Below are 57,671 nucleotides of genomic sequence, written 5' to 3' on the forward strand. Positions count from 1 at the left end.
GACGTCGAGGACAACGACACCGCCGCCCGCGAGGTGACCGACCGGCTCTACGGCGGCGGCAGCGACCACCGCCTGCTCCAGGAGATGCTGCTGGGGCACGCCCGTCACCGGGCCGGTTCAGCAGTAGGGGATCTTGTTCAGGTTCGCCGCGTAGCGGGCGGAGATCCAGCCGCGGCCGTCCGCGGTCTTGTACCAGAGGTCGTTGCCGTCGACCTCCTGACCGGCCTTCTTGCACTGGATCAGCACGACCGAGCCGTTCTTGAGCTCACCGGTCCGGGCGTACCCGGTGCCGGGGCCGGAGCGGATGTTCAGCCGGCCGTCCCGGGACACGATGCGGGCCTGCGGCTTGCCGGACGTGGTCTGGCCCTGGTCCTTGCCGTGGCCGCCCTTGCCCTTGTCGTGGCCCTTGCCCTTGTCCTTGTCGTGCCCCTTGCCGCCCTTGTGGTCGTGCTTGGTGCACTTGCACTCGCCCTTGGGGCCCTGGGGACCGGCCGGTCCGCGGTCGCCCTTGGGACCCTGCGGGCCCTGGTGGCCCTTCGGACCCTGCGGGCCGACGGGGCCCCGGTCGCCCTTGGGACCGGCGTGGCCGTTCGAGCCCTTGGGGCCCTGGGGGCCGTGCGGGCCCACCGGACCCCGGTCGCCCTTCGGTCCCACCGGACCGCGGTCGCCCTTGTCGCCCTTCTCACCGCGCGGTCCCTGCGGGCCGCCGGCCGGTCCCTGCGGGCCGCGGGGACCCTCGGGACCCTGCGGTCCGCGGTCGCCCCGGGGACCCGTCGGACCCCGGTCGCCGTGGTCGCCCTTCTCGCCCCGGTCGCCCTTGTCGCCCTTCGGTCCCTGCGGGCCGCCGGCCGGACCGGTCGGGCCCTCCGGACCACGGGGGCCCTCCGGCCCGCGCGGACCCTCCGGACCCTGGGGACCCTGCGGGCCGTGCGGACCCTGGGGACCCTGCGGCCCCTGGTGGCCCTTCGGACCCTTCGGGCCGTGCGGTCCCTGGGGGCCCTGCGGGCCGGTGTCGCCGCGGTCGCCCTTGTCGCCCTTCGGGCCCTGGGGTCCGGGCGGGCCGGGGCGGCCGGGCTTGCCGTGGTGACCCGGCTTGCCGTCGTGCCCGTGCTTGCCGTCGTGGCCCTTGTCGCCCTTGGGGCCCTTCGGCCCGTGCGGGCCCTGGTCCCCCTTGTCGCCCTTCTCGCCCGGCTCGCCCTGCGGGCCGGTGACGGGGGTGGCGACCGCGTACAGCGTGCCGTCGCCGCCCGCGGCGAACTCGCCGCCGCCGAGGGTCGTGCCCTCCGGGGCGTCGGCGTCCACCCGTACGGTCACCCCGAGGCTGGTCCGCTGCTCCGCGGGGAAGGCGTAACCGGCCCGGTCCCCCGTCTCGCAGACCAGGCTGCGCGCGTCGGCCGAACGGTCGCAGGGGACCGAGGCGCGGCGGCCGTTCCAGTAGATCCCCGCCTCCGGGAACGAGGTCCGCTCCGGTGCGATGATCCGGATGGTGCCGCCCTCGGCCGGTTCGGCCGAGGTGGCTGCCAGGATCTCGACCCGCCCGGTGTGGCCCGGGGCGATCGAGGGCACGTACGGCTGGGAGAGCCGCAGGCCCGGGGAGTCCGCGAGGGCCGGCGCGGCCGGTACGAGACAGGAGGCGGTGACGGCAGCCACGACCAGGGCCGCGGGCATGCAACGGGAAACAGGCACGGTGGTTTCCTCCGCGAGGAATGCGACGAGGGAACCGGAACGGACCGCCGATCGCGGTCCGCCGGTGGGGCGAGAGGCCACCACCAGTAGAAGCGGATGATCACAGCAGAGTCAGCTGCGACGCGTCCGGGCTCACCCGGATGCGCGACACGGGTTGCGCCGCCCCGGTCTGCCCGTACCCTGCGCGGCCCGTCGCGGCGGCCCGGCCCGGCGGCCGGGGTTAGCGTGCGGCCCGTGAGCCAGCCACCCCCCTCCGCCGCCGTAGCCCGCCGGATCGGCGCGGCCTGCGCGGGTGCCCTGCCCGCCGTGGTCGTCCGGCTGACCGGCACCGAGCTCTCCCCGGGTCCGGCGACCGCGGTGTTCGGGCTCGGGGTGCTGTGTTCGGCGCTGCTGCTGATGTGGGCCGCCGAGACCGCCCGGGCCGACATCTCGGGCGCGCTGGCGCTGGCCCTGCTGGCCTTCATCGCGGTACTGCCGGAGTACGCCGTGGACCTGTACTTCGCGTACGCGGCCGGCTCCCGGCCGGAGTACGCGGCGTACGCGGCGGCCAACATGACCGGCGCGAACCGGCTGTTGGTGGGTGTGGGCTGGCCGCTGGTGGCGCTGGCCGCCACGCTCGCGGCCCGCCGCCTGGTCCGCGGACCGGCCGCCGGCCCGGCCACCGGCACCATCACGCTGGCGCCGCACCGGCGCATCGACGTGGCCTTCCTCGGGGTGGCCGCGGTGGCCGCCTTCGTGATGCCGCTCGCGCGGGAGATCGGCTGGTACGTCCCGCTGCTGATGATCCCCTGGTACGGGTACTACCTCTACCGGATCGGCCGGTGCAGCTCGGCCGAGCTGGAGGAGCTGGCCGGGGTGCCGGCGCGGTTGGCCGAGCTGCCCGCGGCCCGGCGGCGGACCGTCACCGCCGTGCTCTTCGCGGCCGCGGCGGCGGTGATCTTCGCCTGTGCCGAGCCCTTCGCCAACGGCCTGGTGGAGGCCGGTGCCTCGCTCGGCATCGACCGCTTCCTGCTGGTGCAGTGGCTGGCGCCGCTGGCCTCGGAGGCGCCGGAGCTGATCGTCGCGGTGGTCTTCGCCTGGCGGCTGCGGGCCGACGACGGGCTCGGGGCGCTGCTCTCCAGCAAGGTCAACCAGTGGACCCTGCTGGTCGGCTGCCTGCCGCTGGCGCACGCGCTGGGCGGCGGCGGCTGGTCCCTGCCGCTGGTCACCCGGCAGGTGGACGAGGTGGCACTGACCGCCGCGCAGACGCTGCTGGCCGTGGTGGTCCTGCTCGACCTGCGCTTCCGGCCGTGGCAGGCGCTGGGGCTCTTCGCCCTCTTCGCGGTGCAGTTCGCCCTCCCCGGCGAGTCCGCCCGCACCCTCCTCACCTGGCTCTACCTGGCCTGCGCCGCCGCCCTGCTCACCCGTCGGCTGCCGCACCTCCCGGCCACCGCCCGCGCCCTGACCGGCAACATCCCCGACGACCCCCACCGCCGCACCCGGGTACCGGCCGCCCGCCCCTGACCCGCCCGGACCCGGGCCTCGCGCCGGGGCCGGCCGGGGACTCAGGTGGAAGCCACCGGGAGGACGTCCGGGGAGAGGGAGCCGGAGCGGGAGGTGGCGGAGGTCATGTGGCGGCGGTGGTGGCGGCGGCAGAGGACTTCGTAGCCGACCTCAGCGGCCTGGTTCACATCGCCGACCACGACCTGTTCGCCCTCGACGACCATCACGCCGCCCACCGTGCGGGCGTTGTGGGTGGCGCGGGCGCCGCACCAGCACATGGCCTCGACCTGAAGGGTCTCGACCCGGTCGGCGAGCTCGATCAGGCGCTGGGAGCCGGGGAACAGCTTGGTGCGGAAGTCGGTGGTGATGCCGAAGGCGAAGACGTCCAGGTCCAGGTCGTCGACGATCCGGGCCAGCTGGTCGATCTGGCCGGGGGCCAGGAACTGCGCCTCGTCCACGATCACGTAGTCGACCTTGCCGCCCCGAGACAACTGCTCCACCACGTACGCGTACAGGTCCAGGCCGGGCCCCGCCTCCACCGCGTCGGTCACCAGCCCCAGGCGCGAGGAGAGCTTGCCCTCACCCGCCCGGTCGTCGCGCGTGAAGATCAGCCCCTGCAGCCCGCGCGCCGACCGGTTGTGTTCGATCTGCAGCGCCAGCGTCGACTTCCCGCAGTCCATCGTGCCGGAGAAGAAGGCGAGTTCGGGCATGGGGAGGCGCAGGCCTTTCGGGTCGGGGCAGGGAGCGGACGGGGTCAGGAGCGGACTTCGAGGAGCGGCACCAGCTGCTCCGCGGGGGTCATGGAGCCGTGCATACCGGTGAGGGCGGACTCGTTGACCTCGGTGCGCGAGGCGATGATCGCCACGTCGTCGCGGGCGGCGGCGATGACGTCGCCGATCCGGCCGAGGACCCGCTCGTCGCAGTCGCCGGGACGGCCGAACCATCCCAGGGCCAGCGCCTCCTCGCGGCTCGCGACCCAGAAGCGGTCGCCCAGCACCTCCCGCCACACCGTCAGGACGTCGGCCTCGGCGCCCGGTACCGCGTAGACGTGCCGGGCCCGGCCCTCGCCGCCGAGCAGCGCGACCCCGGCGCTCAGCTCCCAGTCCTCGTCGAAGTCGTAGCGCGACTCCTCGTCGAAGGGAATGTCCACCATGCCGTGGTCGGCGGTGACGTAGAGCGCCGAGCGCGGCGGCAGTTGCTCCGCCAGCCGCTGCACCAGCCGGTCCACGTACATCAGCTGGCCGCGCCAGGCGTCCGAGTCGACGCCCTGCCGGTGGCCGGCGCCGTCCAGTTCGCTGTAGTACGTGTAGACCAGCGAGCGGTCGCCGGCGGCGAGCCGCCGGGCCGCCAGGTCCATCCGCTCCTCGCCGGTCATCCGGCCGAGGAAGCTGCCGCCGCTCAGCGCGATCTTGGTCAGCGGGGTGTGCTGGAAGTCCGGGGAGGACACCTGCGCGGTGGCCACCCCCGCCGCGTCCGCCGCCGCGAAGACCGTCGGGTACGGCTGCCAGGCGTGCGGGTCGGTCCAGGGCCGCCAGCGCAGCTGGTTCATCAGCTGGCCGGTGGCCGGGTTGCGGACGGCGTACCCGGGCAGGCCGTGCCGGGCCGGCGGCAGGCCGGTGCCCACCGAGGCCAGCGAGGTCGCGGTGGTGGCGGGGAAACCGGCGGTCAGCGGACGGCCGGTGCCGCCGCGCGAGGTGCCGAGCAGGGAGGTCAGGTACGGGGCCTCGTCCGGGTGGGCCTTGATCTGCTCCCAGCCGAGCCCGTCTATGAGGAAGACGCAGTTGCGGTCGGCGGGGGTGAGCTCGCCGATGGTCGCGGTCATCCCGGGCACGCCGAGGCCGGCGGCCAGGGTGGGCAGCAGGTCGGCCAGCGAACCCGAGCCGTACTGCGGCACCGGCGCGTCACCGAGGTCGAGGAGCGCCGGCTCGTCCTGCCAGGCGGAGTGGACCATCAGCGGGAGCCGGCCGAGCTGGCGGCCGTGGCCTCCGAGAGGGCCTGGGCGAAGGCCAGCGTCTGCCGGACGGCCTCGGGGCCGTCGCCGGCCTCGCTGACCCGCAGGCTGAGGTCGTCGGCGGTGTTGTTGCCGGTGTAGCCGTGGTCGGCGTCGCAGTTCGCGTCGCCGCAGGCGGCCGGCTCCAGGTCGATCCGGGTGACCGCGCCCCAGCCGATGGTCAGGACGACCTCGCGGGGCAGGGTGCCCGGGGTGTAGGACTCCGGGTTCGCCACGACGCGGCTGACCACGACCGACGAGATCGCGCCGATCTTGACGGACTCGGTGGAGGTGGTGGCGTACGGCGAGGGCGAGCCCGCGTCGGCGGCCTGCTCGTCGGTGTGGCTGACGATGAAGCGGTTGCCGGTCAGGACCAGGACGGTGACGTGGCGGCGGACTTCATTGGAGTCGAAGGTCGTCTCCTGGTGGACCAGGTACGACGAGATCGGCTCGCCGCCCACCGCGGCCTCCACCGCCTCGGCCACGAGGGCCGGGTAGTAGCCGCTGCGCTCGATCGCTGCGCGCAGCCCCTGGGTCGTCGTACCGGATTTCGCCATGGGGTCCATCTTAAGGCCCGGACGAGGCGCTTCGGCCGCTCCGGGGCGGGGGCGGCGCGGGGCCGCCGGGCCCCGGACCGCCGGCCGCCGGCGGGTCAGTAGTTGGGCAGGGTGCGGGGGCCGAGGTCGGTGCGGGCGGGCGGGCGGGAGATCCGCACCTGCGCGCTGAGTACCGAGACCCCCTCGGTCGCGACCACCACCGGCTCGAGGGTGACCCCCGCCACCTCGGGGTGCTCGTCGACGAGCCGGGACAGCCGCAGCAGCAGCTCCTCCAGGGCCCGGGTGTCGACCGGTGCGCTGCCCCGCCAGCCGAAGAGCAGCGGCGCCGCCCGGATGGACCGGATCAGCGCGGCGGCGTCCCGGTCGGTGGCCGGTACCAACCGGTGCGCGGTGTCGCCCAGCAGCTCGGAGGCGACCCCGGCGAGGCCGAAGGAGAGCACGGCGCCGGCCGCCGGGTCGATCACCGAGCGGATGACCGTGTCGACCCCGCGCGGCGCCATCGCCTGGACGACCGGCAGCAGCTCGGCCGGCTTGCCGAGCAGGGCGGTCAGCTCGCCGTACGCCCGCCGCAGCGCGGTCTCGTTGGCCAGGTCGAGGCGGACGCCGCCCAGGTCGGCCCGGTGCCGCAGGTGCGGGGCGGTGGTCTTGAGGGCCACCGGGTAGCCGAGCCGGGCCGCGGCGGCCACCGCCTCGTCGGGGCCGGCGGCGGGCAGGGTGGGGCGCACCCGGATGCCGTACCGGGCGAGCAGGGCGTGCGCCTCGGCCTCGGGGAGGGTGGTGCCGGCGGCCCGGGCGCCACCGGTCGGCTCCGGCTGCTCGGTCGCCAGCAGGGCTTCGAGCTGGGCGGCCGCGCCGGCCGTGTCGATGTCCTCGTACTCCGGCACCTGCCCGGCGTCGGCGGTGGCCCGGCGCCACTGGGCGTACCGGACGGCCTCGGCCATGGCGCGCACCGCCCGCTCGGCGGCGGGGTAGGCGGGGATCGGGCCGGCGGGGGCGGGCCGCAGCACCGCCTCGACGGCGGCGGCGACCTCGGCGGTCACGGGGGTCCTGGCCGCCACGACGGCGTCGATCGCCGCGGCCACCTCGGCCGCCACGGCCGACCCGGGGGCGCCGGTCGGCTCCGCCGCGGGCGTCCCGCCCGTCCCGGCCGGCGGCTTCGTACCCGCGGCCGGAGGCGTCGTCCCGGCGGCTGGGTCCGTCGTACCGGCTGCCGTCTGCGCCGTACCCGCGCCCGGGCCGGAGGCCGCGGCGGCAGCCAGGGCCTCGGCCAGGTCGCCCAGCTCGACCTGGACCACCGCGACCGGCTTGTCCGGGGCCCCGGCCGCCGCGGCGCGCAGGGCCTCGGCCAGCTGCTCGGTGAGGGTGGTCTCGCCCACCGAGGGGATGGCCGTGACGATCACCGCGTCGTGGGCCGGGTCCCGCAGGGCGCGGCCGAGGGCGGACCGGAAGTCCTCGGCGGTGGCCGCGGTGGTCAGGTCGAGCGGTGCGGCCGGGCGCAGCCCTTCCGTCAGGCAGGCGTCGTAGGTGAGCAGCCCGAGGGATTCGGAGTTGCCGAGGATCGCCACCCGGGGCCCGGCCGGCAGCGGCTGGTCGGCCAGCAGCAGGCCCACGTCCACCAGCTCGGTGACGGTGTCGACCCGGATCACCCCGGCCTGCCGCAGCAGGTCGGTGACGGTGGCGTCGGGCAGCCGGGTCTCGGGGACGGTGTGCCCGGCCGGGGTGACCCCGGAGTGCCGGCCGCCCTTGGCCACCACGACCGGCTTGACGGCGGCGGTGCGCCGGGCCAGCCGGGTGAACTTCCGCGGGTTGCCGAGGGTTTCGAGGTAGAGCAGGGCCACGTCGGTGGCCGGGTCCTCGTACCAGTACTGGAGGAAGTCGTTGCCGGAGAGGTCCGCGCGGTTGCCCGCGGAGATGAAGGAGGACAGGCCCGCACCGCGCCGCACCAGACCGGCCAGCAGGGCGATGCCGATCGCCCCGGACTGGGCGAAGAGGCCGATCCGTCCCGGCTCGGGCGAGGCCGGGGCCAGCGAGGCGTTCAGCCGGACGCCGGGGGCGGTGTTGATGAGGCCGAAGGCGTTGGGGCCGATCAGCCGCATGCCGTACGAGCGGGCCTGGCGGACCAGTTCGCGCTGCCGCTCCAGACCCTCGGGGCCGCTCTCGGCGTATCCGGCGGAGAGCACGACCAGGCCCTGGACGCCGTGCTCGCCGCAGTCGGCCACCACCTCCGGCACCCGGTCGGCGGGCACCGCCACCACCGCGAGGTCCACCGGGCCCTCGAGCCCGGCCAGCGAGCGGTGGGCGGGTACGCCGTCCAGCTCCGGCGCCGGAGCGGCCGGGTCCGGCTCGGGCAGGGCCCGGTTGACCGCGTACAGCGCGCCGGTGAAGCCGGAGCAGCGGAGGTTGCGCAGGGCGGCCCGGCCGGCCCCGCCCGGCTCGCGGCTGACCCCGATCACGGCGACCGAGCGGGGCGAGAGCAGCCGCTGCACCGAGCGCGCCTCGGCGCGTTGTTCGCGGGCGCGCTGGACGGCCAGCGACTCCGCGGTGGGCTCCAGGTCGAGGGTGAGGCGGACCGCGCCGTCCTCGAAGCTGCGCTTCTGGGTGTACCCGGCGTCGGTGAACACCTTGATCATCTTGCTGTTGGCGGGCAGCACCTCGGCGGCGAAGCGCCGGATGCCGCGCTCCCGGGCGACCGCGCCGATGTGTTCGAGGAGTGCGGAGGCCACCCCGCGGCCCTGGTGCGCGTCCTGGACGAGGAAGGCGACCTCGGCCTCCTCGGCGGGGGCGGAGGCGGGCCGGCCGTCGGGGCCGATCCGGTCGAAGCGGACGGTGGCGATGAACTCGTCCCCGACGGTGGCGGCCAGCCCGACCCGGTCGACGTAGTCGTGGTGGGTGAAGCGGTGCACGTCCTTGGCGGAGAGCCGGGGGTAGGGCGCGAAGAAGCGGTAGTACTTCGACTCGTCCGAGACCTGCTCGTAGAAGCTGACCAGCCGGCCGGCGTCCTCGGTGGTGATGGGCCTGATCCGGGCCGTGCCGCCGTCGCGCAACACCACGTCCGCTTCCCAGTGGGCCGGGTACGAGGGATCCGACGGTGTCCGCATGGGCCCAAGCGTACGGCGCACCGGCTCGGGGCACGCGCGCGCGGCGAGCGAGGCGTTACGGGGCGAACCAGGGCAAGCTTGGACGGGTCGAACGGCGGACGTTTTAGGGCCGAAGGTCGGTCGGATGCTTCCGGCGGTCGTGAGAGACTGGTCTAGACAACCCGTAGAACCTGAAGGGCATCACCATGGCAGAGCGCCGCGTCAACGTCGGCTGGGCCGAGGGCCTGCACGCTCGTCCCGCCTCGATCTTCGTCCGGGCGACGACCGCTTCCGGTATCCCGGTGACCATCGCGAAGGCCGGCGGCGACCCCGTCAACGCCGCCTCCATGCTCGCGGTGCTGGGCCTGGGCGCCCAGGGCGGCGAGGAGATCGTCCTGGCGTCGGAGGCCGAGGGCGCGGAGGCCGCGCTGGACCGCCTCGCCAAGCTGGTCGCCGAGGGTCTCGAGGAGCTTCCCGAGACCGTCTGATCCGCACGCACACCCCGCGTACGGCCACTTCGCGCGAGCCGCGGCACCCCACGAGGGCGCCGCGGCTCCGTCGTTTCCGGGCCGGCGCTCCGGGGGCGGGGCGACCCCTCGGCGGATTTCCCCGCAGCGGGCATTTCCGGACGGACGAATATCCGACACCCCGCGCCACGGCCCCGTGAATGACCGGCCATTTCCGGACAGCAGAATTCCGAACCGCCGGCCGGAATTATCGGCCGGGGTCGCCGGAGCCTTTTCATGAGGGTCCGGCACCTCTTTGTATACCGGCCCTGTTAATTGTCGTCGCGCCGGGTGTGTACGGCAGGTTGCCGAACCCTCACCGACCGCTCCAGGCGCGTTCGCGCGGCACTCCCCCGCCGGCGGTCCGGCGCAGCCGGTGCGCCGCCACGGCCCGCGTCATGTGGGCGGCGGCCAGCGCCCGGGCCCGGTCCGCGTCGCCCCGGGCCACCGCGTCCACGATCGCGCCGTGCTCCGCCCAGGACTCGACCGGCCGGGCCGGGGTCTCCACCGCGTACATCCAGGCGATCTTGTGCCGCAGCTGGGTCAGCAGCGCGGTCAGGGCCGGGCTGCCGGCAGCCTGGGCCAGCGTGTCGTGGAACCAGCCGCCCAGGGCCCGCAGGTCCTCCCCCTCGCCCCGGCGGGCCCGCTCCTGGCCGAGCCGGACCAACCCGCGCAGCACCTTCAGGTGCGCGTCGGTGCGCCGCTGCGCGGCCCGGGCGGCGCCCAGCGGCTCCAGGAGGGTGCGCATCTCCAGCAGGTCCCCGGCCTCCTGCTCGGTCGGCTCGGCCACGCAGGCGCCGGCATGCCGGCGGGTGACGACGAAGCCCTCGGACTCCAGGGTGCGCAGCGCCTCGCGGACCGGCACCCGGGAGACCCCGTACCGGCGGGCGAGCAGTTCCTCGGTGAGTCTGGCGCCGCGCTCGAACACGCCCGCGACGATGTCGTCGCGGATTGCCGTGCATACCGCGTGCGCGGGAATGCGCATGACCGGACCTCCGCTTGTTGTCCGCGAAACTCGCTCGGGCGACGTACGGGTCGCGTACGTTCTGCGACTCTATTGCAGAAAGCGGCAATTCCCGAGCGGCTGCGGAAATACGGAACTCTTTTTGCCCGCCGCCCACGGGGCGGGGCGGCGCACCGCCGGGCACCCGCCGGCCGGCTCCGGGCCGGCGGACACGCCGAAGGCCCCGGCTCGGGGAGCCGGGGCCTTCGGGAAGCGTGCGGGCCGGGTCAGACGTTGACGCCGTGCGAGCGCAGGTACGTGATCGGGTTGATGTCCGAGCCGTAGTCCGGCCCGGTACGGGCCTCGAAGTGCAGGTGCGGGCCGCTGGAGTTGCCCGTGGAGCCCGACAGCGCGATCTGGTCGCCCGGGGTGACCTGCTGGCCGACCGAGACCTGGATGGCCGAGAGGTGGCCGTACTGAGTGTACGTGCCGTCCAGCATCTTGATGACGATGTTGTTGCCGTAGGCGCCGCCCCAGCCGGCCTCGACGACGACGCCCGTGCCCACCGCGTGGACCGAGGTGCCGGAGGCGGCGTGGAAGTCGATGCCGGTGTGGTGGCCGGAGGACCACATCGAGCCGCCGCTGAGGTAGCCGGTGCTGACGTAGGAGTTGGCGACCGGGGCGACGAAGGTCAGCAGGCGCTTGCGCTCGGCCTCGCGGGCGGCGCGCTCCTTGGCCTCGCGCTCGGCCTTGGCGCGGGCCTCGGCCTTCGCCTTGGCCTCGGCGGCCCGCTGGCGGGCGTCGGCCTCGGCCTTGGCCTTGGCGGCGGCGATCTCGGCGGCGGCCTTCTGCGACGCGGCCTGGGCCTCGATCTGGCCGGCCAGGTCGTCGGCGACGACGACGGCGTTCAGCCCGGTGTCCTCGAGGCCGCGGGGCTCTGCTTCGGTCGCGGCGAAGGCCGGACCGGCGAGGGTGCCGACGACGCCGGTGGTCGCGAGGGCGGCTATGCCGGCCATGTTCGCGCTCTTGCGGCTCAGACGGCTGGGACCGCGGTGCTTGCCGGCGGCACGACTGCCAAACGCCATGAAGGGGCTGATCCTTTCCTTCCTTCTCGCCTACCGGGTTAGCTGACGGGTTCGGAGCAGGAAGGTCTCCTACGGGCTGCCTCTGGCGAGGCGGTCCGATTCACCCCAGGGACTGATGTGGGTCCCCGGCTCCCCAGGCTCGCGCCTGACGGGGACTCGGCGATCGCTGTCCGGTGCCGCGGGTGCGGCTGTTACAGCTGACGGACAGCGAGGTTGACGCTAGGCGGATGGTCGGACAATCACCAAACAGACACGGGTTTTTGTGGCGTACGCCACGGGGCATTCGGGCAACCACCCTCCCGAACCGGACATATGACGCAACAAGGGCCCCGGTGGTCATACCACCGGGGCCCCGCGGCCCACGGCCCCTCCGGGGCCCTGGTCACCGGGTCAGTTGGCGACCACGGTCACCGCGCCGATGCCCAGCGCCCGCACCGGCTCCGCGATCTGCCCGGCGTCGCCCACCAGGACCGTCACCAGCCGGTCCCCGGGGAAGGCGTTGACCACGGCCGAAGTCGCCTCCACCGTGCCGGTGTCGGCCAGCCGGGCGTACAACTGCGCCTGGAAGTCGTCCGGCAGCTCCTGCTCGACCTGGTCGGCGAGGGTGCTCGCGACGGCCGCCGCGGTCTCGAACTTGAGCGGGGCCACGCCCACCAAGTTCTGCACGGCCACGTCGCGTTCGGCGTCGGTCAGGCCGCCCTCGGCCAGCGTCCGGAGCACCTTCCACAGGTCCTCGAGCGCCGGGCCGGTGTTGGGGGTGTCCACCGAGCCGCTGATGGCCAGCATCGAGGCGCCGGTGCCGTCGGCCGTGGAGCGCAGCACCTGGCCGAAGGCGCGCACGCCGTAGGTGTAGCCCTTCTCCTCGCGCAGGACGCGGTCCAGCCGGGAGGTGAGGGTGCCGCCGAGGCAGTAGGTGCCGAGCACCTGGGCGGGCCAGACGCGGTCGTGCCGGTCCCCGCCGATCCGGCCGATCAGCAGCTGCGTCTGGACCGCACCGGGGCGGTCCACGATCACCACGCGGCCGGTGTCGTCGGCGGTGACCGGGCTGACCGGGAAGGCCTCGCCGGTGCCACCGGTCCAGGAGCCCAGCGTCTCCGCCAGGACCGCGGCCAGGTCGGTGCCGGTCAGGTCGCCGACCACCACCGCGGTGGCGGTGGCGGGGCGCACGTGGGCGTCGTAGAAGGCGCGCACGGCCGCCGCGTCGATCCGCGCGACGGTCTCTTCGGTGCCCTGGCGCGGCCGGGACATCCGCAGCGCGGCGGGGAACAGCTCCTTGGAGAGCTCCTTGGCCGCCCGGCGCTGCGGGTTGGCCAGCTCGTGCGGGATCTCGTCGAGCCGGTTGCGCACCAGCCGGCCGACCTCGGCGTCCGCGAAGGCCGGCGCCCGCAGCGCCTCGGCGAGCAGCCCCAGCGCCTTGGGCAGCCGGGAGGCCGGTACCTCCAGCGAGACCCGGACGCCCGGGTGGTCGGCGTGCGCGTCGAGGGTGGCGCCGCAGCGCTCCAGCTCGGCGGCGAACTCCTCGGCGGAGTGCTTGTCGGTGCCCTCGGACAGCGCCCGGGCCATGATGGTGGCCACGCCGTCCAGGCCCGCGGGCTCGGCCTCCAGCGGGGCGTCGAGGAGCACCTCGACGGCCACCACCTGCTGGCCGGGACGGTGGCAGTGCAGCACCGTCAGGCCGTTGTCGAGCGCGCCGCGCTCCGGGGCCGGGAAGGCCCAGGGCTTGGGCTGCCCGGCCTGCGGCTGCGGGTGGAAGGTCATCGGGGAAGCGACGTCGGCGGTCACTGGTCAGCCCCTTCGGCATCGTCGTCGGCGCCGGTGTCGGCGCCCTCTTCGGCGGCGGGCAGCGGCTCGTACACGAGGACCGCGCGGTTGTCGGGGCGCAGCCGGGCGGCGGCCACGGCCTGCACCTCCTCGGCCGTGACGTCCAGCACCCGCTGGACGGCGGTCAGGGCCAGCTGCGGGTCGCCGAACAGCACGGCGAAGCGGCAGAGTTCGTCGGCCCGGCCGGCAACCGTGCCCAGCCGGTCCAGCCACTCGCGCTCGAGCTGGGCCTGGGCCCGCTCCATCTCCTCGGCGGTGGGGCCCTCCGCGGCGAACCGCGCCAGCTCCTCGTCGACCGCGGCCTCGATGCGCGGCACCTCCACCCCGCCGGAGGTCTTGACGTCCAGCCAGCCCAGGGAGGGCGCACCGGCCAGCCGCAGCAGGCCGAAGCCGGCGGCGACCGCGGTCTGGTCGCGGCGGACCAGGCGGTTGTGGAGCCGCGAGGACTCGCCGCCGCCGAGCACGGTCAGCGCGAGGTCGGCCGCGTCGCACTCGCGGGTGCCGTCGTGGGGCAGCCGGTAGGCCGCCATCAGGGCCCGGGCCGGCACCTCCTCGACGATCTCCTCGCGGAGCTGGCCGCCCATGACGTCGGGCAGCGAGCCGTCCCGCGGCGGCTGCTTGCCGTCGTGCGAGGGGATGGAGCCGAAGTACTTCTCGACCCAGGCGAGGGTCTGCTCGGGGTCGATGTCGCCGACCACGGACAGCACCGCGTTGTTGGGGGCGTAGTACGTCCGGAAGAAGGTGCGCGCGTCCTCGAGGGAGGCGGCGTCCAGATCGGCCATCGAACCGATCGGGGTGTGGTGGTACGGGTGGCCGTCCGGGTAGGCGAGGGCGGTCAGCCGCTCGAACGCGGTGCCGTAGGGGACGTTGTCGTACCGCTGGCGGCGCTCGTTCTTGACGACGTCGCGCTGGTTCTCCATGGATTCGTCGTCCAGGGCGGACAGCAGCGAGCCCATCCGGTCCGCCTCGAGCCACAGGGCCAGCTCGAGCTGGTGCGCCGGCATGGTCTCGAAGTAGTTGGTCCGCTCGAAGCTGGTGGTGCCGTTCAGCGAGCCGCCGGCGCCCTGGACCAGCTCGAAGTGGCCGTTGCCGGGCACGCTCTTCGAGCCCTGGAACATCAGGTGCTCGAAGAGGTGAGCCAGGCCGGTACGGCCCTTGACTTCGTGGCGGGAGCCGACGTCGTACCAGAGGCAGACCGCGGCGACCGGGGTCAGGTGGTCCTCGGAGAGCACCACGCGAAGGCCGTTGGCCAGCCGGTGCTCGGTCGCTGTCAGGCCGCCGGAAGCGGCCTCGGCGGTGGCCGTGTGACCCATGGGCATGTGATCCCTTCGATCGCTGAGGAGAGAGTCCTGCCACTGTATGCAAGCGCAGCGGTCACCGGAGAAGTTCCCGAGTCCCCCGGGTCGCCGTCGGCGTTGTCAGAGGAGCGGTCCACAATGGACCGCGTCATACCCAGATCTCGGAGCACGAGGAGCCGCAGCAGCGATGGCCCGCCGCAGCACGAAGACCCCGCCGCCGGAGGATTTCGAGGAGAAGATCCTCGACATCGACGTCGTCGACGAAATGCAGGGCTCCTTCCTCGAGTACGCGTACTCGGTGATCTACTCCCGCGCCCTGCCCGACGCCCGGGACGGCATGAAGCCGGTCCACCGCCGGATCGTGTACCAGATGAACGAGATGGGCCTGCGCCCCGACCGCGGATACGTCAAGTGCGCCCGCGTGGTCGGCGAGGTGATGGGCAAGCTCCACCCCCACGGCGACGCGTCGATCTACGACGCCCTGGTGCGCATGGCCCAGCCCTTCTCCATGCGCCTCCCGCTGGTCGACGGCCACGGCAACTTCGGTTCGCTGGGCAACGACGACCCGCCGGCCGCCATGCGGTACACCGAGTGCCGGATGGCCGACGCCACCTCCCTGATGACGGAGTCGATCGACGAGGACACCGTCGACTTCACGCCGAACTACGACGGCCAGGAGCGGGAGCCGGTCGCCCTCCCGGCGGCCTACCCGAACCTCCTGGTCAACGGCGCCTCCGGGATCGCGGTCGGCATGGCCACCAACATGCCCCCGCACAACCTCGGCGAGGTCATCGCGGCCGCCCGGCACCTGATCCGGTACCCGGCCGCCGACCTGGAGGCGCTGATGCGCTTCGTGCCCGGCCCGGACCTGCCCACCGGCGGCCGGATCGTCGGCCTGCAGGGCATCAAGGACGCCTACGAGACGGGCCGCGGCACCTTCAAGATCCGCGCCACCGTCACCGTGGACAACGTCACCGCCCGCCGTAAGGGCCTGGTCGTCACGGAACTCCCCTTCACGGTCGGCCCCGAGAAGGTCATCGCGAAGATCAAGGACCTGGTCGGCTCCAAGAAGCTCCAGGGCATCGCGGACGTCAAGGACCTCACCGACCGCGCGCACGGCCTGCGCCTGGTCATCGAGATCAAGAACGGCTTCCACCCGGAGGCCGTGCTGGAGCAGCTGTACAAGCTGACGCCGATGGAGGAGTCCTTCGGCATCAACAACGTCGCGCTGGTCGACGGCCAGCCTCTGACCCTGGGCCTCAAGGAACTGCTGGAGGTCTACCTCGACCACCGCTTCGAGGTGGTCCGCCGGCGCAGCGAGTTCCGGCGCACCAAGCGCCGCGACCGGCTGCACCTGGTCGAGGGCCTGCTGGTGGCCCTGGTCGACATCGACGAGGTCATCCGCCTGATCCGCTCCAGCGAGAACAGCGCGCAGGCCAAGCAGCGGCTGATCGAGCACTTCTCGCTCAGCGAGGTGCAGACCCAGTACATCCTCGACACCCCGCTGCGCCGGCTCACCAAGTTCGACCGGCTGGAGCTGGAGTCCGAGCGCGACCGGCTGACCGGCGAGATCGACGAGCTGACCGGGATCCTCGACTCGGACGGCGAGCTGCGCAAGCTGGTCTCCGCCGAACTGGCCGCGGTGGCGAAGAAGTTCGGCACCGACCGGCGCACGGTCCTGCTGGAGTCGGCGGGCGCCGCGGTCTCCGCGGTGCCGCTGGAGGTCGCGGACGACCCGTGCCGGGTGCTGCTGTCCTCCACCGGCCTGCTGGCCCGGACGGTCACCGGCGACCCGCTGGCGGCCGGTGACGGCGGCCGGGCCAAGCACGACGCGATCGTCTCGTCGGTGCTGGCCACCGCCCGGGCCGAGGTCGGCGCGGTCACCTCGACGGGCCGGCTGCTGCGGGTCCAGGTGATCGACCTGCCCCAGCTGCCGGACACCCACGCCGCACCCAACCTCGCGGGCGGCGCACCGATCTCGGAGTTCCTGTCCACCCTGGAGCCGGACGAGCGGGTGGTCTGCCTGACCACGCTCGACGAGACCTCGCAGGGCCTGGCGCTGGGCACCGAGCAGGGCGTGGTCAAGCGCGTCGTGCCGGACTACCCGGCCAACAAGGACGAGCTCGAGGTGATCACGCTCAAGGACGGCGACCGGATCGTCGGCGCGGTGGAGCTGCGCACCGGCGAGGAGGACCTGGTCTTCATCACGGACGACGCCCAGCTGCTGCGCTACCCGGCGGGCCAGGTGCGCCCGCAGGGCCGTCCGGCGGGCGGCATGGCCGGCATCAAGCTCACCGAGGGCGCGAAGGTCCTGCACTTCTCGGCGGTGGACCCGGGCGCCGAGGCGTACGTCTTCAGCGTCGCCGGCTCGCACGGCACGCTCGACGACTCGGTGGCCACGGCCAAGCTCACCCCGTTCGACCAGTACCCCCGCAAGGGCCGGGCCACCGGCGGTGTGCGCTGCCAGCGCTTCCTGAAGGGCGAGGACGTCCTGGTGCTGGCCTGGGCGGGCGCGGCCCCGGCGCGGGCCGCCACGGCCAACGGCACGCCGGTCGAGCTGCCGGCCCCCGACCCGCGCCGCGACGGCTCGGGTACGGCCCTGCCCACGGCGGTGGCCGTGGTGGCGGGCGCCCCGCTGTAGCCGCGGCCCCCGGGCCCGGCTCCGGCCGGGCCCGGGCTCAGCCCTCGGCCGGTACGTCCCCGGGCTCGGGGACGTACCGCAGCACGGCCCACATCGCCTCGGGCGGGGTCCCCTGCGGCGCCGGCTCCCGGCAGGCCGCCAGCCCCCGGGCCAGCGCCCCGCCGTCGGTGCCCGAGCCGATCAGCACGAGCCGGCTGACCCGCTGCTCGCCGCGGCCCCAGGGCCCCGGCGTGAAGCGCAGGAAGCGGCCGACGGCGTGGACCTCGTACTTCTCCTCGTGGCCCGGGACGCCGAAGTACACGAATCCCTTGATGCGGTAGAGGCCGGCCGGGCGGGCGTCGAGGAAGTCGATGAAGCGGCGCGGGCTCAGTGCCTGCTCGCTGACGAACTCCGTGCTGTCGTAGCCGTGGTGCAGGTGCCCGCCGGGGCAGCCGGACCCGCAGTCCCCGCCGTGCGCGTGCGCACCCTCGTCCGCGTCCTCCGCGAGCAGGTCCTCGAAGGACAGCTGGCCCCGGGTCTCGCTCCAGGGCCGGCGGTCGAAAAGGAGCTCCGGGTCGATCCGCCCGTGGTCCGCGGCCACCACCGGGACACCGGGGCACAGCCCGCCGAGCAGCCCCTCGATCCGGGTGCGTTCGGCCGCGTCGACCCGGTCGGTCTTGTTGAGCACCACCAGGTCGGCCACGGCCAGGTGCCGGTCGGTCTCGGGGTGCCGCAGCCGGGTCGCGTCGAACTCGGCCGCGTCCACCACCTCGACCGTCCCGCCGTAGCGGATGGCCGGGTTCTCGCTGGCCATCACCATCTTGATGAGCTCCTGGGGCTCGGCCAGCCCGCTCGCCTCGATGACGATCACGTCGATCCGGTGCGCGGGCGCGGCCAGCTTCTCCAGGAAGGCGTCCAGCTCGCTCGCGTCGGCCGCGCAGCACAGGCAGCCGCCGCCGAGCGAGACCATCGAGTCCCCGACCTGGCCGGCCACGGACATCGCGTCGATCTCGATCGAGCCGAAGTCGTTGACCACCACCCCGATCCGGGTGCCCCGGCTGCTCCTCAGCAGGTGGTTGAGGAGGGTGGTCTTGCCGGATCCGAGGAACCCGGCGAGCACGACGACGGGAATGGGCTGCCTGCTGTTCACCCGGCCGATGGTAGCCACCCGGCCCGGCACCCGGGGCGGGCCGGGTACGGCGGTCAGCCGCCGGCCGACGGCAGCGGTGGGGCGGACGCCACAGCCTGAGCCGGTACCGCAACGGCCGGGGCCCGCATACGGTCACAGGCATGCCCACCCCCCGCCCCCGGCGCCCGAGGCGCCCACGGCGCATGTTCTCCCAGGTGCTGCTCACCCAGCTCGGCATCGCGACCGGCGTCACCGTCCTCGCCACCGGCCTCTTCCTGGCTCCCCTCAGCGCCCAGCTCGACGACCAGGCCATGCGCCGCGCCCTGGCCATCGCCCAGAGCGCCGCCGCCGACCCCGCGCTGGCCACCGCGGTCCGCACCACCCCCGCCGCCGCCGACGGCCCCGTACAGCGCGCCGCCGAGCGGGTCCGCAAGGCCACCGGCGCCGAGTACGTCGTGGTCCTGGACCGCCGCGGCATCCGCCGCTCGCACCCCAGCCCGGGCCGGATCGGCCGGCACGTCTCCACCGACCCCGCCGAGGCCCTGGCCGGCCACGACGTCATGGAGATCGACGACGGCACCCTGGGGCGGTCGGCCCGCGGCAAGGTCCCGCTCCGCGACGACCACGGCACGATCGTCGGCGCGGTCTCGGTCGGCATCGCCTACGACAGCGTCCGGGACCGGCTCCTTTCGGCCATACCCGGCCTGCTGGCGTACGCGGGCGCCGCCCTGGCCGCAGGCGCCCTGGCCGCCTACCTGATCTCCCGCCGGATCCAGCGGCAGACCCGCGACCTGGCCTTCTCCGACATCTCGGGTCTGCTGGCCGAGCGCGAGGCGATGCTGCACTCGATCCGCGAGGGCGTGGTCGCCCTGGACGCCGCCGGCCGGATCCGGCTGGTCAACGACGAGGCGCAGCGGCTGCTGGGGCTCACCGCCGGGGCGGCCGGCCGGCCGCTGGACGAGGTGCTGGGCGCCGGTCGCACCACCGACGTGCTGGCCGGCCGGATCACCGGCACGGACCTGCTGACCGTCCGGGGCCCCCGGGTCCTGGTCGCCAACCGGATGCCCACGGAGGACGGCGGTGCGGTGGCCACCCTGCGGGACCGCACGGAGCTGGAGCGGCTGGGCCGCGAACTGGACTCCACCCGGGGTCTGATCGAGGCCCTGCGGGCCCAGGACCACGAGCACGCCAACCGGCTGCACACCCTCCTCGGCCTACTGGAGCTCGGCCTGCACGAGGAGGCGGCGGAGTTCATCGCCGAGGTGACCGGCGGCCACCGGGCCACCGCGGAGCAGATCACCGAACGGGTCCGGGACCCGCTGCTGGCCGCGCTGCTGGTCGGCAAGGCCACCGTCGCCGCCGAACGCGGCGTGACCCTGCACCTGGCCGGCGCCACCGAGCTGCCCGACCGGCTGGTGGACCCCGGCGGCCTGGTCACCGTGGTCGGCAACCTCGTCGACAACGCCCTGGACGCGGTCGCGGGCACGGCCCCGGCCCGGGTCGAGGTGGAGCTGCGGGCCGAGGGGCAGGGCGTGGTCGTGCAGGTCCGGGACAGCGGTCCGGGCATCCCGGCCGCCCGGCGCGAGGAGGTCTTCACCGACGGCTGGTCCACCAAGCAGCCACCGGCCCACGGCGGCCGCCGGGGCCTGGGCCTGGCACTCGTCCGGCGCCTCGCGGAGCGGCAGGGCGGCAGCGCCCGGGCCGGGGAGGCCCCGGACGGCGGTGCGGAGTTCCGCGTGGAGCTGCCGGAGGCGCTGCGGTGATCGAGGTGCTGGTGGTGGAGGACGACCCGCGGGTGGCCCGGATCAACGCCGCGTACGTGGCGAAGGTGCCCGGCTTCCGCACGGTCGGGGCGGCCGCCTCGGTCGCCGCGGCGCTGGCGTTCGTCGAGGAGGTGGCGGTGGACCTGGTGCTGCTCGACCAGTACCTGCCGGACGGCACCGGCCTCGACCTGGTCCGGCGGCTGCGCGAGCGGGGCCGGCACACCGACGTGATCATGGTGACCGCGGCCCGGGACCTGGCGACCGTACAGGCCGCGATGCGGCTGGGGGCGCTCCAGTACCTGGTCAAGCCGTTCGACTTCGCGGGGCTGCGGGCCAAGCTGGAGGGGTACGCGGCGCTGCGCCGCTCTCTGGCCGGGGGCGGCGAGGCCGAGCAGGCGGAGGTGGACCGGATCTTCGGCACGCTCGCCACCGCCGCCGCCCCGGTCGGCCTGCCCAAGGGGCACTCCCCCACCACCGCCGAACTGGTCCGCCAGGTGCTGCTGACGGCCGGCGGGGACGTGTCGGCCCAGGAGATCGCCGAGCGCGCCGGGCTCAGCCGGCAGACCGCCCAGCGCTACCTGAAGCTGCTGGAGCGCACCGGCCGGGTCCGGCTGAGCCTGCGGTACGGGGAGACGGGCCGGCCCGAGCACCGGTACGTGTGGGTGCCCACGGGCGCCTGACCGCCCCGGCCGCGCCGGTCAGACCGCACCGGCGCCGGTCAGCGAGCGGACCTCGGTCTCGGCGTGCCGGGCCTCGTCGGCGGACTCGCGCGAGGTGACCGTCCCCAGCCAGCCCGCGAGGAAGCCGAGCGGGATGGAGACGAGGCCCGGGTTCTGCAGGGGGAAGTACTGGAGGTCGACACCGGGGAAGAGCGAGTCGGGGCTGCCCGAGACCACCGGGGAGAAGACCACCAGCAGGACGGCCGGCACCAGCCCGCCGTAGACGGACCAGACCGCGCCCCGGGTGGTGAACTCCCGCCAGAAGAGCGAGTAGAGCAGCACCGGCAGGTTGGCCGAGGCGGCCACCGCGAAGGCCAGGCCCACCAGGAAGGCGACGTTCAGGTCCTGGGCCAGCAGCCCCAGGCCGATCGCCACCGCCCCGATGCCGACCGCGGCGACCCGGGCCACCGTCACCTCGCTGCGCGGCGCGGCGGCCCGGCCGTGGGCCCGGCGCCGGGTGCGCCGGAGCGAGGCGTAGAGGTCGTGGGCCACGGAGGCCGAGGAGGCCAGGGTGATGCCGGCGACCACGGCCAGGATGGTGGCGAAGGCGACCGAGGCGACGAACGAGAAGAGGATGGTCCCGCCCATCCCGTCGCCGCCGAGGAACTTGGCCAGCAGCGGGACGGCGGTGTTCCCGGAGGCACTTGACCTGCGGACCTCGTCGGGCCCGACCAGGGCCGCCGCGCCGAAGCCGAGGACGATGGTCATCAGGTAGAAGCCGCCGATGAGGCCGATGGCCCACACCACGGACCGGCGGGCGGCCCGCGCGGTCGGCACGGTGTAGAAGCGGGACAGGATGTGCGGCAGCCCGGCGGTGCCGAGCACCAGCGCGAGGCCCAGACTGAGGAAGTCCAGCCGGGCGGTCCAGCCCCCGCCGTACTTCAGCCCCGGTGCGAGGAAGGCCCGCCCGTGGCCGCTGCGTTCGGCGGCGCCGAGCAGCAGCCGGTTGAAGTCGCCGTGGAAGCGGAGCAGCACCAGCACGGTGAGGGCGATGGCCCCGCCCATCAGCAGGACGGCCTTGACGATCTGGATCCAGGTGGTGGCCCGCATCCCGCCGAAGGAGACGTACACGACCATCAGCGCGCCGACCCCGACCACGGTCCAGGCGCGGACCGCACCGCCGGTGCCGCCCAGCAGGAGGGCGACCAGGGAGCCGGCGCCGACCATCTGGGCGACGAGGTAGAGCACCGAGACGGTGACCGAGGAGGTGCCGGCCGCGATCCGCACCGGCCGCTCGCTCATCCGGGCGGCGACCACGTCGGCAAGTGTGAAACGGCCGCAGTTGCGCACCAGTTCGGCGACCAGGAAGAGCACCACGAGCCAGGCGACCAGGAAGCCGACCGAGTAGAGCAGGCCGTCGTAGCCGAACAGCGAGATCAGGCCGGAGATGCCGAGGAAGGAGGCGGCGGACATGTAGTCGCCGGCGATGGCGAAACCGTTCTCCAGGGGGGAGAAGAGCCGGCCGCCGGCGTAGAACTCCTCGGCGGAGCCGTGCCGGTTGCGGCTCACCCAGGTGGTGATGGCGAGGGTGGCGGCGACGAAGAGGCTGAAGAGGACGAGGGCGAGGCTCTGGTCGCTCACCGGGCGTCCCCCGCTTCCGCGGGGCGGCCCTCGCCGCCGGCCGGCCCGGGGGTCCCGCCGGTCGCGGCGGCCCGCTCCTGGCCGCGGGCCTGTTCGAAGACCGTCCAGCGCAGGTCGAGTGCGGCCCGGTCCCGGCGCAGCCGGGCGTGCCGGGCATAGGCCCAGGTCAGCAGGAAGGTGGAGAGGAACTGGCCGAGCCCGGCCAGCAGGGCGACGTTGACCGCGCCGACGACCTGCCGGGCCATCAGCCCCGGCGCGGCGACGGCGGCCACGACGTAGGCCACGTACCAGCCGAAGAAGGCGAGGACGCCGGGGACGACGAAGCGGCGGTAGCGGCTCCGGACCTCCTGGAAGGCCGCACTGCGGTGGACCTCCAGGTAGATGTCGGCCACCGCGGGGCGGCCCTGCGCGGCGGCGGGTCCGGTGGCCGGGGCGGCCTGCCGGACGGGTGCGCCCGGCTCCTCGCCCTCCCCCCAGCCGGAGGCCAGCGCGTCGTACCAGGGATCGTCCAGCCGGATCGTTCCGGCATCGCTCCCGTCGTGCTTCTCCACCGAACTCTCCTTGTCCGCCGCCGCATTGGCCGCGTGCCCACAAGGATGTGCGGAAGGGATGGTTTCCGGACTGGTGTACCGGTGCGCTTCACCCCATCAGGTGATGGGGTGAAGCGCGCTCCGGATACCGGACGGGCCGCCGGGCCGGTCCGGAGCCGGGCGCCTAGGCGTCGATGCGCGAGCGGTCGAGGGTCGCCGCCGAACTGGTGATGAACTCCTTGCGCGGGGCGACCTCATTGCCCATGAGCAGGTCGAAGACCTGCTCGGCGGAGTCGAGGTCGCCGATGTTGATCCGCCGCAGGGTGCGGAAGCGCGGGTCCATGGTGGTCTCCGCGAGCTGGTCGGCGTCCATCTCGCCGAGGCCCTTGTAGCGCTGGATGGCGTCCTTGTAGCGGATGCCCTTGCGCTGATATTCGAGCAGGGTCTGGCGGAGTTCGTTGTCCGAGTAGGTGTAGACGTACTTGTCCTGGCCCTTCTTGGGCTGGACCAGCTCGATGCGGTGCAGCGGCGGCACCGCCGCGAAGACCCGGCCGGCCTCGACCATGGGACGCATGTAGCGCTGGAAGAGGGTCAGCAGCAGGGTCCGGATGTGCGAGCCGTCGACGTCGGCGTCGGTCATCATGATGACCTTGCCGTACCGCGCCGCGTCGATGTCGAAGGTGCGGCCCGAGCCGGCCCCTATGACCTGGATGATCGCGCCGCACTCGGCGTTCTTCAGCATGTCCGAGACGGACGACTTCTGGACGTTGAGGATCTTGCCGCGGATCGGCAGCAGGGCCTGGAACTCGGAGTTGCGGGCGAGCTTGGCGGTGCCGAGCGCGGAGTCGCCCTCGACGATGAAGAGCTCGCTGCGGTCGACGTCGTCGCTGCGGCAGTCGGCCAGCTTGGCTGGGAGCGAGGAGGACTCGAGGGCGGTCTTGCGGCGCTGCGCGTCCTTGTGCTGGCGGGCGGCGATGCGGGTGCGGGCGGCGGCGACGATCTTCTCGAGGACCGCCCGGGCCTGCTGCTTGTCGTCGCGCTTGGTGGAGGTCAGGAAGGCCTTGAGCTCGCGGGCGACCACCGCGGCCACGATGCGGGTGGCGGCGGAGGTGCCCAGCACCTCCTTGGTCTGGCCCTCGAACTGCGGCTCGGCGAGCCGGACCGTGACGACCGCCGTCAGGCCCTCCAGCGCGTCGTCCTTGACCACGTCGTCCTCGGCCACGCGCAGCAGCTTGGCGGCGCGCAGGACCTCGTTGACCGTCTTGGTCACGGAGCGCTCGAAGCCCGAGACGTGGGTGCCGCCCTTGGGCGTGGCGATGATGTTGACGAAGGACTTCAGGTTGGTGTCGTAGCCGGTGCCCCAGCGCAGGGCGATGTCCACGCCGAGCTCGCGGGTGACCTCGGTGGGGGTCATGTGACCGCGGTCGTCGAGGACCGGGACGGTCTCCTTGAAGGTGCCCTGGCCGGTCAGCCGCAGGACGTCGCAGACGGCCTTGTCCTCGGCGAGGTAGTCGCAGAACTCGCTGATGCCGCCGTCGTACCGGAAGACCTCCTCGGTCTTGCCGGCGCCGTCGATGGCCCGCTCGTCCCGGACGACGAGGGTCAGGCCCGGCACGAGGAAGGCGGTCTGGCGGGCGCGCTGGTACAGGGTCTCCAGCGAGAGCCGGGCGTCCTTGAGGAAGATCTGGCGGTCGGCCCAGTACCGGATGCGGGTGCCGGTGCGGCCCTTGGCGACGCGCTTGCCCTTGCGCAGGCCGCTGCCCGGGTCGAAGGGCGCGTCGGGGCCCTGCTCGGTGAAGATGCCGGGGACGCCGCGGCGGAAGCTGATGCTGTGGGTGGTGCCGCGGTCGACCTCGACGTCGAGCCGGGCGGAGAGGGCGTTGACCACGGAGGCGCCGACGCCGTGCAGACCGCCGGAGGCCGCGTAGGAGCCGCCGCCGAACTTGCCGCCGGCGTGCAGCTTGGTCATGACGACCTCGACGCCGGACAGGCCGGTCTTGGGCTCCACGTCGACGGGGATGCCGCGGCCGTTGTCCTTGACCTCGACCGAGCCGTCCTCGTGGAGGATCACCTCGATGTGGTCGCAGTAGCCGCCCAGGGCCTCGTCGACGGAGTTGTCGATGATCTCCCAGAGGCAGTGCATCAGGCCACGGCTGTCGGTCGAGCCGATGTACATGCCCGGACGCTTGCGGACGGCCTCGAGCCCCTCGAGGACGAGCAGGTGCCGCGCGGTGTAGTTGGAGCCGTCCCGGTCTGCTCCGGACAGCAGCGCGCTCGAAGGCACGGACGTGTCGGCGGTCACGCAGTTCGCTCCTCGCTGAATTTCTGGTCTGGCCCGGTCGGGCTCAGGAGTGGCTCGGTAGCCGGTCTGAGGGTACCGAGGCCTGGTAGAGCCCGTGCAACGCCACCCTCGACGCTTCTTCAGCCTAGTGCAGAGTCGCATGGGTGTTCGATAGCTCGATGGAGTGAAGGAAACATCACGTTCCCTTCCAGGCATGAACCATTTAGGGTTCGGGCACGTCCTCATGCACAACCGGCAAGCCAGCCGGGGAGGACTTACCTTGCGACAAGCAGCTACCTGACCACGCGAAACCGTAAAGCAATGCAATACGGCACCTTCGCCGCCAACCGGCAGCAGCCGACCGGCCTCGGGAAGAAGTTCCGAGGGAAAGCCGCGAGCGGGAACGTTTTCGGCCTGGTTGGATGTTGACCCTGGTACGACAGCTCGTCGAGCTAGAGAAGAGGCGACGTGACTACTGTTCTGACCCCCGCGACCCCGCTGACGGCCGCTGACCGATGCGACCGTTGTGGCGCCCAGGCATATCTGCGCGTCGTCCTGATGAGCGGCGGTGAACTGCTCTTCTGCGCCCACCACGGGCGTAAGTTCGAGCCGGAACTCAAGAAGATCGCCGCGGAAATACAGGATGAGACTGAGCGGCTGACGACCGCCCCGGCCAGCGCCGACACCGAGGAACGCTGACACCTCGCATCCCGACGAGCCAGGACCGGTAGCGACCGGTCGACGGGCGGCACCCCTGCGACCCAGGGGTGCCGCCCGTCCTCATGCCCGGGGCCCGGCGGCCCGGCCGGCCACGGCCGCCATCCGCGCCTCGACCGCGCCGATCAGCGGGGCGATCCGGGTGTAGACCCCCGGGCTGTCCGCGCGGCCGCAGCCGCGCCCCCAGGACACCAGTCCGATGAGCCTGCCCTGGGACACCAGCGGACCTCCGCTGTCGCCCTGGCAGGCGTCCCGGCCCCCTTCCCGGTGCCCTGCGCAGACCATGGCCCGGGACAGGAAGCGCCCGGTCGCGTCACCGGGGTACGCCGCCTCGCAGGCCTCGTCCCCGAGCACCGTCACCGGAGCGCCACGGAGCTCGTACGCGTAGTCACCAAAGCCGCTCGTGTCCCCCCAGCCGTACACCGTCGCCTCCGCACCGGGGGCGTAGCCGGGGTGCCCCGGTCCGGCCATCGGCAGCACGTACCGCGCGGGCACCGGCTCGGCGAGCGTGAGCACCGCCAGGTCCCCCGCGTTCGTGTAGGGGTCGTACTCCGGGTTGGTCCAGGCCGCCCGCACCCGGACCTCCTGACCGTCCTCGGCGCGCAGCGCGGTCCGGCCGGCGATCACCCGGAAGTCCCGCACCGACTCGGCCGGGCCGCCCAGCACCTGCCGGGCCAGGCAGTGGGCCGCGGTCAGCACGGTGGTCGGCGCCACCACCACGCCCCCGCAGAACTGTCCCGCCCGCGTACCCCCGAACCGGTCACGGCTGGCGAGCGCCACCACCCAGGGACTGTCGGCGGCGCGCGTCGGCCGGCCGCCGATGACCACGCCGTCCGCGACCGCCGACGAGGCCCCCGCTATGGGTGCCACGGCCGCCCCGGCCAGCAGGGTCAGCACTCCCGCCAGGGAACGGGCGAAGGGATGACGCATGGGGGCCTCCTGACTCAGGGTGTGCACGACTGAACCCAGAGTGGGATGACCCGTGCGGGTGCGCACGGCGAAGGCCCGGCCCCCGTACGGGGAACCGGGCCTTCCACGATCGCCTGCGCCGGCCGGCCGCCGACTAGTCGAGGTAGTCGCGCAGCACCTGGGAGCGGGACGGGTGGCGCAGCTTCGACATGGTCTTGGACTCGATCTGGCGGATCCGCTCACGGGTGACCCCGTAGACCTTGCCGATCTCGTCGAGGGTCTTGGGCTGGCCGTCCGTGAGGCCGAAGCGCATCGAGACGACACCGGCCTCGCGCTCGCTGAGGGTGTCGAGCACCGAGTGCAGCTGCTCCTGGAGGAGCGTGAAGGAGACCGCGTCGGCCGGCACGACCGCCTCGGAGTCCTCGATCAGGTCACCGAACTCGCTGTCGCCGTCCTCGCCGAGCGGGGTGTGCAGGGAGATCGGCTCGCGGCCGTACTTCTGGACCTCGATGACCTTCTCGGGGGTCATGTCGAGTTCCTTGGCCAGCTCCTCCGGGGTGGGCTCGCGGCCCAGGTCCTGGAGCATCTGGCGCTGCACGCGGGCGAGCTTGTTGATGACCTCGACCATGTGGACCGGGATGCGGATGGTGCGGGCCTGGTCGGCCATGGCGCGGGTGATCGCCTGCCGGATCCACCAGGTCGCGTAGGTGGAGAACTTGTAGCCCTTGGTGTAGTCGAACTTCTCCACCGCGCGGATCAGACCCAGGTTGCCCTCCTGGATCAGGTCCAGGAAGAGCATGCCGCGGCCGGTGTAGCGCTTGGCCAGCGAGACCACGAGGCGGAGGTTGGCCTCCAGCAGGTGGTTCTTGGCGCGCCGGCCGTCCTCGGCGATGATCTCCAGCTCGCGCTTGAGCTTGGGGGCCAGCTTGTCGGCGTTGGCGAGCTTGTCCTCGGCGAAGAGACCGGCCTCGATGCGCTTGGCGAGCTCGACCTCCTGCTCCGCGTTGAGGAGGGGGACCTTGCCGATCTGCTTGAGGTAGTCCTTGACCGGGTCGGCGGTGGCGCCGGCGACGGCGACCTGCTGGGCGGGGGCGTCGTCCTCGTCGTCGTCGGAGAGCACGAAGCCCTTGGCCTCGCCGGTCTCCTCCTCCTCGCCCTCGCCGCTCTTGCCGGGGCCCTCCTCGGCCGGCTCGTCCTCGCCGCCCTCGTCGGAGTCCTTCTTCGCGGCGGTCTTCTTCGCGGTCGTCTTCTTCGCGGCGGTCTTCTTGGCCGGAGCGGCCTTCTTCGCGGCGGCCTTCTTGGCCGGGGCGGCCTTCTTGGCGGGCGCGGCGGCCTCGGTCTCCTCGGTGGGCGCGGCGTCCGGGTCCGCCGCCGGCGCGGGCGCCTCGGCCGGGGCCACGGCCTGGGCGGCCGCGGGCTTGGCCGCCACGGTCTTGGTGGCCGTGCGCTTGGCGGGGGCCTTGGCTGCGACGCTCTTACGGGGGGTGCGCTTGGGCGACTCCGCGGCACTGACCATCAGCGTCACACCCTCTTCCTCGAGGATCTGGTTGAGGCTGCGCAGAACATTCTTCCACTGGGTTGGCGGAATCTGGTCAGCCTCGAAGGCCCGACGCACGTCATCGCCGGCGATCTGCCCCTCAGCCTTTCCCCGCTCGATGAGCGCCATCACAGACTCGGACTCGGCAATCTCCGGGGGGAGCGTACGGGATGTGCTGGCCGACACGAACAACCTCTCGGAACGATGGGAACGGCTTCCGGCCCCCGTCCTGGTGCTGGACCGGAGCCGACGACCACCGACTGGAAGGCCGGCGGCGCGGGCACGGACCGGGGAGCTGCACAGCGCCCTGACGGGCTTCTGTATTCCCTCCGTCGGCCTTCACCTCTTAGGTCATCGCGTGACCTCGCAGAGCGTTACGCCCAATCTTCGTGGCCCGAGTCACACCCCGAATGCGACGGAGCCCCTTCGGATCGCGGGACGGGCGCGCCCGGCACGCCGTCTCACGCTGGTGCCGCCGGACCCCCTCGAGGTCCGGCGACACGCGGTCCGGGGCGTCCCGCCGGTGCGGTCGGCGGGCGCCGCACCTGCACCGTCGCGGGCCGGCCCGGCCCGGGACGCCCGCGGGTCAGTGCTCGCGCGGGGCCGGGACGACGCGCTCCACCTCCGGATGCACCGTCAGCAGCTGGCGCATGGCGTTCTCGGCGCCCTGCGAGTCGCCCGAGGCGAGGGCGTCGACGAGCCGGGCGTGGTGGGCGACCCCGGTCTCGCTGGGGCGGTCGCAGGCGGTGGCGGGGCCGCCGGAGACCTGGAGCGCCGAGGAGACGATGCCCGACAGGTGCTCGAGCATGCGGTTGCCGGCGACCTGGATGAGCAGGGCGTGGAACTCGTTGTCGGCGCGGGAGTAGGTGATCGCGTCGCCCTGGCCCAGCGCGTGGCCCATGATCTCGACCATGTCGGACAGGCGCTGCTGGATCTCCTGGCGGCCGTGGCCGGCGGCCAGCCGGGCGGCCAGCGGTTCGATGGTCCAGCGCAGCTCGTTGAGCTCGCGGCGCTGGTCCTCGCGCTGGGGTCCGAAGGCCCGCCACTCGATGATGTCGGGGTCGAGCAGGTTCCAGTCGCTGACCGGGCGGACCCGGGTGCCGACGTTGGGGCGGGCGCTGACGAGGCCCTTGGCCTCCAGGACGCGCAGCGACTCGCGGACGACGGTGCGGGAGACCTCGAACCGCTGGCCGATCTCCTCGGGGACCAGCGGGCGGTCCGCGCCGAGGTCGCCGGAGACGATCATCTGACCCAGCTGCTGGACGAGTTGGCCGTGCAGCCCGCGGCCGCGGCTGCCGGTGGCCCGGCGGCCCACCCGGCTCAACTCGACGTCGGCGCCGTCCCAGTGGGGCGCGCCGACGCGGTCGGCTCCGGGGGCCTCCGCGTAGGGGTAGCGATCGAGTTCGCCCGGGCCGGCGAGGCCGGAGTCGGCATGGCGGGCGGCGGTCATCATGGTGTGCGCAAGGGTACTCACGAATCCTTTGTCGGCGTGGCCCCGGCGACCCTTGAGGTCTTTGGTGAAAAGCACACGAAAGGGTGATCGGCGCCCCCTACGCAATTGACGCCTTATCGTAAAGAACCGTGCCATTTGTGGGGAGTTACGTTCGGTCCTCCGCGAACCGGTCGCGTTGGCTCAACTAACGATCACCAACGCACACGGTTGCGAAGCCCGGTGAACCCGTACGCACACATCAGGATCATCAGGGACAACACCAGTGCCGTGCCGACGGGTTGGGCCATCACCCGGAGGGCCCCCAGCACGATGCGGTCGGCCTCCGGGGGCCACTGGGCCCAGGCCAGGCTGCGGAGCCGGGCCGAGATGCCCGCGGTGGGATGGGCGGAGTGCCCCGCCAGGACCTTGCGCACGAGCGGGACGACCAGCACCGGGACCGCGAGGACGGCCGCCACCCCGGCGGTGGCCGCCCGGAAGACGCCGGAGGCGAGGACCCCCGCCCAGGCGCAGCCGATCAGCAGGCCGGCCCAACTGGCCGCCGGCGACAGCCAGTCGGCCGGCGCGTCGATCAGGTCGGTGTCGTAGACCAGCCGCAGGGCGCCGGCGTCGGCGACCACCGCCAGGCCTCCGATGACCAGGGCCAGCACCCCCGCGACGGCCAGCTTGGCGAGCAGCAGGCCGGCCCGCCGCGGGACGGTGCCGCGGTCGGCGGCGAGCGCGGGATAGCGGTACTCCTCCCCGAAGGCCAGCGCACCGAGCAGGCCGGCCCCCAGCGCGGCCGGCGGCAGCGGCAGGTAGCCGGGCCAGGCCGCCAGCAGCCGGGGCTGCGGCACCGGGCCGCCGCGGGCCAGCAGCAGGGTGAGCAGGGCGGAGAGCACCACCGCCGCGGCGGCCACCACCGGAGTGGTGCCGGTGCCGAAGGTGCGGCGCAGCTCGTAGCGCAGGGGGCGCAGCGGGCCGCCGACCTTGCGGACGGCGGAGGGCCCCCGGGCCGGGACCACGGCGCCCGGGCCGTCGCCGGCCGGGGCGGGCCGGGGCACGGCGGGGGCGCCGCCGTCGCCGGTCTCGTCGGCGAGCTGGTGGACCAGGACGCCGTGCCGGAAGGCGGTCTCGCCGACCTCCGCGCAGCTGCTGCCGTAGACCGACAGCCGGCTGCCGCTCTCCTCGACCACCTCGACCGAGCGCTGGGCGACCCGGGCCTCCCGGCCCAGCAGCGCGGCCAGCCGGGCCGCGTGCGGGGTGCGCACGGCCACCCGGGGGCGCAGCCGGGTCCGGGCGAACTCCGCGGCCTCCTGGTCGGCCACCAGCCGGCCGCCGTCGAGGGTCACCACGCGGTCGGCGTAGCGGGCGGCCTCCTTGGCGTCGGCGGTGGTGAACAGCACCGCCCCGCCCAGGGCGGCGTGTCCGCGCAGCAGGCCGTGCAGCCAGGCCTGGTCGCGCGGGGAGAGTCCGGCGGCGGGCTCGTCGAGCAGCAGGGCGCAGGGGTCGGCGAGCAGGGCGGCGGCGAGCCCGAGCCGGCGGTCCATGCCCAGCGAGAGCGAGCCGAGGCGTTCGTCGCGCAGGCCGGCGATGCCGACCACCTCGAGCATGGCGTCCGCCCGGCTCGCCGGTACCCCGACCGCGGCGCACAGCATCCGCAGCTGGCCGCGGACGGTGCGCGACGGATGGCCGGGCAGGTCGCCGAGGAGGGTGCCCACCTCGCGGGCCGGATGCGGGATCCGGTGCAGCGGTCGGCCGCGGAAGTACGTGACGCCGCGGCCCGGTTCGAGCTCCAGCATGAGCCGGAGGGCCGTGGTCTTGCCCGCGCCGGGCTCGCCGAGCAGGGCGGTCACATGGCCGGGCCGGGCCTCGAAGGTGAGGTCGTCCACGGCGGGCGGGAGGTCCTTGCGGGGGGCACTGGTGATTCCGATGGCCTGGAGCATCGCTTCTCTCGCGGGAGGTGAGACCGCTCTGCGGCAGGGTGGTGACCACAGAAAGATAACGCGATATGTCCGATTTTTAGCGTTGTAAGGCTCGTGTCGGAATCGGAACACCCGGCGGGCGGAGGCCGGTTCCCGGGACCGCTCTCACCCGGGCCCAGCGCCGGGCCCCGCGGTCAGACCTCCGGCCGCAGCATCGGCGGGTTCAGCAGGGTCGCGCCGCCCGCCCGGAACAGCTGGGCGGGCCGGCCGCCCTGACGAGTGGTGGTGCCCCCGGCCGGCACCAGGAAGCCGGGCGTCCCGGTCACCTTGCGGTGGAAGTTGCGCGGATCCAGCGCCACCCCCCACACCGCCTCGTACACCCGGCGGAGCTCGCCGACGGTGAACTCGGGCGGGCAGAAGGCGGTGGCGAGCGAGGAGTACTCGATCTTGGAGCGGGCCCGCTCCACGCCGTCGGCGAGGATCCGGGCGTGGTCGAAGGCGAGCTGCCCCTCCTCCCGGCCGAAGGGGCCCTCGGTCCCGAAGAGTTCGTCGACCGGGGCCCAGCGGGCGCCGTTGGCGTCGCCGCCCGCCCGCGGGGCCGGCAGGTCGGGGGCGAGGACCAGATGGGCCACGCTGACCACCCGCATCCGCGGGTCGCGGCCGGGATCGCCGTAGGTGGCGAGCTGTTCCAGGTGTGCGCCCTTGCCGTTGCCCGGGTCGGCCGGGTCGTGGGCGCACAGGCCGGTCTCCTCGGCCAGCTCCCGGGCCGCGGCGCCCGACAGGTCCTCGTCGCCCCGGACGAAGCCGCCGGGCAGCGCCCAGCGTCCCTGGAACGGCGGCTCACCCCGGCGGACGACCAGCGCGCAGAGCGCGTGGCGCCGCACGGTGAGCACGACCAGGTCGACGGTGACGGCGAAGGGCGGATAGGCCGACGGGTCGTAGGGCGACATGCGGCGATCATAGTCGTCTTCCTGACGATAAACAGTCCTTTCGCGATCTCCGCCACCCCCCGCAGCACGGCCCCGGCCCGCTCAGCCACCCAGTTGCAGCGCATCGGCGGCCTCCTCCACCATGCCCAGGCCCAGCCGGCTGGCGCGGACGGCGAAGGGCTCCCCCGCCACCCGCAGCCCGGCGAGCCGCAGCTCGCCCAGCGGGGCGGTGCCGACCGGGTCCAGGGCGACCGTCCCGGCGGGCGCGTCGGGACGGATGCCGACCACCGCCGTCAGGAGGTGGATCCCGGCCGCCGCGGCCACCGCGGCCGGCCGGCAGGCGGCCGGGTGCGGCAGCGGCGCGCTGCCGGCCGTGCGCTGCGGGGCGGCGTACATCTCGGGGAGGCGGTGGCCGAAGAACTCCGCCGCGTCCAGCAGCCCCCGCAGCAGCCCGGTGGCCTCCTTCTCGAAGCCGGCCGCGAGGAGCCCGCTGACCGCGAGCGCGCTCTCGTGCACCCGGACGGCTCCCGAGTGGTGCCCGAAGGGGTTGTGGCCCGCCTCCTTGGCGCCCAGGCTGCGCAGGCCCCAGCCGGAGTCCATGGCGGGGGCGCCCAGCAGCCGGGCGAGTTGTTCGGTGCGGACCTTGTCGAGCAGCCCGGGCGCCGGCCGGCCGCCGCCGAGCAGACCGGTGTCGAGCAGGTGGGCGCTCGCGCCGGTGAGGTGGGCCAGCGGACGTCCGTCGGGGTGGACGGCCGCCGCGGGGGCGCCGCCGGCCGGTCCCTCGATCCAGAAGGCCTCCCGGAACCGCTCCCGGAGCCGGGCCGCCCAGTCCCGCCACTCCTCGGCCCCGGGGCGGTTGCAGGCGGCCAGCAGGTCGGCCCCGAGGACCGCCGCGCGGTGCGCGTGGGCCTGGGTCTCGACGCGCCGGGGCCCGGGCACCGGGTCGGCGAGCAGGCCGTCCTCCCCGGCCGTCCGGCGCAGCCATCCCAGGGCCCGCTCGGCGGCCGGCAGCAGCCCGGCCAGCTCCTGCTCCGGCAGCCCCCACCGCCGGGCCTCGGCGAGCACGACCGGGAAGGCAAGGGTGGCTTCCGTGCCCGTGCAGCCGGCCGGCAGCCGGTGCCCGGCGGCCCGCAGCGGGCCCGGGATCCGGCCGCCGCCCGACCCCTTGCCGGATTCCTGGGTACGGGCGAGGGTGCGCAGGGTGGCCGCCGCCAGGCCGGTGCCCAGCGGGAGGGCCAGCCGGGCCGCCCACAGCGCCTCGGCCGGGGCGAGCCCGCACCGCCAGGGCACCCCGGCCGCCGCGAACGCGTCGGCCGGCTCGGCGGGGTCCCGCAGCAGCAGGGCGCGCAGGTCGTCCAGGCTGGTGCGGAAGAAGGCCTCGATCCGGGGGTCGTCGCCCTCCGCCCGGGCCGCGGCCAGCGGACCGGCCGGCTGCCCGACGGCGGGCCGCGGGATCCGCTCCTGGGCGGTGCGCAACTCGATCGTGCGGGTCTCGCCCGGCGCGAGGTCCAGCTCCCAGCGGAGCAGTCCCATGGAGGCGAGCGCGTCGTCGGGCGGCGGCTCGGCGGTGGTGACCGTCTGGGCGGCGGGGGTGCTCCAGCGCAGGCCGCCGGCGTGCACCCCGGCGGGCAGGTCCGGTCCGGCCCGGCCGGCGGCGACCGCTCCCAGGTCGGCCAGGTCGGTGCCGAGGGAGATCTCCACGGGCAGCCGCAGCCGGCGCGAGGAGAAGCTGCGCAGGGTGATGCGCTCGGTGCCGTCGGCGTGCCGCACCCGGTCGACGCCGACGTCCGGATCGGGCCCGGGCTCGGCGCCGGTGCGGACGGTGGCGGTGAATCCGGCGCGGTCCGCGCCGAGGCTGCGGCCCTGCACCGCCACCGGGTCCCGGCCGGCCACCCGCAGCAGGCAGCGGGAGAGCAGCCGGCGGCCGGCGCGGTAGATGCCGTCCAGGCCCCGGCCGGTGAGCTGGCCGTGCTCGGGCGAGATGGCCAGGCAGGGAGCGGCGACGCAGATCACCGCGGCGTGCACCGGCGGGAGGTCGGCGGGCCGCCGGACGGGGCCGCCCGGACCCCGGCCCGGCGGACCGGGCGGCGGCAGTGAGGACGGGGGTCTGCGGGCGGGGGGAACGGGGTGTGCCATGCGTCGCCTCGGGTGCGCTGCGGAAGGACGTGCTGGGCGGCGGGGCGGCAGGGCATCCTCCACCACACAACTGAACGCCTCGGCGGGCGGCCGGGTCACGGGCCACCGGCAGCCCTGCTGCCCGGTCATTCCGCGCTCCCCGGGGCCCGCTTGCCGGTCCGCCGCCCGCCCCGGGCCCCGCCGGGCCCGGCCGGCCCGCCGCCCCGGGCCCCGCTCCGGCCACCCGCCGCATCCCTCCCGGGTCCGCCCGCCCCGGCTGGCCCACCCGCCCCCGGCCCGCCCGGCCGCGCCGTGGTACCGCTCCGGAGCCCGCCCCGGCCGGAGGTGGTGGTGCCCCTGGGGCCGCCCCGTCGCGGCGGGACGCCGACGCGGGGCGCCCGCGGCCCCCCGGCACTCCCCGGCGGGCGCCGTCCCGGATCCCGCGGACGCGCCCCGCGTCCCGCCGCCGGGCCGCAGGGCCCCGGAACGCCGCCGGGCGACGCCCCGGCCGCCGGGCCCGCCCCCGGCACCGCGCCGCCCGGGCCCTCTGCGCCACCCGCAGACGCCGAGGCCGCCCGTCCGGTGGACCCGCCGGCCCCCGGCCCGCCCCAGTCCGGCCACGGCTCGCCCTCGTCCGGGTCGTTCACGCCCACCACGGCGGCCAGCGCCTCCGCCCAGGCCTCGGCCGCCGCCTCCTCCGCCGCCGCGGACTCGGCGGAGCCCTCCGCGGGGTGTTCGAGCACGCCCGCCGTCACGGGTACCGCTTCGGCGGCCGGCGGCCGCTCCGGCTCCGGCTCCGCCGCGAGCCCCGGCGGCCGCTTCAGAGGACGCCGGGCCTCGGCCAGCTCCCGGCGGCGGCGCTCCTCCCGCAGGCAGCGCCGCAGGTTCTCCGGGTCGAGGGATTCGTTGCACGCCTGGTGGAGCAGGAGCGCGAAGCGGTAGCCGGGGTCGGCCCGCAGCGCCAGGCCGAAGGCGATCCGGGCGTACGGCTCGTCGCCCAGCGACCAGGTGACCCAGCCCGCCAGCGTGAGCGGGGCCGCGGCGTGCTCCGCGTACTCCCCCGCGCACCGGCGCGAGAGCGCCCGCCACAGTCTCAGGGCGGGGCCCGCCTCGGCCCCCTCCATCCACTCGGCCGCCACGTCCCGGGTCTCGCGGTCCTGCAGTCCGAGGATCAGGGTCGCCGCCTCGGTGTCGCTGAGCAGGGCGTCGTCCCACGCGTCGGAGCTGGGGCCGCCGTCCTCGGGCGTGGCCCGGGCCAGCCGCCGCATCACCCCGCGCGCCAGGGCCAGGGTCTCGCCGGCCACCTGGGCCCGCGAGGTGCCCTCCAGGATCCGCGGCACCAGCGCCGCCGCGGCCCGGTCCAGGGCCAGGACCTGCGCGTCGGCCGCCGGACCGGTGACCGGCGTCAGCGGGGCCTCCAGCGCCTTGAGCGAGCCCCGCACCCGGAGCCCGGCATAGGTGGCCGCCGCGGCCATCACCGAGCTCCCCGGCATGGCCAGGGGCGTGCCCTCGGGCGGGCAGCAGCGGGCGTCGGGGCAGCAGTAGCTGTGGTACCGGCCGCCGGAGAGGCACAGCGCCTCCAGGACCGGCACGTCCAGCGCCCCGCAGGCCACCCGCAACTGCTGGGCGAGCGGCCGGAGCCGGCGCATCACCGGGCCCGGCGGCCCGCCCGCCGGCGGGTCCTGGCAGAGGTAGACGACGATGCCGTCCGGCCGGCCCGAGCGCCGCTCGGAGCACCGCACGAGGGTTTCGGCGAGCTGCCCGGCCAATTCCTCCCATTCCTCGGGTGCGGGTGGGATGCCGACGCGCAGCCGGCCGCCGAAGCGGCCCCCGCTGCCGTGCACCGCGACCATCACGATCGAGTCGTCGGGGTGGTAGCCGAGCATGTAGGGCAGCGCGTCGGCCAGTTCGGCCGGGCTGCGCAGGGTGATCTGCTGGTGGGAACGGGGACCGGGGCTGCCGGACGAGTTCGTCATGCCCCGACGTTCTCGCGAACCCGACGATCTCCGCGACCCCTGTGGATAACTTTGTCCACAGGCCGCGCCGGGCCATTCGCCCTCTGTCGGTGCCATCGGGTTGCATGGGGGGCATGAACCCTGACCTGAGGTCCGCCGCCGACTCCGTCCTCGCCCGCCTCGTCGGTGATCCCACCGGCACCGCCCGGCTGCGCGAGGACCAGTGGCGGGCGATCGAGGCGCTGGTCGCCGAGCGCCGCCGGGCCCTGGTCGTGCAGCGCACGGGATGGGGCAAGTCCGCGGTCTACTTCGTGGCCACCTCCCTCCTGCGCGCGAGCGGCAGCGGGCCCACGGTGATCGTCTCCCCGCTGCTCGCGCTGATGCGCAACCAGGTCGAGGCGGCCGCGCGCGCGGGCATCCACGCGCGCACGATCAACTCCTCGAACCCGGAGGAGTGGGAGACGATCCAGGCCGAGGTCGCGGCCGGCGAGGTGGACGTCCTGCTGGTCAGCCCGGAGCGGTTGAACAACCCGGAGTTCCGGGACCAGGTGCTGCCCAAGCTCGCCGCCGCCACCGGCCTGCTGGTGGTCGACGAGGCGCACTGCATCTCCGACTGGGGCCACGACTTCCGCCCCGACTACCGCCGGCTGCGCACCATGCTCGCCGACCTCCCGCCGGGCGTCCCGGTGCTGGCCACCACCGCCACGGCCAACGCCCGCGTCACCGCCGACGTGGCCGAGCAGCTGGGCACCGGCGCGGGGACGGACGCGCTGGTGCTGCGCGGGCCGCTGGACCGGGAGAGCCTGAGCCTGGGCGTGCTGCGGCTGCCGGACAACGCCCACCGGCTGGCCTGGCTGGCCGACCATCTGGACGAGCTGCCGGGCTCCGGCATCGTCTACACCCTGACGGTGGCGGCGGCCGAGGAGGTGACGGCCTACCTCCGGCACCGCGGCCACCCGGTGGCCTCGTACACCGGCCGCACGGAGAACGCCGACCGCGTCCAGGCCGAGGAGGACCTGCTGGCCAACCGGGTCAAGGCGCTGGTGGCCACCTCCGCCCTCGGCATGGGCTTCGACAAGCCCGACCTGGGCTTCGTGGTCCACCTGGGCTCGCCCTCCTCCCCCATCGCCTACTACCAGCAGGTGGGCCGCGCCGGCCGCGGGGTGGAGCACGCCGAGGTGCTGCTGATGCCGGGCAAGGACGACGAGGCGATCTGGCAGTACTTCGCCTCGGTGGCCTTCCCGCCGGAGGAGCTGGTCCGCCGCACGCTGGACGTGCTGGCCCAGGCGGGCCGGCCGCTGTCGCTGCCCGCCCTGGAGCCGCTGGTCGACCTGCGGCGCACCCGCCTGGAGACCATGCTCAAGGTCCTCGACGTGGACGGCGCGGTGCACCGCGTCAAGGGCGGCTGGACCGCCACCGGCCAGCCCTGGACGTACGACGCGGAGCGGTACGCCTGGGTGGCCCGCCAGCGGGCCGCGGAGCAGCAGGCGATGCGCGACTACGCGGCGGGCACGGGCTGCCGGATGGAGTTCCTGCGCCTCCAGCTGGATGACGAGGAGGCCGCGCCCTGCGGCCGCTGCGACAACTGCGCCGGCGCCCGCTACACCGCGGACGTCTCCGAGGCGGCCCTGGACACGGCGCGCGGGGAGCTCAGCCGCCCCGGCGTCGAGCTGGAGCCGCGCAAGATGTGGCCGACCGGGCTGCCCGCGGTGGGCGTGGAGCTCAAGGGCCGCATCCCGGCGGGCGAACTGGCCGCCACCGGGCGGGCGCTGGGCCGGCTCTCGGACATCGGCTGGGGCAACCGGCTGCGTCCGATGCTGGCCCCGCAGGCACCCGACCAGCCGGTTCCGGACGACGTCGCGCAGGCGGTGGTGAGCGTGCTGGCCGACTGGGCGCGCGGGCCCGGCGGTTGGGCCGCCGGCGGGCCGCAGGCGCCGGCGCGCCCGGCCGGCGTGGTGGCGATGGCATCGAGGACCCGGCCCCAGCTGATCGGTTCGCTCGCCGCGCGGATCTCGGAGATCGGCCGGATGCCCCTGCTGGGCACGGTCGAATACACCGGCGAGGCGCCCGAGTTCGGGCTGCCCTCCTCCAACAGCGCCCAGCGGGTCCGGGCCCTCCAGCAGTCGCTCGTCGTACCGCCGGAGCTGGCGCAGGCGGTCGCCGCGGCCGGCGGTCCGGTCCTCCTGGTCGACGACCGCTCGGAAAGCGGCTGGACGCTGGCAGTGGCCGCCCGGCTGCTCCGCCGGGCCGGTGCGGAAGGGGTATATCCGCTGGTCCTGGCGGTCCAGCAGTAAGGCAATGCGTCAGTAGGGGCGGGACGGGGCAAGGATATGAACGGCATACCAGCCAAATCCGGTCGGTGACGCCAATTGCTCGTTGCCGCGCACAGACGGGCCACGCAAGAATTGGAGCGCTCCCGCAATGGCCCGTCGGCCCTCTCTTTGGGCTGTGCCGCGGTGTGCCAGCACCTACCCGTGCCCGTCCGCGGGCGCCAGCCGAAGGGAGGACCATGACCTTCGGATTCGCTCCGTCCGCCGCCACGCCGATACCCGTCTCCGCGGGCGGCGCCAGTCGTCACGGCCGCGTTCTGGAGCCCGCCGAGTGGGCCGCGGCGGGGATCCCGCTGCTGGGCAATCCCCGCGAGGTGGTCGGCGGCCTGTACGCCCGGCACAGCCCGGCGCCGGCCACCGCCGTGATCGCCGTCCTCGGTCCGGAGGAACGCCTGGTCGCGAGCGCGTCGTTCGTGCAGCGGACCGCCTCCGCGGACGGCTGGGACTACCGCAACGCGCTGCTGTCGGCGCTGCGCCGGGTCATCCCGCACGACCTGCGCCGAAGGACCCCGGTGCGCACCGCCGTCCTGCTCTTCTGCCGCGAGGGCGACGAACGCTGGACGGACGAGGACGGGGCCTGGATGTGGGGGCTGCGCGACGCCTGCACCCTGCACGGCCTGCGCTGCGGCGCGTACATCACCCTCACCCGCGGCGGCTGGCAGGTCCTGGGCGAGGGCCGGGGCGGCCGGCACCCCAGTGCGGGTTCCCGCCCGCTGCGCCTGGAGGAGGCGGTCCCGGACGCCGGCCTGCGCACGCTGCGCACCGGCGGCGGCGCGATCGAGCCGCTGCGCCGTACCGCCGCGCGCTGAGCCGCGCGGCGCCGCCCGGAGCGGGCCCGCCGGCCCCGGAACCGGGCGGTCCCGCCGCTCGCGCGGCGGGACCACAGGGCGTCAGACGCCCGCGCCCAGCACGGCGTCGAACTGCTTCGGGTCCCCGCACACGATCAGCAGGGCGCCGGCCCGGCCGAGCGCCAGCGGCAGCGCGGCGGCAGCGGTCTCCGGCGATCCGCCGTTGGCCGCGAAGACCACGACCGGACGGCCGGCGGCGCGCCCGGCCTGGGCCGCGTCCGCGTAGAAGACGTCGTCCCCGGCGTCGTGCTGCGCCCAGTAGGACGTCTCGCCGAAGGACAGCTCGTGGGCGGCCCACGGGTGTACCTCGCCCGTGGTCAGGACCAGCACGTCGCCCGGCGCGCGGCCGGTGTCGAGCAGCAGGTCCACGGCCTCGTCGGCGGCGTCCAGGGCGCCCTCGGCCGAGGCCGGGATCAGCTGGACCTGCGGCACCTGCGAGGAGACGGAGGGGGTGGTGGCGGGGCCGGCCGGGGCCGGCTGCGGGGTGCGCTGGGCCGGCGGCGCGGGCCGCGGGCCGGGGCGGCCGGGCCGCGGGACGGCGGCGGGACGCGGACCAGGTACGGGGCGGGGGGTCTGCGCGGTACGGCTCGGGGCCGGGGTCATCGCGGGACCCTGGGCACTCTCGTGAATCTGAGGCTCCTCAGGAGGCATGAGTAGATGTCTATCAAACACCGGTACGAGTCATACCGGATGGTGGTACGTGCGTGCGATCAGAAATCGAAGCCGAGTTGGCCTCCGTTTTCCAGTTGGATGGCTTCTTCGGACTTCCGGACCTTCTTCAAGTGCCGCCAGCGGGGCAGCGCGTCGAGGTAGGACCAGGAAAGCCGGTGGTAGGGGGTCGGTCCGCGCTCCTCCAGCGCCGCCCGGTGCACCGGCGAGGGATAGCCGGCGTTGGCGCCGAAGGCGAAGTCCTCGGTACCGGGGCCCAGTTCGGCCATCATGCGGTCGCGCCGGACCTTGGCGATGACCGAGGCGGCGGCCACGGCGATGCAGGACTGGTCGCCCTTGATCACCGTCCGGACCCGCCAGGGCGCGCCGAGGTAGTCGTGCTTGCCGTCGAGGATCACCGCGTCGGGCCGGACCGGCAGCCCGTCGAGGGCGCGGACCGCGGCCAGCCGGAGCGCGGCCGTCATGCCCAGCTCGTCGATCTCCTCGGGGGACGCCTCGCCGAGGGCGTAGGCGGTCACCCAGTCCTCCAGCACCAGCGCGAGCGCGTCGCGGCGCTTGGGGGTGAGGAGTTTGGAGTCGGTCAGGCCTTCGGGTGCCCGGCGCAGTCCCGTGACCGCCGCGCAGACGGTGACCGGACCGGCCCAGGCCCCTCGTCCGACCTCGTCGACCCCGGCGATGATCTTGGCGCCGGTGGTGGCGCGGAGGGAGCGCTCGACGGTGTGGGTGGGTGCTTCGTACGGCATGGCGCCAGCAAGGTTACGCCGCCCGGCACCCCCCGCGACACCCCGGGCGGCCCCCCTCTCACGGAGTGGTCCGCACGGAATCGAGCAGAATCGTTCATTCCGCCGATTCCGCCCAGTCGCCTTCACGTCAGCACACACCGAAGCTCGGATCAGGCGCCCGAAAGACTAAGGAGACCAGGCCGCCAGACCCCAGGGATCATCACACCTGCGAACGGCAAACCCGAGGACCCGTTCGAGGTGGCTCAGACCGCCGTTCCGGGCAGCCAGTCCGGCAATTCCTCGGTCCGTTCCCGCCACAGCGCCGGCACGGCCTGCGCACCCCGCCCGCCGAGCACCCCGCCCACGATCGCGCAGGTGGTGTCCACGTCCCCACCCACGCCCGCGGTGGTCCAGAACGCCCGCTCGAAGTCGCCCAGCGAGCGGGCCGCCGACCACAGTGCGAAGGGCACGGTGTCGTGCGCGCTGGTCCGCCGCCCGCAGCCCAGCACGGCCGCCACGGTCGTCGCGTCGCCGTAGTCGAGCATGTCCCGGGCCCGCCGCAGCCCGGCGCCCACCGCACTGCGCGGCACCAGCGCGATCACCCCGTCCAGCAGCGCCGCCGGGGTCGGCGGACCGGCCGGATCGGCGGCCAGCGCGGCCGCCGCGGCCACCGCCATCGCGCCGACCACGGCCTCGCGGTGCTGGTGGGTGGTGTACGCGGAGATCTCCGCCTGGTGGGTGGCCTGCTCGGGGTCGTCGGCGTACCAGGCGCCCAGCGGCGCGATCCGCATCGCGGCGCCGTTGCCCCAGGAGCCCTGGCCGTTGAAGAGCTGGGCCGCCAGCTCCCGCCAGTCCCCGCCCTCGCGGATCAGCCGCAGCATGCGGTTGACGGCCGGCCCGTACCCCCGGTCGAAGTCGTGGTGGGCGGCGAACGAACCGGCCAGGGCGTCCTGGTCGATCCGTCCGTGGCCGGCCAGCACCGCGAGGACCGAGCAGGCCATCTCGGTGTCGTCGGTCCACTGCCAGGGGCCTTCGGGCAGCTCGCGCCGCTTGAGCAGGGGGTAGTTCGCGGGGACGAAGAACTGGGAGCCCAGTGCGTCACCCACCGCCAGCCCGCGCAGGCTGGCCAGGGCGCGTGCGAAGCGCCGGTCGGGAGAGGAGTCAGGGGTCATCCCGTCCAACTCTAGCCGCCCAGGTCGAAAGACTCCGGTGTGGTCCACCGCTCGAAGGGCCGATCCAGCCGATAGCGCCCGTCCGAGCCCAGGACGAGCGTCCGGAACGAGCCGTTCTCCGGGTTGGACAGGCACTCGAACTCGGCGACCGACCAGTGGAACCAGCGCATGCAGAACAGCCGCATCGTCAGCCCGTGGGTCACCAGCAGGACGTTCGGCGGGTGGTCGGGGGCCTCGAAGCTGCGGTACAGGCTCTCCAGGAAGGCGCCCACCCGGTCGTAGACGTCCGCCCCGGACTCCCCCTGGGCGAACCGGTAGAAGAAGTGCCCGTAGGCGTCCCGGTAGGCCTTCTGCCGCTTGACGTCCTCGCGGTCCTGCCAGTTGCCCCAGTCCTGCTCGCGCAGCCGCGGCTCCTCCCGGGCCCGGACCCGGCGCGGGTCCAGGCGCAGCGCCCGGAAGGTCTCCAGGGTCCGGCGGTACGGCGAGACGTACGCGCTGACGCCCTCCTCCCCGAAGAGGGCGCGCAACTGCTCCCCGGCGGCCTCCGCCTGGGTCAGCCCGGTGGGCGTCAGGCGCAGGGCGTGGTCGGGCTCGCGCTCGTAGACGGTGTCGTCGGCGTTGCCCTCCGACTCACCGTGCCGGAGCAGGACGATGCGGTGCGGTCGTACCATTCCACGACCCTAGAACGGCGGGCGGCCGTTTGAGCGGCGCCACGGGCGCGCGTCTCAGACCGTCCAGGCCGGTTCCAGGTCGACGACGTCCCCGGTCAGCCCCTGGAGGTCGGCCTCGAGCTGGGCGCGCAGCGAAAGGCGCTCCACGCGCTCCTCGCGGTACTTCCCGTGCTCGGCGGCCGACCGCCACATGGAGAGGATCAGGAACTCCCGCCCCGGCGCCTCGCCGAAGACTCCGCGCAGCATGCCCGGGGAGCCCGCCATGGCCGGGTTCCACACCTTCTCCTGCATCAGGGAGAAGTGTTCGAGGCGGCCCTCGCGCACCTTGCAGTGGGCGACCCGCAGCACGTCGGCGTCGGTGAAGCGCGGCTCGAAGCCGGTCTTCACGTCGAAGCGGTGGTCGAAGAGCGTGACCTTGGAGTGCTTGTACGTGCCGTGCTGGGCGGCCGCGAGCCGGTCGTGGGAGCGGGCCATGAAGGAGTCGTAGAACGACCGGCTCTCCCAGAACGCGAAGACGTGCGCGACCCCCGGACGGCTGCGGCTCCACCCCCCGCCCTGCCCCCGGAAGCCCGGTTCACCCGGCAGTCCCGCCCACTTCCGCTGCCCGCGCTCGAACCCCCGGCGGTCCACCACCGTGCAGCGAATCCACTTGACCAGCACCGCGCCATGGTACGGGGATCAACGGTCCGCCGTTCGGTCTCCGGCACAGTACGTCGCCACGAGTTTCGCGGCGCCCGCCCCGGGCAGCTCGATCCCGAACTCCTCTGCGAGCAGCCCGATCACCTCGTCGCCCGCGACGGTGCGCCGCTCGGTCCCGCCGTCCGGCCGCAGCCGCGTCAGTTGGTCCCGCACCAAGGCGGACCGGACCTCCGCGTCGGCCCGCTGGGCGACGACCTGGCCCACGAAGTGCGAGCGCGGGTGGCTGCCGCTCCAGTGGTTCATCACGAGGAAGTCGACCGGGTACACGGGCTGGGGCGCGAAGGCGTACAGGTCCCGCCAGCCGTCCTCGCGGCGCATCCGCAGGACGCGCAGGCCGTCGGCCTCCCGGCCGACCGCGTAGGTCCAGGGGCCCTGCCGGACCTCCCCCTCGGCGGCCAGGTCGATCGGCTCCAGCGGCGTCTGGTGGCCGAAGCCCGCGTCGGCCAGCCACTCCCGGCCGTCCGCGGCCACGACCAGGACGGCGTGCGTGACGGGGGTGAGGGCGTCGCCCCGGGTGCGGTTGCGCGCCCCGCGCGCCCCCACCGCGAAGCCGATCCGCTCCAGCGCGGCGGCCAGCAGGGTGCTGTGCTCGTAGCAGTAGCCGCCCCGGCGGGACCGGACCAGCTTGTCCTCGACGCTCTTGATGTCCAGCTCGATCTGCTGCCCGAGCGCGACGTCCAGGTTCTCGAAGGGGATGGCCCGCACGTGGGCCCGGTGCACCTCCCGCAACGTCCGGGCGTCCGGCCTCGGTTGCCCGGCGTACCCGATCCGCTCGAGGTAGGCCCCGAGATCCAGCTCCGCCCCGCTCCACATGACAACCCCCGTCGGTCCGCGCGAGTGCCCATCATCACCCACGCCCCGCCGGGTACGCCGAAGGGGACCGGCCGGTGGCCGGTCCCCTTCGGGTGCGGGTGCGGGCTAGGCCCGCGGCATCAGCTGCAGCCGCTGGTGGAGCCGCAGCCCTCGCAGATGTAGCAGGAGCCGGCGCGCTGCATCTTCGTGCCGCAGGAGAAGCACAGCGGGGCGTCGGCGCTGACGCCGAGCTGCATCTCGACCAGCTCCGCGTTGGTGTGCGCCTCGGTCACCGGCTTGGGGGCCGGGACGGCCGCCAGCGGGGCGGACTGGGCCAGCGCCTCGGTGTCGATCTCCTCCTCGAGCGGCTCGTACGAGCCGGTGTCGAGGTGGCGCTGACGCTCCTCGGCGGAGTGGATGCCGAGGGCCGAGCGGGTCTCGAAGGGCAGGAAGTCGAGCGCCACGCGGCGGAAGATGTAGTCGACGATCGACTGCGCCATCCGCACGTCCGGGTCGTCCGTCATACCGGCCGGCTCGAAGCGCATGTTGGTGAACTTCGAGACGTAGGTCTCCAGCGGCACGCCGTACTGGAGGCCGACCGAGACGGCGATGGAGAAGGCGTCCATCATGCCCGCGAGGGTCGAGCCCTGCTTGGACATCTTGAGGAAGACCTCGCCGAGGCCGTCGTCCGGGTAGGAGTTGGCCGTCATGTAGCCCTCGGCGCCACCGACCGTGAAGGAGGTGGTGATGCCCGGGCGGCCCTTGGGCAGGCGCTTGCGGACCGGACGGTACTCGACGATCTTCTCGACCGCCGCGCGGACCGTCTCCTCGGCCTTGGCGGTGATCTCGGCCTTCTCGTCGTCCTTCTTCTTGGCCGAGAGGGGCTGGCCGACCTTGCAGTTGTCGCGGTAGATCGCGAGGGCCTTGACGCCGAGCTTCCAGGCCTCGAAGTAGATCTCCTCGACCTCCTCGACGGTCGCCGTCTCCGGCATGTTGACCGTCTTGGAGATGGCGCCCGAGATCCAGGGCTGGATCGCGGCCATCATGCGGACGTGGCCCATCGGGGAGATGGAGCGCTCGCCCATCGCGCAGTCGAAGACCTCGTAGTGCTCGGTCTTCAGGCCGGGGGCGTCGACCACGTTGCCGTGCTCGCCGATGTGGGCGACGATCGCCTCGATCTGCTCCTCCTGGTAACCCAGGCGGCGCAGGGCCTGCGGGACGGTGCCGTTGACGATCTGCATCGAGCCGCCGCCGACGAGCTTCTTGAACTTGACCAGGGCCAGGTCCGGCTCGACACCGGTGGTGTCGCAGGACATCGCGAGACCGATGGTGCCGGTCGGCGCGAGGACGGACGCCTGGGCGTTGCGGAAGCCGTTCTTGGCGCCGATCCGCAGGACGTCCTGCCAGGCCTCGGTGGCCGCGGCCCAGACCGGGGTGTCCAGGTCGTCGGTGCGCGGGGCGACGGCGTTGGCGTCGGCGTGCTGCTTCATGACGCGCTGGTGCGGCTCGGCGTTGCGGGCGTAGCCGTCGTACGGGCCGACGACGCCGGCCAGCTCGGCGGAGCGCTTGTAGGCGGTGCCGGTCATCAGCGAGGTGATGGAGGCGGCGAGGGTGCGGCCGCCGTCCGAGTCGTACGCGTGGCCGGTGGCCATCAGCAGGGCGCCGAGGTTGGCGTAGCCGATGCCCAGCTGGCGGAAGGCGCGGGTGTTCTCGCCGATCTTCTGGGTCGGGAAGTCCGCGAAGCAGATCGAGATGTCCATCGCGGTGATGACCAGCTCGACGACCTGGGCGAAGCGCTCGACCTCGAAGGACTGGTTGCCCTTGCCGTCGTCCTTGAGGAACTTCATGAGGTTCAGCGAGGCGAGGTTGCAGGACGTGTTGTCCAGGTGCATGTACTCGCTGCACGGGTTCGACGCGGTGATGCGGCCGGACTCGGGGCAGGTGTGCCACTGGTTGATGACGCCGTCGTACTGGATGCCCGGGTCGGCACAGGCCCACGCGGCCGCGGCCAGCTTGCGGAACAGCGCCTTGGCGTCGACCTTCTCGATGACCTCGCCGGTCATGCGGGCGCGCAGGGCGAACTCGGTGCCGTTCTCCACGGCGGTCATGAACTCGTCGTTCACGCGGACCGAGTTGTTGGCGTTCTGGTACTGGACGGACGTGATGTCGTCGCCGCCCAGGTCCATGTCGAAGCCCGCGTCGCGCAGGGCGCGGATCTTCTCCTCCTCCTTCACCTTGGTGTCGATGAAGTCCTCGACGTCCGGGTGGTCCACGTCCAGGACGACCATCTTGGCGGCGCGGCGGGTGGCGCCGCCCGACTTGATGGTGCCGGCGGACGCGTCGGCGCCGCGCATGAAGGAGACCGGGCCGGAGGCGTTGCCGCCGGAGGAGAGGAGCTCCTTGGAGGAGCGGATGCGGGAGAGGTTCAGGCCGGCGCCGGAGCCGCCCTTGAAGATCATGCCCTCTTCCTTGTACCAGTCGAGGATCGACTCCATGGAGTCGTCGACGGCCAGGATGAAGCAGGCGGAGACCTGCTGCGGCTGGGGCGTGCCGACGTTGAACCACACCGGCGAGTTGAAGCTGAAGATCTGGTGCAGCAGGGCGTAGGTGAGCTCGTGCTCGAAGATCTCGGTGTCCGCGGGCGACGCGAAGTAGCCGTGCTCCTCGCCGGCCTTCGTGTACGTCTTCACGATGCGGTCGATGAGCTGCTTCAGGCCGGTCTCGCGCTGCGGGGTGCCGACGGCGCCGCGGAAGTACTTGCTGGTGACGATGTTGACCGCGTTCACCGACCAGAAGTCGGGGAACTCGACGCCGCGCTGCTCGAAGTTGATCGAGCCGTCGCGCCAGTTGGTCATGACGACGTCACGGCGCTCCCAGGACACCTCGTCGTACGGGTGCACGCCCGGCGTGGTGTGGATCCGCTCGATGCGCAGGCCCTGGCCCTTGCCGGCCGGCTTGGCGCCCTTCGTGCGGGAACCACGTGCCGGACCGCTCGCCGTCTCTGTCATGCCGCTGCCTCCCATATACGGGCGAAACGCCCTAAAGTGCCCGCGAAATTCCGTGGCACGGTTGTGTCTGATGTAGCTGGTCGCCCGCGGCGGACCGCGCCGCGGACAGGTCTGTGTTGTTCTCTTCACCAGGCGGCCGGCTGCGGGGCAGCCGGCCGGTCAGCCGGTGGCGGAGGCGGGCAGCGGGACCGTACCGGTCCCGGCGGGCTCGCACTCGTCCTGCGGAGGACGCCGGTCGCGCAGTTCGGCGATGGCGGCCTCGAAGTCCTCGAGGGTGTCGAAGGCGCGGTAGACCGACGCGAAGCGCAGGTAGGCGACCAGGTCGAGTTCCTGGAGCGGGCCGAGTATGGCCAGGCCCACGTCGTGGGTGGTCAGCTCGGCACTGCCGGTGGCGCGCAGCGCCTCCTCGACCCGCTGGCCGAGCTTGGCGAGGGCGTCCTCGGTGACCGGGCGTCCCTGGCAGGCCTTGCGCACGCCGGAGATCACCTTCGACCGCGAGAAGGGCTCCGTCACACCGCTGCGCTTGATCACCATCAGTGACGCGGTCTCCACCGTGGTGAAACGGCGGGAGCAGTCCGGGCACTGCCGGCGTCTGCGGATCGACGTCCCGTCGTCCGTGGTGCGACTGTCGACGACGCGGCTGTCGGGATGCCTGCAGAAGGGGCAGTGCACGGCTTCCCATCCCTCCCTCTCGGCACGACTGATCCGCCTCGGAGCACAACCGGGCGGAAGACCGCCGGGGCTCTCGAAGCAGCCACCAGCATATGCGATGTCGGGCGCCCCGGCAGACCGAGGACCACAACTTCTGGGTGGCCGCGCCAATCCAACCACTAGATCTTGGGTTTCGACGGATTCCGACACCTGGCGTGTCGCGCGTCGTCGAAAGGATCCGGCCAGGCGGGAAGGGCCCCGCGGCAGCTCAGCAGCCTACTAGGGGGCGGGCCGGTCCCCGGATTCCGGGGTGGCCGGTGCCACACTGGGGCGAGGGCCCCGGACGGCGGCGATCCGACCGCGAAGGGTACCGTAATGAACGGTTTCGGCACCGAACCCGCGTTCGGTGCACTGATCGTCCATACACCTCTTCATGTGATCACGTCCGGTCATCTGCGATTTTTCACTCGAACGTGTGTTTGGCGCAACCTTTCGAAAGCTACTACCGTTGTCCAGCCAGGGAGAGCAAGCACATTTCGAGAGGGGCCGACGTGACCACCACCGCAGACAGTGCCACCATCACTGCCCAGACCCGCTCCCAGAGCCGACTCGAGCCGGTGCACGCCATGAACGACGCAGCCATGACCCCGGACTCGGACTCGATGCGCCCCGCGCGCTCGCTGCCCGGGCGCCCTCCCGGCATCCGAGCCGACAGCTCGGGCCTCACGGACCGGCAGCGCCGGGTCATCGAAGTCATCCGCGACTCGGTGCAGCGCCGGGGCTACCCACCGTCGATGCGGGAGATCGGCCAGGCCGTCGGTCTGTCCAGCACCTCCTCGGTGGCCCACCAGCTGATGGCCCTGGAGCGCAAGGGCTTCCTGCGCCGCGACCCGCACCGCCCCCGGGCGTACGAGGTCCGCGGCTCGGACCAGCCCAGCTCGCAGCCCACGGACACCACCGGCAAGCCCGCCGCGTCGTACGTCCCCCTGGTCGGCCGGATCGCGGCCGGCGGCCCGATCCTCGCCGAGGAGTCCGTCGAGGACGTCTTCCCGCTGCCCCGCCAGCTCGTGGGCGACGGCGAGCTCTTCGTCCTCAAGGTCGTCGGCGACTCCATGATCGAGGCCGCGATCTGCGACGGCGACTGGGTCACGGTCCGCCGCCAGCCCGTCGCGGAGAACGGCGACATCGTCGCCGCCATGCTCGACGGCGAGGCCACGGTCAAGCGCTTCAAGCGCGAGGACGGCCATGTCTGGCTGCTCCCGCACAACGCCGCCTACCAGCCCATCCCCGGTGACGAGGCGACCATCCTCGGCAAGGTCGTCGCGGTCCTGCGGCGGGTCTGACCCGCCGCGGCGGGCCCTCGCCCGCCCTCCCTGAATCGGACCCCGGGTACCACTGCGCCGGTCCCGGGGTCCTGCCGTGCCCGCTTCCGGGCCGGCCGCCGACGGCTCAGCCGCCGTCCGCCACGGCCGCCGCGTCGATGGCCGCGAGCGACTTGCGCACCTGATTGCGGTCCGTGGTGTACCAGAAGTCCGGCAGCGAGGCCCGCAGGAAGCTGCCGTACCGGGCGGTCGCCAGCCGCGGGTCCAGCACCGCCACCACCCCGCGGTCCCCGGTGGCCCGCACCAGCCGGCCCGCGCCCTGCGCCATCAGCAGCGCCGCATGGGTCGCCGCCACCGCCATGAAGCCGTTGCCGCCGCCCTCCTCCACGGCCTTCTGCCGGGCGCTCATCAGCGGGTCGTCCGGCCGCGGGAACGGAATCCGGTCCATCACCACCAGCTGGCAGCTCGGCCCCGGCACGTCCACGCCCTGCCACAGCGACAGCGTCCCGAAGAGGCAGGTCCTCGGGTCCCCGGCGAAGGACTTGATCAGCTCGCCCAGGGTCTCCTCGCCCTGGAGCAGGATCGGGTTGTCCAGCCGGGTGCGCAGCTCCTCCGCCGCGGCCTGGGCCGCCCGCATCGAGGAGAACAGCCCCAGCGTGCGCCCGCCGGCCGCCCCGATCAGCTCCGCCAGTTCGTCCATCATGTCGCCGCGGGTGCCCTCCCGGCCGGGCGTGGCCAGGTGCTTGGCGACGTAGAGGATGCCCTGCTTCGGGTAGTCGAAGGGGGAGCCGACGTCCAGGCCCTTCCAGACCGGCACCTCCTCGCCGGTGACGCCCTCCGGCGACAGGCCCAGCGAAGCGCCCACGCCGTTGAAGTCGCCGCCCAGCTTGAGGGTGGCCGAGGTCAGGACCACCGACCGCTCGGCGAACAGCTTCTCGCGCAGCAGACCGGAGACCGACATCGGGGCCACCCGGAGCGTGGCGCCGAAGCGGTCGTGCCGCTCGTACCAGACCACGTCCCACTCGGAGCCGTTGGTGATCCGCTCCGCCACGTCGTGGATGTTCTCCACGGAGGCCAGCGCCTGCTTGCGGACCGCGTCCTCGTCCTGGACGGACTTGTCGCGGGTGGCGCCGAGCGCCGAGATGACGTTGCGCGCCGCGTCCCGCAGCGAGAGCAGGGCGTACCCCAGGTCCTCGGGGATCTCCTCCAGCCGGCCGGGCAGCGCCAGCTCCATGATCCGCTCGAAGGACTCGGAGGCCGTCTGCAGGGAGTCCGCGGTCTTCTCGTTGACCAGCTTGGCGGCCCGCTTCACGGCCCGGTTGACCTGGCCGGGGGTGAGCTCGCCGGTGGCCACCCCGGTGACCCGGGAGACCAGCTCGTGGGCCTCGTCGACGATCAGGACCTCGTGCTGCGGCAGCACCGGCGCGCCCTCGATGGCGTCGATGGCCAGCAGGGCGTGATTGGTGACCACCACGTCGGCGAGCTTGGCCCGCTCCCGGGCCGCCTCGGCGAAGCACTCCGCGCCGTACGCGCACTTGGTGGCGCCCAGGCACTCCCGGGAGGAGACCGAGACCTGGGCCCAGGCCTTGTCGGAGACGCCCGGGGTGAGGTCGTCCCGGTCGCCGGTCTCCGTCTCGTCGGCCCAGTCCCGCATCCGCAGGAGGTCCTTGCCGAGCTTGCTGGTCGGGGCCGCCGCCTCGAACTGGTCGAACAGGCCCTCTTCCTCGTCCTGCGGCGCGCCCTCGTGCAGCCGGTGCAGGCAGAGGTAGTTGGAGCGGCCCTTGAGCATGGCGAACTGCGGGCGGCGGCGCAGCAGCGGGTGCAGCGCGTCGACCGTCCGCGGCAGGTCGCGCTCGACCAGCTGCCGCTGGAGCGCCAGGGTGGCCGTGGCCACCACCACGCGCTCGCCGTGGGCCAGCGCGGGCACCAGGTAGCCGAGGGATTTGCCGGTGCCGGTGCCGGCCTGGATGAGGCGGTGCGACTGCTCGTCGATGGCTTCGGCGACGGCTTCGGCCATGGCCGCCTGGCCGGGCCGCTCGGTACCGCCGACGGCGGAGACGGCGGCGTGCAGCAGGTCGGGGAGGGAGGGCTTCGTCATAGCACCGACAACCCTACGCGGCCCCGCGGACACCGGGTCACGGCCGGTGCAGCGGGTTGGGCACGCTGCCGTGCACGACGGCCCGCGGACGCTGCTGCCGGTCCCGGTACCCGTCGGCGTGCAGCCGGTTCCGGTTCAGGCACAGCCGCTCGATCCGCGGGGTGAGCAGGTCGAAGAGGGCGAAGCGCTCCTTGAGCTCGGGGAAGCGCTCCTGGTAGCGCAGGATCTCCGCCCGTACGAGCGACCAGAACTCCTCTTCGGGGACCTCCAGCCGGTCCTCGCACAGGGCCGAGAGGTAGCGGAACACCCCGACGAACAGCCCCGAGTGCAGGAACTGCGGCAGGAATCCGGCCGGTTCGCGGTGCAGCACCGCGGCCGCCTCGGGGGGCACGGGCTCCCGCTCGGGCACCGGCTCCGCGCTCAAGGCGACCTCGTCGGCGAAGTCCTTGATCGCCAGCCGGACCGGCACGTCGTGCTCGTCGAAGACCACGACGGCGTTCTCCCCGTGCGGCGAGAAGACCGTGCCGTAGCGGTAGAGGAAGTGCAGCAGCGGGGGCAGCAGCGCGCCGAAGAGGTGCCCCAGCCAGACCCGGGGGGTCAGCCCCGAGCGGGCCACCAGCTCGGCGGTGAAGGCCCGGCCGCGCGGGTCGGTACCCAGCAGGGCGGCCAGCGTGCGGGCCCGCTCGCCGGGTGCGAGCCGGCCGGTCAGCGGCTCCCGCCAGAGCGCGCCGAGCAGTTCCCGGTACTGGTACGGGACCTCGGGCAGGCCTTCGTACACCGGGTGCCCGACGGTCACGGAGGCGACCTCGCCCAGCAGCACCACCCGGCACTCCTCGCGCAGGAAGGGGTCCGCGTCGCGCAGCGCGTGCAGCCAGGACGTGACGGCGGGGGCGGCGCGGATGCGCTCGGCGGACAGGCCCCGCCAGACCAGCGTGTTGAAGACCGAGACCGGCAGCTTGACGGAGTGCCGCTCGGGGCGGCTGACGTTGAGGAAGGTACGCACCGACTGCTGCGGCAGGCGTACGTCGGGATCGGCGGGCAGCGGTACCAGCGTTCCGGCCGCCAGCCAGGGGGCGTACAGCGGCAGCACCACCTCGTCCCACTGCCAGGGGTGGACGGGCAGGTAGAGGTAGGCGGCCGGGTCCAGCCCCCGCTCGCGCAGCTCCCGGTCGAAGGCGGCGCGGGTGGCCGGGTCCAGCTCGCGGGCGTAGAGCCGGCCGGGGTCCGCCAGCTCCGCGGTCCCCCGGTAGTCGGCCAGCGAGGTGTGGGCGGCCAGCCAGGGCAGCCGCCGGTGCACCCGCGCCTCGGGGGCCCAGGCCGCCGCGTCGGAGCCGGAGAAGCCGAGCCGGCCCTTGTTGAGGACCAGCCAGGGGTGGCCGCTCTGGTGCCCTTCGAGGGAGGCGTGGTCCAGCCCGGCGAGGACGTCGGCGGTCAGGGCGGTGTGCTCCAGCCGGGCGTCGGCGGACAGGGTCGCGGACAGCTCCTTGATCAGGTGTCCGAGGGTGCCGCCGTCCAGGCCCAGCAGTCCCCGGGCGAGGACCACGAAGCGGAAGGGATCGCCGAAGGGGACCGGGGCGGCCCCCGGGGCGGCGGGGGTGTGCGTCACCGAGCCCGGGTCCACCCGCCAGCCCCCGTACGCGCCCCGCCGGGCCCGCAGCCCGAGGGTCCCGCCGCCCTCGTCCAGCGGCAGGGTCCAGGCGTCCGTGCCCCGGGCCGGCCGCGGCTCCAGCAGCCCCTCGTAGGCGAACTCGCCGAGCATCTTGGCCAGCAGCCGGCGGCTCACCGTCTCCCAGACGGCCGGGTTGAGCTCCGGCGGGCAGTGCGGCGGCGGCCAGCTCCGGCCGGGCGCGGCGGGAGCGGCCGGTTCACGGCGCGTGGGCTGGTGCGGCACGGGGCTCCTCGGGACGGCGGGATCGGACGGCGGGACCGGACGGTGGCCGTTCACAGCAGGGTGCGCAGCGCCCGCTCCCGGATCATCAGCGCGGCCCGCTTGCCGGGCAGGTCCAGCTCGGCGCAGTAGCGGAAGCCGGAGCCGAGGAAGGCGGCCACGGAGGGGGTGTTGGCCAGGGCGGGCTCGGCGACCACCCGGGCGCACCGGGGCCGGTGGTCGAGCACCAGGTCGGAGACGGCCCGCAGGAGCTGGGTGCCGATCCCCCGGCCCCGGTCGGCGGCCTCCCCGATGAGCAGGTGCAGACCGGTGTCGTGGGGGCGGGCCGGGTAGTGCCGGGCGATCGGGTCGAGGTCGGCCCGGTAGACCTCCCAGTAGCTCATCGGGGTGCCGTCGAGCAGCCCGAGGCAGGGGATGCTGCGGCCGTCGCCGTCGAGCTGGGCGCGCAGGTGGGCCATGGTCACCTCGGGCGGCCCGGCCAGCTCCCAGAAGGCGGCGGTGACCGGGTCGTTCATCCAGCGGGCGATGAGGTCGAGGTCCTGCTCGGGACGGACCGGGACCAGCCGGAAGGGGCCGGCCGGGGTGCTGACCGGGCCCCACTCGGCCGGCGAGTCCAGCAGGTCGGCCTCGGCGAGCCGGGCCAGCAGCCGGCCGGCCGGGTCGCCCGGGCCGTAGGAGCCGGGTGCCGCCGCGGGCGCGGGGCGGCCCGGGAAGCCGGCCGGGATCCGCAGTTCGAGGGTGTCCTCGGGGCCCGGGGCGGGGCGCGGGTCCGCGTCGAGGCCAGTGGCGTGGGTGCCGGATCCGGTGTCCGTGTGCGGCATGGGTGGTGTGCTCCGCTTCAGCTGGGGTCGTGGAGGGGGTTGGGGACGGTGACGTACACGGACTGCGTGTCCACCGGGCCGACCAGCTCGTCCAGCCCCTTGAGGCGGGTGAGCAGGTTGGCCTTGCAGCGCAGGGTCGGCGAGTCCAGCAGCAGGGCGGGGAGCGGGCCGAGCCGGGAGTTGTGGACGAGGAAGCGGCGGAAGGCGGCGAGCAGCACCCGCTCGTCGGCCAGCCGCTGCGAGCCGAAGGCGCCGATCAGGCCGAGGACGTTGTTGATGCCGAGGTAGTAGGCGAACCGCTCGTCGGTGACGGCGTCGGACACGAAGGTGTCGCTGCGGGTGCCGATGCCGGGCAGCCGCCGGTCCAGCTCCTCGCGGTGCGACTCGCGGAAGTAGTAGCCCTGGTTGTCGCGGTACCGGCCGCCGATCGGCCAGCCGTCCGGGGAGAGCAGGACGAGGGTGTTCTGCTGGTGGGCCTCCAGCGCGATGCCGGCCAGTTCGTCGAGGGCGAGGACGGGCCGGACCACCTGGTCGAGGTAGCGCAGGAACCACTCGGCGGCGACGGCGGGGCGGGGCCGGCCGGTGCGGGCCGCGAGCCGGGTGACGGTCTCGGCGAGCCGGGAGGTCATGACCGGCCGACCGGGCCAGGGCCGGGGCGAGGTGAGCGAGGCGAGGCAGACCGGGTCGTCGTCGGGGCCGAAGGGGTTGTGCCGCAGGACCGCGTCGAGGCCGGGTACCGGTTCCCCGTCGGGGCCGTCCACGGCCACCCAGGCCGGGTCGCGGACGATGTCGAAGCCGGGGTGCCGGGCGGCCCATTCCTTGCCGAGGCCGGCCCGCAGCAGCCGGTGCACCTCCAGCCCCCGGTGCAGTTCCTTGCGGAGGTTCTCCCGGCGGGAGTTGGTGATGGGCAGGCCGAGGGAGAGCTTGAGCATCGCCGGGGCGCCGGGGCGGTGGACGGTGCGGACGGAGGAGGTGGGGTGCCAGGGCGCGCCGTGCGGCCCGAGGTCGTGCAGCAGTCCGGCTTCGAGGAGGGCCTGGACGGCGGGCCGGTGGTGCAGCTCCCGGGCCTGCCAGGGGTGCAGCGGCAGCGGGGCGGTGCTCTCGGGCAGCGGGAGTCCGGGGGCGAGCCGGGCCAGCAGCCGCTCGGCGGGCAGCGGCCGGCCGCCCTCGGTCCAGCCGGAGTCGGTGGCCAGGACGCGCCGGTCGACGGCCATCCAGTGCAGCGGGAAGGCGCCGTGCAGCTCGGGCGAGTAGCGGCGCGCCTCGGCCTCGGTGAGGCCTTCCCGGCTCTTGGGCGTGGGGTGCAGGGGGTGGCCCAGGAGCAGCGCCTGCTCGGCGTCGAGGAAGGGGTCGGCGCCGGCGGGCGGACCGGGCCGCTCGCGCCGCTCGGTGAGGATGGCGGTGGTGCGGCGGACCGAGTCGGCGACCCGGCCGACCAGGTCGGCGCCGCCCCGGCCGCCGCCCTCGCGGACCAGCAGTCCGGCGAGGGTGACCGCGTCGAGGGCGGGGGCGCCGGGCGGGGCGCCCTCCAGCCGGGCCGGGGCGAAGCGGTGCCAACCGGCCGGCGACCAGTGGCGTACGGGGGCCAGCAGCGCGGCGCCGGAGGCGGGCAGCGGGATCCGCAGCAGGGGGCCGTCGGGGCGGGGCAGCGCGGTCTCCCGGGCCCAGCAGCGCAGCAGGTTCTCCACGGCGGCGGCCTCGGCGGCGACGGCCGGGTCCCGGTGGTCGAGCAGGTCCGGCAGGGCCCCGGGGCCGGCCGGCTCGGCGGCGGGGTCCCGCAAGCGGGGCACGCCGTCCTTCTGGCGGGGCACTGCGGGGGCCGCGGCCTGGGCGGGCTGCTGGTGCGGGAAGGGCGGCTGCGGCCGGCCTTCGGGCGGTTCGGGTGCGGAACCAGGGTTCACGGGTGCTTCCTTGACGGTCTGGGAAGAGGGGTCCGGTCCTCCGCGGTGCCGGTGCGGGACCGGGTGCGGGCCGCCGCGGCGACGGCGTCGGCGAGCCGGTCGAGGACGGCGGTGGCCTGTTCGTCGGTGAGGGTGAGCGGGGGCAGCAGCCGCAGGACGCTGTGGTGCCGGCCGCCCAGCTCGACGATCAGGCCGCGCCGCAGGCACTCCCGGCGGACGTCGAGGGCCAGGGCGGGGTCGGGCGGCGCGGGCTGCCCGGGGACCGGCGCGGCCTCCGGGTCGACCAGCTCGATGCCGGTCATGAGGCCGCGGCCGCGGACGTCGCCGATGCAGGGGTGCTGCCCGGCGAGGGAGCGCAGGGCGGCGAGGATCCGCTCGCCGAGGACGGCCGCGCGCTCGGCGAGACGGTTCTGCCGGACGTACGCGAGGGTGGCGGTACCGGCGGCCATGGCGAGCTGGTTGCCGCGGAAGGTGCCGGCGTGCGCGCCGGGGGGCCAGACGTCCAGCCCGGCCCGGTAGACCACGACGGCCAGCGGCAGGCTGCCGCCGATGGCCTTGGAGAGGACCATCACGTCGGGCACGACCCCGGCGTGGTCCACGCCCCAGAAGGCGCCGGTGCGGCCGACCCCGGTCTGCACCTCGTCGGCGATCAGCGGGATGCCGCGGGCCGCAGTGATCTCCCGCATCCGGCGCAGCCAGGCGTCCGGCGCCGGATTGACCCCGCCCTCGCCCTGGACCGGTTCGAGGATCATCCCGGCCGGGGCCGGGACCCCGCCGCGCGGGTCGTCGAGCAGGTACTCCGTCCAGCGGGCGGCCAGTTCGGCCCCCCGCCCGCCGCCCTCGCCGAAGGGGCAGCGGTAGTCCGACGGGTAGGGCAGCCGGGTCACCCGCACCCGGCCGGCGCCCCCGGAGGCCTCCAACGCCCCGGCGGTCATGCCGTGGTAGGCGCCGGTGAAGGAGAGCAGGCCGTCCCGGCCGGTGGCGGTGCGCACCAGCTTGAGCGCGGCCTCCACGGCGTCGGTGCCGGCCGGTCCGCAGAACTGCACCCGGGCGTCGGCGGCCAACTCCGGCGGCAGGCAGGCGAAGAGCTCGGTGGTGAAGGCGTCCTTGACGGGGGTGGCGAGGTCCAGGACGTGCAGCGGGGCACCGGAGTCGAGGACGGCGCGGACGGCTTCGAGGACGACGGGGTGGTTGTGGCCGAGGGCCAGGGTGCCGGCTCCGGAGAGGCAGTCGAGGTAGCGGCGGCCGTCGGCGCCCTCGATGGTCAGCCCCCGGGCCCGGACCGGCACGATCGGCAGGGAGCGGGCGTAGGTCCGGGCGGCGGACTCCCGCAGGGACTGGCGGCGCAGGATCGCCTCGGCGCCCTGCCCCGGGGCGGTGCGCGCTGCGCCGGGGGCCTGCTCGGTCACGGCCACGGCTGTCGGTCCTCCCGCATCGGTGTGCTGCGCCCCGGGGTCGTGCGCAGCTCGGTCCGCCGCCTCGGGGGCAGGGCGGA

42 protein-coding genes and 1 riboswitch are annotated in these 57,671 nt (G+C 74.2%); of the genes, 9 read left to right on the top strand and 33 right to left on the bottom strand.

All coding sequences use genetic code 11. The features are described from left to right. Positions 1-117: 117 nt before the first annotated feature. Positions 118-1,686, bottom strand: a complete 1,569-nt coding sequence (locus AB0O40_RS18835) for an SH3 domain-containing protein (protein WP_365042445.1) — start codon at positions 1,684-1,686, stop codon at positions 118-120. Positions 1,687-1,920: 234 nt separating this feature from the next. Here AB0O40_RS18835 and AB0O40_RS18840 point away from each other — a divergent pair, with 234 nt between their 5' ends. Then, positions 1,921-3,189, top strand: coding sequence for a hypothetical protein (locus AB0O40_RS18840; RefSeq protein WP_365042447.1), 1,269 nt, complete (start codon positions 1,921-1,923; stop codon positions 3,187-3,189). Positions 3,190-3,230: 41 nt separating this feature from the next. Here the strand turns inward: AB0O40_RS18840 and AB0O40_RS18845 are convergent, their stop codons facing one another. From AB0O40_RS18845 to AB0O40_RS18860, 4 genes are all read right to left on the bottom strand, one after another. Continuing rightward, entirely contained in the window at positions 3,231-3,878 is a 648-nt protein-coding gene (locus tag AB0O40_RS18845) for a thymidine kinase (RefSeq protein WP_365042450.1), read from the bottom strand. Between the two features lie 44 nt (positions 3,879-3,922). Beyond that, positions 3,923-5,119, bottom strand: a complete 1,197-nt coding sequence (locus tag AB0O40_RS18850; protein WP_365042453.1) for a nucleotide pyrophosphatase/phosphodiesterase family protein — start codon at positions 5,117-5,119, stop codon at positions 3,923-3,925. Next, entirely contained in the window at positions 5,119-5,724 is a 606-nt protein-coding gene (locus tag AB0O40_RS18855; RefSeq protein ID WP_365042456.1) for a DUF5998 family protein, read from the bottom strand. Before AB0O40_RS18855 ends, AB0O40_RS18850 begins: the two co-directional genes overlap by 1 nt. An 86-nt stretch (positions 5,725-5,810) precedes the next feature. Then, a complete protein-coding gene (locus AB0O40_RS18860) occupies positions 5,811-8,813 on the bottom strand; it encodes a GNAT family N-acetyltransferase (protein ID WP_365042459.1) in 3,003 nt (1,000 codons plus the stop codon). 185 nt (positions 8,814-8,998) lie between these two features. Here AB0O40_RS18860 and AB0O40_RS18865 point away from each other — a divergent pair, with 185 nt between their 5' ends. Then, on the top strand, positions 8,999-9,280 hold the full coding sequence (locus AB0O40_RS18865; protein ID WP_365042462.1) for an HPr family phosphocarrier protein: 282 nt from the start codon (positions 8,999-9,001) through the stop codon (positions 9,278-9,280). A 334-nt stretch (positions 9,281-9,614) separates the two neighbouring features. Here AB0O40_RS18865 and AB0O40_RS18870 read toward each other — a convergent pair whose 3' ends face one another. From AB0O40_RS18870 to AB0O40_RS18885, 4 genes are all read right to left on the bottom strand, one after another. Continuing rightward, positions 9,615-10,283, bottom strand: coding sequence for a GntR family transcriptional regulator (locus AB0O40_RS18870; protein ID WP_365042465.1), 669 nt, complete (start codon positions 10,281-10,283; stop codon positions 9,615-9,617). 245 nt (positions 10,284-10,528) lie between these two features. Beyond that, complete coding sequence (locus AB0O40_RS18875; RefSeq protein WP_365042468.1) at positions 10,529-11,326, bottom strand: M23 family metallopeptidase; 798 nt, start codon at positions 11,324-11,326, stop codon at positions 10,529-10,531. A gap of 12 nt (positions 11,327-11,338) precedes the next feature. Then, positions 11,339-11,498, bottom strand: a riboswitch (cyclic di-AMP (ydaO/yuaA leader). A 218-nt stretch (positions 11,499-11,716) separates the two neighbouring features. Then, a complete protein-coding gene (locus AB0O40_RS18880) occupies positions 11,717-13,084 on the bottom strand; it encodes a pitrilysin family protein (RefSeq protein WP_365042554.1) in 1,368 nt (455 codons plus the stop codon). A gap of 20 nt (positions 13,085-13,104) precedes the next feature. Next, entirely contained in the window at positions 13,105-14,460 is a 1,356-nt protein-coding gene (locus tag AB0O40_RS18885; protein WP_365042471.1) for a pitrilysin family protein, read from the bottom strand. A gap of 172 nt (positions 14,461-14,632) precedes the next feature. On the opposite strand from AB0O40_RS18885, the gene AB0O40_RS18890 reads away from it, so the two are divergent. Next, entirely contained in the window at positions 14,633-17,086 is a 2,454-nt protein-coding gene (locus AB0O40_RS18890; RefSeq protein ID WP_365042474.1) for a DNA topoisomerase IV subunit A, read from the top strand. Between the two features lie 37 nt (positions 17,087-17,123). Here the strand turns inward: AB0O40_RS18890 and AB0O40_RS18895 are convergent, their stop codons facing one another. Beyond that, entirely contained in the window at positions 17,124-18,215 is a 1,092-nt protein-coding gene (locus AB0O40_RS18895) for a GTP-binding protein (protein WP_365042476.1), read from the bottom strand. Positions 18,216-18,397: 182 nt separating this feature from the next. On the opposite strand from AB0O40_RS18895, the gene AB0O40_RS18900 reads away from it, so the two are divergent. Continuing rightward, positions 18,398-19,957 carry an ATP-binding protein gene (locus AB0O40_RS18900; RefSeq protein WP_365042479.1) on the top strand — a complete coding sequence of 520 codons (1,560 nt, stop codon included), beginning with the start codon at positions 18,398-18,400 and terminating at the stop codon, positions 19,955-19,957. After that, complete coding sequence (locus AB0O40_RS18905) at positions 19,954-20,637, top strand: response regulator (RefSeq protein WP_365042482.1); 684 nt, start codon at positions 19,954-19,956, stop codon at positions 20,635-20,637. The genes AB0O40_RS18900 and AB0O40_RS18905 overlap by 4 nt, the downstream gene beginning before the upstream one ends. An 18-nt stretch (positions 20,638-20,655) precedes the next feature. Here AB0O40_RS18905 and AB0O40_RS18910 read toward each other — a convergent pair whose 3' ends face one another. The 3 genes from AB0O40_RS18910 to AB0O40_RS18920 all read right to left on the bottom strand — a co-directional run bounded on the left by AB0O40_RS18910 (position 20,656) and on the right by AB0O40_RS18920 (position 25,089). Next, the gene (locus AB0O40_RS18910) at positions 20,656-22,257 is read right to left on the bottom strand and encodes a cation acetate symporter (protein WP_365042485.1); all 1,602 of its coding nucleotides are present in this window, start codon (positions 22,255-22,257) and stop codon (positions 20,656-20,658) included. Next, entirely contained in the window at positions 22,254-22,808 is a 555-nt protein-coding gene (locus tag AB0O40_RS18915; RefSeq protein ID WP_365042488.1) for a DUF485 domain-containing protein, read from the bottom strand. Before AB0O40_RS18915 ends, AB0O40_RS18910 begins: the two co-directional genes overlap by 4 nt. 163 nt (positions 22,809-22,971) lie before the next feature. Further along, positions 22,972-25,089, bottom strand: coding sequence for a DNA topoisomerase IV subunit B (locus AB0O40_RS18920; RefSeq protein ID WP_365042491.1), 2,118 nt, complete (start codon positions 25,087-25,089; stop codon positions 22,972-22,974). Positions 25,090-25,536: 447 nt separating this feature from the next. Here AB0O40_RS18920 and AB0O40_RS18925 point away from each other — a divergent pair, with 447 nt between their 5' ends. Beyond that, positions 25,537-25,767 carry a hypothetical protein gene (locus AB0O40_RS18925; protein WP_150206969.1) on the top strand — a complete coding sequence of 77 codons (231 nt, stop codon included), beginning with the start codon at positions 25,537-25,539 and terminating at the stop codon, positions 25,765-25,767. A gap of 81 nt (positions 25,768-25,848) precedes the next feature. On the opposite strand, the gene AB0O40_RS18930 is transcribed toward AB0O40_RS18925, so the two are convergent. The 7 genes from AB0O40_RS18930 to AB0O40_RS18960 all read right to left on the bottom strand — a co-directional run bounded on the left by AB0O40_RS18930 (position 25,849) and on the right by AB0O40_RS18960 (position 36,605). Further along, on the bottom strand, positions 25,849-26,715 hold the full coding sequence (locus AB0O40_RS18930; RefSeq protein ID WP_365042494.1) for a serine protease: 867 nt from the start codon (positions 26,713-26,715) through the stop codon (positions 25,849-25,851). A 133-nt stretch (positions 26,716-26,848) separates the two neighbouring features. Continuing rightward, positions 26,849-28,417 (bottom strand): RNA polymerase sigma factor, encoded by a 1,569-nt coding sequence (locus AB0O40_RS18935; RefSeq protein ID WP_365042497.1) that lies wholly within the window; start codon positions 28,415-28,417, stop codon positions 26,849-26,851. A gap of 400 nt (positions 28,418-28,817) precedes the next feature. Further along, complete coding sequence (locus AB0O40_RS18940) at positions 28,818-29,759, bottom strand: FadR/GntR family transcriptional regulator (RefSeq protein WP_365042500.1); 942 nt, start codon at positions 29,757-29,759, stop codon at positions 28,818-28,820. A 116-nt stretch (positions 29,760-29,875) separates the two neighbouring features. Beyond that, positions 29,876-31,606: an ATP-binding cassette domain-containing protein gene (locus AB0O40_RS18945; protein ID WP_365042503.1), complete on the bottom strand. Its 1,731-nt coding sequence runs from the start codon at positions 31,604-31,606 to the stop codon at positions 29,876-29,878. 173 nt (positions 31,607-31,779) lie between these two features. Continuing rightward, complete coding sequence (locus tag AB0O40_RS18950; RefSeq protein ID WP_365042504.1) at positions 31,780-32,535, bottom strand: NUDIX domain-containing protein; 756 nt, start codon at positions 32,533-32,535, stop codon at positions 31,780-31,782. An 81-nt stretch (positions 32,536-32,616) separates the two neighbouring features. Continuing rightward, on the bottom strand, positions 32,617-34,650 hold the full coding sequence (locus AB0O40_RS18955; RefSeq protein ID WP_365042507.1) for a glycogen debranching N-terminal domain-containing protein: 2,034 nt from the start codon (positions 34,648-34,650) through the stop codon (positions 32,617-32,619). A gap of 125 nt (positions 34,651-34,775) precedes the next feature. After that, positions 34,776-36,605 carry a DUF4192 domain-containing protein gene (locus AB0O40_RS18960; RefSeq protein WP_365042510.1) on the bottom strand — a complete coding sequence of 610 codons (1,830 nt, stop codon included), beginning with the start codon at positions 36,603-36,605 and terminating at the stop codon, positions 34,776-34,778. 113 nt (positions 36,606-36,718) lie between these two features. On the opposite strand from AB0O40_RS18960, the gene AB0O40_RS18965 reads away from it, so the two are divergent. Continuing rightward, positions 36,719-38,878 (top strand): RecQ family ATP-dependent DNA helicase, encoded by a 2,160-nt coding sequence (locus tag AB0O40_RS18965; protein ID WP_365042513.1) that lies wholly within the window; start codon positions 36,719-36,721, stop codon positions 38,876-38,878. 215 nt (positions 38,879-39,093) lie between these two features. After that, a complete protein-coding gene (locus AB0O40_RS18970) occupies positions 39,094-39,723 on the top strand; it encodes a hypothetical protein (RefSeq protein WP_365042516.1) in 630 nt (209 codons plus the stop codon). Positions 39,724-39,804: 81 nt separating this feature from the next. Here AB0O40_RS18970 and AB0O40_RS18975 read toward each other — a convergent pair whose 3' ends face one another. From AB0O40_RS18975 to nrdR, 8 genes are all read right to left on the bottom strand, one after another. Then, positions 39,805-40,413, bottom strand: coding sequence for a hypothetical protein (locus AB0O40_RS18975; RefSeq protein WP_365042518.1), 609 nt, complete (start codon positions 40,411-40,413; stop codon positions 39,805-39,807). A 59-nt stretch (positions 40,414-40,472) separates the two neighbouring features. Continuing rightward, positions 40,473-41,174 (bottom strand): ribonuclease HII, encoded by a 702-nt coding sequence (locus AB0O40_RS18980; protein WP_365042521.1) that lies wholly within the window; start codon positions 41,172-41,174, stop codon positions 40,473-40,475. Positions 41,175-41,416: 242 nt separating this feature from the next. Continuing rightward, positions 41,417-42,325, bottom strand: a complete 909-nt coding sequence (locus AB0O40_RS18985; protein WP_365042524.1) for an ADP-ribosylglycohydrolase family protein — start codon at positions 42,323-42,325, stop codon at positions 41,417-41,419. An 11-nt stretch (positions 42,326-42,336) separates the two neighbouring features. Further along, positions 42,337-42,996: a histidine phosphatase family protein gene (locus AB0O40_RS18990; protein ID WP_365042526.1), complete on the bottom strand. Its 660-nt coding sequence runs from the start codon at positions 42,994-42,996 to the stop codon at positions 42,337-42,339. Positions 42,997-43,050: 54 nt separating this feature from the next. Then, positions 43,051-43,656: a YdbC family protein gene (locus AB0O40_RS18995; RefSeq protein ID WP_365042528.1), complete on the bottom strand. Its 606-nt coding sequence runs from the start codon at positions 43,654-43,656 to the stop codon at positions 43,051-43,053. Between the two features lie 18 nt (positions 43,657-43,674). Continuing rightward, entirely contained in the window at positions 43,675-44,508 is an 834-nt protein-coding gene (locus AB0O40_RS19000; protein WP_365042531.1) for an arylamine N-acetyltransferase, read from the bottom strand. A 119-nt stretch (positions 44,509-44,627) separates the two neighbouring features. Then, complete coding sequence (locus AB0O40_RS19005; protein WP_365042534.1) at positions 44,628-47,495, bottom strand: vitamin B12-dependent ribonucleotide reductase; 2,868 nt, start codon at positions 47,493-47,495, stop codon at positions 44,628-44,630. Between the two features lie 159 nt (positions 47,496-47,654). Continuing rightward, the gene (gene nrdR / locus AB0O40_RS19010; protein ID WP_365042536.1) at positions 47,655-48,167 is read right to left on the bottom strand and encodes a transcriptional regulator NrdR; all 513 of its coding nucleotides are present in this window, start codon (positions 48,165-48,167) and stop codon (positions 47,655-47,657) included. A 530-nt stretch (positions 48,168-48,697) separates the two neighbouring features. Here nrdR and lexA point away from each other — a divergent pair. Next, positions 48,698-49,489, top strand: a complete 792-nt coding sequence (lexA, locus tag AB0O40_RS19015; RefSeq protein WP_365042539.1) for a transcriptional repressor LexA — start codon at positions 48,698-48,700, stop codon at positions 49,487-49,489. Positions 49,490-49,595: 106 nt separating this feature from the next. On the opposite strand, the gene AB0O40_RS19020 is transcribed toward lexA, so the two are convergent. From AB0O40_RS19020 to AB0O40_RS19040, 5 genes are all read right to left on the bottom strand, one after another. After that, complete coding sequence (locus tag AB0O40_RS19020; protein WP_365042542.1) at positions 49,596-51,566, bottom strand: ATP-dependent DNA helicase; 1,971 nt, start codon at positions 51,564-51,566, stop codon at positions 49,596-49,598. A 37-nt stretch (positions 51,567-51,603) separates the two neighbouring features. After that, positions 51,604-53,349, bottom strand: a complete 1,746-nt coding sequence (locus AB0O40_RS19025; RefSeq protein ID WP_365042557.1) for an IucA/IucC family protein — start codon at positions 53,347-53,349, stop codon at positions 51,604-51,606. Positions 53,350-53,507: 158 nt separating this feature from the next. Further along, positions 53,508-54,275: a GNAT family N-acetyltransferase gene (locus AB0O40_RS19030; RefSeq protein WP_365042544.1), complete on the bottom strand. Its 768-nt coding sequence runs from the start codon at positions 54,273-54,275 to the stop codon at positions 53,508-53,510. 17 nt (positions 54,276-54,292) lie between these two features. Further along, entirely contained in the window at positions 54,293-56,176 is a 1,884-nt protein-coding gene (locus AB0O40_RS19035; RefSeq protein WP_365042546.1) for an IucA/IucC family protein, read from the bottom strand. Then, positions 56,173-57,585 (bottom strand): diaminobutyrate--2-oxoglutarate transaminase family protein, encoded by a 1,413-nt coding sequence (locus AB0O40_RS19040; RefSeq protein WP_365042560.1) that lies wholly within the window; start codon positions 57,583-57,585, stop codon positions 56,173-56,175. Before AB0O40_RS19040 ends, AB0O40_RS19035 begins: the two co-directional genes overlap by 4 nt. Between the last annotated feature and the right edge of the window lie 86 nt (positions 57,586-57,671).

Source organism: Streptomyces sp. NPDC089919 (assembly GCF_040684615.1).
In the GTDB taxonomy this organism is placed as follows: domain Bacteria; phylum Actinomycetota; class Actinomycetes; order Streptomycetales; family Streptomycetaceae; genus Streptomyces.

What these genes read in the sequence shown, in the direction of transcription:
- AB0O40_RS18865 (WP_365042462.1), top strand. Translation starts at nt 8,999, where the DNA reads ATGGCAGAGCGCCGCGTCAACGTCGGCTGGGCCGAGGGCCTGCACGCT.
- AB0O40_RS18990 (WP_365042526.1), bottom strand. Translation starts at nt 42,996, where the DNA reads ATGGTACGACCGCACCGCATCGTCCTGCTCCGGCACGGTGAGTCGGAG.
- AB0O40_RS18950 (WP_365042504.1), bottom strand. Translation starts at nt 32,535, where the DNA reads ATGTCGCCCTACGACCCGTCGGCCTATCCGCCCTTCGCCGTCACCGTC.
- AB0O40_RS19030 (WP_365042544.1), bottom strand. Translation starts at nt 54,275, where the DNA reads ATGCCGCACACGGACACCGGATCCGGCACCCACGCCACTGGCCTCGAC.
- AB0O40_RS18985 (WP_365042524.1), bottom strand. Translation starts at nt 42,325, where the DNA reads ATGACCCCTGACTCCTCTCCCGACCGGCGCTTCGCACGCGCCCTGGCC.
- AB0O40_RS18960 (WP_365042510.1), bottom strand. Translation starts at nt 36,605, where the DNA reads ATGACGAACTCGTCCGGCAGCCCCGGTCCCCGTTCCCACCAGCAGATC.
- AB0O40_RS18885 (WP_365042471.1), bottom strand. Translation starts at nt 14,460, where the DNA reads ATGGGTCACACGGCCACCGCCGAGGCCGCTTCCGGCGGCCTGACAGCG.
- AB0O40_RS18890 (WP_365042474.1), top strand. Translation starts at nt 14,633, where the DNA reads ATGGCCCGCCGCAGCACGAAGACCCCGCCGCCGGAGGATTTCGAGGAG.
- AB0O40_RS19000 (WP_365042531.1), bottom strand. Translation starts at nt 44,508, where the DNA reads ATGTGGAGCGGGGCGGAGCTGGATCTCGGGGCCTACCTCGAGCGGATC.
- AB0O40_RS18850 (WP_365042453.1), bottom strand. Translation starts at nt 5,119, where the DNA reads ATGGTCCACTCCGCCTGGCAGGACGAGCCGGCGCTCCTCGACCTCGGT.
- AB0O40_RS18930 (WP_365042494.1), bottom strand. Translation starts at nt 26,715, where the DNA reads ATGCGTCATCCCTTCGCCCGTTCCCTGGCGGGAGTGCTGACCCTGCTG.
- AB0O40_RS18955 (WP_365042507.1), bottom strand. Translation starts at nt 34,650, where the DNA reads ATGGCACACCCCGTTCCCCCCGCCCGCAGACCCCCGTCCTCACTGCCG.
- AB0O40_RS18845 (WP_365042450.1), bottom strand. Translation starts at nt 3,878, where the DNA reads ATGCCCGAACTCGCCTTCTTCTCCGGCACGATGGACTGCGGGAAGTCG.
- AB0O40_RS18975 (WP_365042518.1), bottom strand. Translation starts at nt 40,413, where the DNA reads ATGCCTCCTGAGGAGCCTCAGATTCACGAGAGTGCCCAGGGTCCCGCG.
- AB0O40_RS18860 (WP_365042459.1), bottom strand. Translation starts at nt 8,813, where the DNA reads ATGCGGACACCGTCGGATCCCTCGTACCCGGCCCACTGGGAAGCGGAC.
- AB0O40_RS18855 (WP_365042456.1), bottom strand. Translation starts at nt 5,724, where the DNA reads ATGGACCCCATGGCGAAATCCGGTACGACGACCCAGGGGCTGCGCGCA.
- AB0O40_RS18900 (WP_365042479.1), top strand. Translation starts at nt 18,398, where the DNA reads ATGTTCTCCCAGGTGCTGCTCACCCAGCTCGGCATCGCGACCGGCGTC.
- AB0O40_RS18965 (WP_365042513.1), top strand. Translation starts at nt 36,719, where the DNA reads ATGAACCCTGACCTGAGGTCCGCCGCCGACTCCGTCCTCGCCCGCCTC.
- AB0O40_RS19005 (WP_365042534.1), bottom strand. Translation starts at nt 47,495, where the DNA reads ATGACAGAGACGGCGAGCGGTCCGGCACGTGGTTCCCGCACGAAGGGC.
- AB0O40_RS18880 (WP_365042554.1), bottom strand. Translation starts at nt 13,084, where the DNA reads ATGACCTTCCACCCGCAGCCGCAGGCCGGGCAGCCCAAGCCCTGGGCC.
- AB0O40_RS18945 (WP_365042503.1), bottom strand. Translation starts at nt 31,606, where the DNA reads ATGCTCCAGGCCATCGGAATCACCAGTGCCCCCCGCAAGGACCTCCCG.
- AB0O40_RS19020 (WP_365042542.1), bottom strand. Translation starts at nt 51,566, where the DNA reads ATGACGAAGCCCTCCCTCCCCGACCTGCTGCACGCCGCCGTCTCCGCC.
- AB0O40_RS18870 (WP_365042465.1), bottom strand. Translation starts at nt 10,283, where the DNA reads ATGCGCATTCCCGCGCACGCGGTATGCACGGCAATCCGCGACGACATC.
- AB0O40_RS18875 (WP_365042468.1), bottom strand. Translation starts at nt 11,326, where the DNA reads ATGGCGTTTGGCAGTCGTGCCGCCGGCAAGCACCGCGGTCCCAGCCGT.
- AB0O40_RS18970 (WP_365042516.1), top strand. Translation starts at nt 39,094, where the DNA reads ATGACCTTCGGATTCGCTCCGTCCGCCGCCACGCCGATACCCGTCTCC.
- AB0O40_RS18980 (WP_365042521.1), bottom strand. Translation starts at nt 41,174, where the DNA reads ATGCCGTACGAAGCACCCACCCACACCGTCGAGCGCTCCCTCCGCGCC.